Source organism: Paenibacillus sp. Soil522 (assembly GCF_001428245.1).
Lineage (GTDB): Bacteria > Bacillota > Bacilli > Paenibacillales > Paenibacillaceae > Pristimantibacillus.
Window position 1 is genome coordinate 1 of sequence record NZ_LMRV01000013.1, and the last position, 57,671, is coordinate 57,671.

The window sequence follows — 57,671 nt, forward strand, 5'->3', positions numbered from 1 at the left end:
TGCAGACATTTTCACTCGTCATGATCGGCTGTCTCTAACTTGAATGCTTCCGTATATTGCTGAAACACTTGTCTTTGTTTTGCCATAAAAAATATCCCCTCCAAGTTCACTCTTTCCTTCATGATAACATGAGGTTTTTTTAGAGTGTCTACTTAAAGGGGATAATACCACCCTTTCCTAGCTTCGCGGTTTTTTGTTAATCATATCAACAAATAACTTGCCTTTATGGTCAATCGTGCAAAAAAATACGTCCTTGAAATCGGTGACGCCTTTTTCCTGCAGCACATTTTTGAGCCAAAACCTCGTTTTATCTAGCTTTTCCAAGTTTGCATCCTGCACCTTGCCATCCATAATAAGCGGGATAGGCAAAATTTCGAACCGGTACTTTTGAGGAATAATTTTGGACGTGTGGTATTGATTAAGATTTTTTTCAGCTGCCGGGCTTTTTGTCGCTTGATCTTTTTTATTGTTGTCATCGTCTGAAGCGTAATTCTCCTTCGGTATGACTGAGAGCTTGCCGCTCGTTTCCAATATGGCAAATTCCACATCTGACACCGCGGTGATTTTGTTTTCCCGGAGCTGGAGCATTAAGTCATCCAGGTTGTAGCGCTGTTTACGCATAACATCGCTATTTAACTTGCCTTTATCAATAATCACGCTAGGCTTGCCATCAAACAGCAGCCTCAGCTTCCGGCTTTTCATCGTTATAAAAGCACTGCCTAATTGAATAAGCAGCAGGACGATCATCGGCAAAATACCGCTCCACATCGATCGATCCATGTCTTCGATTACGATGACGGCAATTTCCGCGATCATGACTGAAATCACGAGATCGAACACCGATAGCTTACCGATTTCACGCTTGCCCATAAAACGCATGATCAGAAATACGACGAAGTAAATTACTACCGTCCGGATTAACAGGCTCCAAAATTCCAACGGAAACCGCCTCCTCGACTTTGTCATACGAGCTGTTGTCAGCTGCATTTGTCCGTACAGCTATTCTGACCTGCGCGCAGATACATCATACCCCGGCACCTTACACGAATATATGGCAATGAATTGACCGCAGCCCGATAAAAATTTGCTTACTAAGCGTATAGTTGTACTATTCTGCCTGGCTTGGCCATATGGATAAGTAATACGTACCTATCGCTGGGGGGAAATTTGATGAGTTCGGTTAAACCATCTCCTAAACCGCCATTAATTGCTTCACCTTTGCTTGCCGGAGTGCTGTTTTCAATTATTTGGCTGGCAGTAGGCGCCTTGCTGCTCTCGCTGCTTTTGCATTTTACTGCTATGAAAGAAAGCAGCTTACCTACAAATGCATTATTGGTTCATGGCTTTGCGGCGCTTGCGGGCGGATTTACCTCCGGCCGGCGGTCTGAGAGCAAAGGGTGGTATCATGGCGCGCTGCTTGGATTGTTGTACGGCGCAATCGTCATTATAATCAGCTTCCTTGCTTCTAACGCTTCACTTTCGCTTCACAGTGCCATCCTGCTTGGAGCGGCTCTTCTTTCAGGCGCTTTCGGCGGCATGATTGGTGTCAATTTAAAAAAATGAAAGACGGTGCTTAAACAAAAAAAACGGCTGACATGTTTACATGCCAGCCGTTTTCTATTCCATTATACTTTATTCTGAAACTGCCGGTGCAGAGTTAATGATCGTATTAATCGCACTGCGCTCAAAAGTCATTTTTGTTGTATCGTTTACGCGAAGTACAACCGTATCATCAGTGAGCTCTAGAACCGTACCGTGCAAGCCACCAATTGTTGAAATTTTATCGCCTTTTTTCAATTGGTTAAGCATGGAAGTACGTTGCTTTTGTTTCTTCTGCTGCGGACGGATAAGTAAGAAATAAAACACCGCAAACATAAGCACAAATGGCCAAATCATACTAATAATATTACCTGAACCTGCTGCATCTGCTGCTAGCCACATCGAAATCCCCCCTTTCAAAACCCTTTCTCATTATCGAACAGGCCGTAGGTTGCGAAGAAGGAATCCCGGAAATCGAGCAGCCTGTCCTCCATAATCGCTTGCCGAACGTCCCGCATGAGTTGAAGCAAGAAATGCAAATTGTGATACGTGGTTAATCTCATACCAAAAGTCTCATCCGCTTTAATGAGATGTCGGATATATGCCCTCGAATAGTTCGTGCAAGTATAGCATGAACACTCCGGATCCAATGGACCAAAATCTTCGGCGTATTTCGCATTGCGAATGACGAGTCTGCCTTGGCTGGTCATCGTTGTCCCATTGCGGGCAATTCGAGTTGGCAAAACGCAATCGAACATATCGATGCCGCGGATCGAGCCTTCAATCAGCGCATCCGGCGAGCCGACTCCCATAAGATAACGAGGTTTATTCGCCGGCAAAATGGGAACCGTATAATCGAGCACATCATACATGAGATGCTTAGGCTCGCCTACACTCAGTCCACCAATAGCATACCCCGGGAAATCCATGGAAGTCAAATCATTTGCGCTCTGAATGCGCAAATCTTTATACATCCCCCCCTGAACGATCGCGAACAGCCCTTGATCATGAGGCCTTGCATGCGCTTTAAGGCAGCGTTCCGCCCATCGCGTCGTGCGCTCCAGCGATTTCTTCACATATTCGTGCTCAGCCGGAAACGGCGGGCATTCATCGAATGCCATCATAATATCCGAGCCAAGCGCGTTTTGAATTTCCATCGCAACCTCCGGAGAGAGAAACTTCTTGTCTCCGTTCAGATGCGAGCGAAAGTGAACGCCCTCCTCGGTAATTTTGCGCATTTCACTTAAGCTGAACACTTGAAAGCCCCCGCTGTCCGTAAGGATCGGCCTGTCCCAGTTCATAAACTTATGCAGTCCGCCGGCATTTTGTACAATCTCATGTCCCGGTCTTAGAAACAGATGATACGTATTGCTCAAAATAATATGGGCATCCATCGTCTTAAGCTCTTCAGGACTCATGGTTTTGACAGTAGCTTGCGTACCTACCGGCATAAAGGTTGGCGTCTCGATAACGCCATGCGGAGTGTGTACGCGTCCGAGCCGCGCTCCTGATTGCTTGCATTGTTTGATTAATTCATATTTTACAGCCACAATTCACGCTTCCTATTCCTAATTAGTAAATAAACATCGCGTCGCCGAAGCTGAAAAAACGATATTCATGAGCTATCGCTTCCTCGTAGGCTTGCATGACAGCGTCGCGTCCAGCCAGCGCGCTTACAAGCATAACGAGCGTTGACTTTGGCAAATGAAAATTGGTGAGAAGTGCGTCAACGAGCTTAAACTCGTAACCCGGAAAAATAAAAATCGATGTCCAGCCGCTGCAGGCTTCTATAAATTTCCCTTCAAAGCGCGCTGCCACAGTCTCAAGCGTTCTGGAAGAGGTTGTCCCGACAGCAATAATACGCGCCCCGCTCCGTTTGGCTTCATTTAATATTTCCGCATTGTGCTCATTCAGCTCATAATACTCGGCGTGCATTTCGTGATCTTCGACTAAATCAACGGACATTGGACGGAAAGTCCCCAATCCGACATGCAGCGTAACGCATGCAAGCTTAACGCCTTTAGCCTGCAGCTTAGCAAGAAACTCGTCGGTAAAATGAAGGCCGGCCGTTGGAGCAGCCGCAGACCCCGCATGCTTCGAATATACGGTCTGATACCTTTCTCTCTCCTCCAGCCTTTCCTTGATATAAGGCGGCAACGGCATTTCACCAAGACGGTCCAGCAGCTCTTGAAAAATACCATCGTAAACGAATCGAACCGTTCTTCCGCCCATCTCGCCTTCCTGCTCAATGACAGCGCGCAGCAAAGGATTACCTTCTCCATCGTCTCCGAAGGAAAGAGCCGTGCCGACCTTCAATCGTTTAGCCGGCTTGCCCAAAGCTTCCCAGCTGTCACCTTCGAGCTGCTTCAACAGCAGCAGCTCAATCTTTGCCCCGGTGTCGCTCTTTATTCCCGTTAAGCGAGCAGGAATAACTCTAGTATCATTTAGTACGAGGACATCCCCGGATTGAAGATACTGCTCCAAATCCGTAAATTGATTGTGCGTCACTTCGCCTGTTTGCTTGTTTAATGCGAGCAGTCTTGAAGCCGTTCTGTCAAGCAGCGGCGTCTGAGCAATTAAACGATCCGGCAATTCAAAATCAAACCATTCTACGTTCATATCGATTCAATCATTCCTTAGCGATGGTTACATCTTTGTAATAGTATTTCAAAATATATTGATAGTCATACCCTTGCTGAGCAAGGCTTAAAGCCCCATACTGCGACAAACCTGCTCCATGGCCGTTTCCTGATCCTATAATGCGGAAGGCAGGCTCCTTCGTTGCAGCACGCAAATGATTGCTTCCATCGAGAATAAACAAATTAGCATTAGCAGCTTCAGCAACTCCGCCTCCCGCGCTAATTGCAAAAACAGGAGCTGTGTCCGATGGCTTTGTCCGCGTCGCCGAGCCTGCACCGAGCAAAGCGACCTTTGCTGTCTCCTCAATCTGGAACAACGTACTCGGCAACGAGCCTTGTACGCCTAATGCAGCGCGCAAATCAATTGGATAGGTAACAACCAGTTTCTGTTCATTTGCTAAAATTTCTGTTGCGCGTCCTGATGCGCCGCGCTGGCTGACTTCTAAAGAGCGAATTGGCCCCGATACCGGTGTCTTCACTTTAGCATTAATGGCCGTTAGTATTTCCTGTGGCGTATAAGGCCCCCGCACCCAAGACATCGAATTGGATTCAACGGTTTTCTCAAGTACAACAACCTGTGTTCCGCTGTCCGCCTGCGCAATGACAGGAATCGTATCTTGGATTACCGGATGCTTGCGCACCTTCGTGCCATTCGTATTGACTTGCATGATGCGGCTTCCAGCTGCTGTCGTTTGTCCCGTTTCATCGAGCAAATCTTCGCGAATGTATCCGATGGAGCCGCTAGGAAGCACAACGCGATACCAGCTGTGTAATCCAGCCTCAGATGAAGCATCCGGGCTCTTCACCGCTTGCAAATAAGGAATCGAATTGTTCCATATTTCTTTGGCATCAGCCGTTACTCCTCCGCCATTCGCAGAAAATAACGCTTCTATTACTTTCCCGTTGTACAAAACGACTTCGCCTGCTGTCTCTTCTACGGCGGCTATCGTTGATGGACGCTCCGAGCCGATGCCGTAGTAAGCCTGGCTTAATGTAGTATCCACGACATGAGCGATTTGGAAACCAAAGCCCTTATTCAAGGCAAACGTGCGCGCGGCTACAGCCTGCGCCTTCAAGGCCGCTTCTGGCCATGAAGGATACATTTCCACGCCGACAACCGAGTACAGGTATTGCTCAAACGGCAGCTCGTTTATGACCGCCATTCGTCCATTAAGCACGCTTAGCTCGAATAGTCCCCGATAGCTGCGATTGCTCCGTTCCGTTAGCTTGATCGGATCCGTGCCTGCGGGAGATACCGCTATTTTCGTATCGCTGCCCGCAAACATAAATAGTTCTACGCTGCTCTCCGCTTTGGCGCTGATGGAGTGATCATTCCTGACTAATAAATAAGCGTCCCCAGAATCGGCTTCCTTAAGCGCGCCGCCGCCTGATACTTTAGCAGCCGCTGCTTTAACAATTTGGAGCTCCGCCTCCGTTACAGCAGCTCCGACCATAACCGAGTAGCTGGCTGAACCATTTTGCGCTCTGCGAACGGCTACAAAGGCATCTAAGCCAGCTGCGCCAAAGCCGCTTGCAGCCTCGATAGCAGCCGCTTTGCTCGTTAACGGGCCGCTTTCCAGATAAAGCGGACCTTGGAGCACCGATTTAAAGCCGCCGGCTAGCTTAGACAGCTCGCTGTCGCCATTCCATTTCGTTTGTGCGGAGGTTGCCTCTGCTTCTGTGTTATATGTACCTTCTATAACCTGATAGACGATAGCTCCGTTTTTGGAAAGCGATGTCAGGAATGCTGATCCTTTCAAAGCTTGCAGCCTTTTGTAAACAGCTAGCGCAGAATTAAAAGTAGACGATTCAAATACTTTCACCTTAAAGCTATCCACCGCAAAACGAACCGTGGCCGCCCCTTCAACTTTAAACCAATGATTGACACCATCAGGTTGTCTTGCGCCGATGGACATGCCGCCTGCTGACGAGAACGTCGCCGCAGCTGTCGTATCGGTATAATATTTCCCAGGCAATTGCAAATGCATAAATAAAGCAACGCGGATCGTTTCCAGCTTCGGAACCGCCGCCTGTGACGGAGAGCCTGTCCAAGCTGAAGCGAGCAGTAAAATCGTTACTGCCAAAATGATGTATCGCTTAATTGACCGTTTAATTGCCATGCTTGTTATTCTCCCCTTTGCCCTGCGGCCGCTCGCACTCATGAATGGAACAGCTTTGCTCGGTAGAACCAAACCATTCATATCTTCTACCCGCTACAAATCGATAAATGTGATCAGCCGTGCGCTTCATCCCTGGTATGCGGTAAAAAACGGATAGCCAGCGCAGGCCCTTAACCGTTCTTAATATGCGAATAACCCCGTCTGCCCCGGCAAACAGCTGCCCCTTATCGTCGACAACATGCATTTTCTCATACAACTCTGTGTAGTTCAGCTGACGAATACGAGGAATGAGCTGCTCCGCTTCAACAGAAGCTTCCAATTGCTGAATCTGTACAAAATGCAAATCCGCATTAGACTTTAGACCCTTTAGCTTTGCTACTGAAGCCAGGCAAAGATTGCAATGGCCGTCATAGATGATATAGAGCTTCTCGGAAGAAACGTCAGCTGCCCGGCTCATAGACTATTGTCTCCCCGGTATCGGAAGGCCTAAATGCCGATAGGCGTTATCGGTAGCTATCCGTCCGCGCGGCGTTCGCTGCAAGAAACCGATTTGCATTAAATAAGGCTCATATACATCCTCAATCGTTTGGCTTTCCTCGCCAATCGTCGCGGCAATCGTATCGAGTCCCACAGGTCTGCCTGTAAAAGTAGTCATCATCGCTTGCAGCATTTTGAAATCGATATGATCGAGGCCCATCGGATCGACCTGCAGCAGCTCAAGCGCAGAACGGGCAATGTCATGCGTAATGACTCCATCCCCGCGAACCTGTGCGAAATCGCGCACTCGCTTAAGCAGACGATTTGCGATACGCGGTGTTCCGCGCGACCGCATCGCAATCTCGGAGGCAGCCTCCCCTACGATGCCGACGTTCAATATCTCTGCTGTTCTAGACACGATAAAAGCAAGCTCATCAATCGTATAGAACTCCAGCCGGCTAACGACTCCGAAGCGGTCGCGAAGCGGCGCCGACAGCAAGCCTGCCCGTGTAGTTGCTCCGATTAGGGTGAAAGGCGGCAAATCCAATCGCACCGAACGGGCGCTTGGTCCTTTCCCGATCATAATGTCGAGCGCAAAGTCTTCCATAGCCGGATATAATACTTCCTCTACTGTCCGATGCAGCCGATGGATTTCGTCGATAAAGAGCACGTCACCCTCCTGCAAATTCGTAAGCAGCGCAGCAAGATCGCCAGGCCGCTCAATAGCCGGTCCGGAAGTCGTGCGAAGATGAACTCCCAGCTCGTTGGCGATAATGTTCGACAGCGTCGTCTTCCCAAGTCCTGGCGGACCATACAGCAGCACGTGATCAAGCGCTTCTTTGCGCAATTTTGCCGCTTCGATATAAATTTCCAAGTTTTCTTTAGCCTTCGTTTGCCCAATATACTCGGCCAAGTAGCGGGGACGCAAGCTGAGTTCAACCGCCTGGTCTTCCATCATCAGGTTGGCGGAAATGATTCTATCATCCATCTGCATTCATCTCCTTCCGTTAACCTTTAAACAGCTGCTGCAAAGCCCGCTTCATTAAAGAATCAACCGTTTCCTCCGCCGTTACGCTATGCTGCAGCCCATTCCAAGCTTTATCCAGCTCAGCAGCCGTGTAGCCTAGCGCGGCAAGACCTTCCCGTGCCTCCTGCCATGCCGTGCCCGCACCTTGTCCCGAATGTCTGCTCGATGCGAGATCAAGCGCTGCGCCTGCCGCTGTCAATAAGCCTCCGTCAAGCCCCGCACCGATCAGCTTATCCTTCAGGTCAAGAATCATCCGCTGTGCGGTTTTCTTTCCTATGCCGGGCAGCTTCATGAGAAATGCTATGTTTTCCTGTTGAATCGCCGCAATTACAGCATCCGGCCGACCGCCCGATAAAATGCCTAACGCGACGCGCGGCCCAATACCGGAAACCTCGAGCAGCTTGCGGAACAATGTCTGCTCCTCCCTCGTCTCGAATCCAAATAACAAAATAGCATCCTCTCGGACGTTATGATGAATATAGACGGTTACGGGCTCTTCTTTTTTGGCGAATGCATACGGATTAGGAGTAAATACGCGATATCCTGTATCTCTTACGTCCAGAACGATATATTCGGATTCTAAATGTACCACAACGCCTCTTAAAAAATCGATCACGAACGATTCACCTCATTAGTTTTCTGGGTCAATACGACGGAATGGGCATGACAAATGGCCACTGCAAGCGCATCGGCAACATCATCCGGCTTAGGCACCGCCGACAGCTTCAGAAACATTTTGACCATCTCCTGCACTTGCTTCTTCTCCGCTTTCCCGTAGCCGACAACAGCCTGCTTCACTTGCAGGGGCGTATATTCTCCGATGGGCAGGCCGCGCTGCGCTGCGGCCAAAATAATAGCGCCTCTAGCCTGCGCTACATCAAAAGCCGTCGTTACGTTCCGGTTAAAAAACAGCTTCTCCACGCCAACGGTATCCGGTTTATATTTATCCATCAAAGCGCCCGCAGACTCGTAAACTTGCAATAAACGCTGCTCGGGGGGCGTATGGGCTTCCGTCTGAATCGCTCCGTATTGCACGGGCGTAAGCTTGTGTCCGACCTTATCTATAAATCCAAATCCAACGATCGCATAACCGGGATCAATGCCAAGAACGCGCAAATTGCCATCTCCTCAAACGTTTTACAACGTAAAACTTGCTATGTAAGCCTATACTTGGTTGTACAGCGTAAAACCCGCTTGCTCAGCATACTCTCTGAAAGTTGCTTCACCCATTATAGCAAAAGATGGAGTGAATGAGAACGCGCGTTTGATATTTCGGTTAAAGAACAAACTATAAACGGCAATCGCCATTCTTTAGTTGCAAAAGCTCGCTATCGCGGATGAATTAAAGCAGCATATATGGTTCAAGTTTATAAACTCGTATATTTTAATTAAAAAAGACTGCACTGTAAAGTGCAGTCTCTTCTAGCCACCGGTTAATAGGCCGGCTTCATTACTTTTTGATTTTGCTCCACAGCATAATCACTAAAGGTCGACAAAACGCTGTTGTATTCTTCAATGTCGCTTATCCGAATCCCATTGGTAAGCTGATCCAGCTTGTCCTGCGGCAAGCTGCTCTCCATGTAGCGGACGTCCAGCTGAAAAAAGGTGCGAACGACCTTTTCCTTTTTCGGGACACCGTCATAAAGCGTAAGATTTCCGTTCTTGTCGACACCCATATAAGCATTTGCTTTACAATGCTCAGACAAGTCTTCGATGTGCTGTTCAAAATGCACCGTGCCTTGCTCTTGATCAAGTACTGCCTTCCATTCCGGATGAACGAGCAAAAGCTGCACAATTTGCTTGCTCATCATACGTCCAAGCGTCTTTTCTTCCTCGCCGCATACAAAAACGCGGTGCAGCTTAACGGATAGCGGTCCAGCCTGCTTCTCCATCGTTTTAATGAAGGTGCTTTGTTGCTCGGCTGGCTTCGCCGCAGCTATTTCAGCTTGAGCAGCGGCCAGCCAGCAAGCGAGCAAGCTAAACAGAATAGCGCCCAGCGTCCACATTGGGCGGCGCTTGCTGCGAAGACGCTTCTTTAAGTTTTTCCAAAGGGTGAATGGCATCATGGGGAAGACCCCTTCTTCATATTTTTTGATAGTATGCGCCAATATTACATAAATATTCAAGCAAGGCACTCCTTATCGTGTATGTAAAGCCATTTAGCGATCTCTAGCCTACTGCGGGACTGCGCAAGGATATAGAATACGAAAGGGATGCCCCGGGAGATTTTTTTATCTCCCGGGACATCCCTTGTTCCTACCTTAACGATTGATCCAAGGCAGATTGGAGCGTTTCGTTTTGTTTTGCCGAGATGTAACGGTTCTGATAACCGCTTTTTTACCGGTTTTCCGTGGCACTGCCGTCTTTACTGCTTTAGGTGTTTCAGCATCTGCCAGCTTCGCTGAGGCTTGATCGGACCGGTTTCCTTTACAGCCGCAATCTGCTTGGTTAAAATCGCCTGCACCTGCCGTTTGCGGCCAACCCGGGTATGACGGGTACGAAGGGAACCCTGCTGCAGGATACCCGTTGCCGTAACCCCCATCATAATGGACATTGGCTGGCGATACCATTCCTTTTCCGCTGTGACCATAGCCGTAATCAGGCTGCACATTCGACGGCGAGACCATGCCATGGCCGTAGCCATATCCATACTCTGGCTGCATGCTCATTGGGTAAACCATGCTCTGGTTTGGACTCATCGCCAGCGGCGATACCATTCCCGCATTTGGTTGGGATGCCAGCGGCGATACCATTCCCATATTCGGCTGGGATGCCAGCGGSGATACCATTCCCATATTCGGCTGGGATGCCAGCGGCGATACCATTCCCATATTCGGCTGGGATGCCAGCGGCGATACCATTCCCATATTCGGCTGAGCCAGCGGCGATACCATCCCCATATTCGGCTGGGATGCCAGCGGCGATACCATTCCCATATTCGGCTGGGCTGCCATCGGCGATACCATTCCCGGATTAGGAAATGCTGAAGTTCCTTCAAACATATTGTTATTTTCATACTGAAGAGGGCTCACCATTGGATGACCATAGCCCCATTCTGGGCCGGCACCGAGCGGCAAAGCCGAAGGCGATGGATAGCTGCCTACGAACACTGTCCCTGGAGGACATTCGAAATAAGCATCGTCACCTTCACTTAACGGACTTACCATGTTGCTGAATGGAACGGGCTGCTGCCAGCCGCCATAACCTGTTTGTGGAGGCATTGCCATTGGATAGCCATAACCGTCGTGTCCCATCTGTGCTGGCATTGCCATTGGATAGCCATAACCGTCGTGTCCCTTCTGTGCTGGCATTGCCATTGGATGGCCATAACCGTCGTGTCCCTTCTGTGCTGGCATTGTCATTGGATCGCCATAGCCGTACCCGCCGTACATAGGCTTCTGTGTGGCCGGTGATAACGCCTCAGGCGCTTTAGGCAAATCATACAAGGATAATGCTTCCGTTGCCGGAATGCCATATTGTTTGAACAAATCAACATTAGGCTTATATTCAGAATGGATCGGTTGAAGCTTCTTCTCTACCGGCTTCTCGATCGGCAGCGCTTTTTTCGCAGGCTGAACGGCCGCCGGCTTAGGAGCAGGAAGAGGAGCCGGTGCTACAGGCTGCACAATTGGAGCAGTAGGCTTTTTTTCCTGAACAGGAGCGACCGGTGCTGGCGCTACCGGAGCGACCGGCGCTGCAGGAACGGGTGCCACAGGCGCTGTCGGCGTTTTGCCCGGGATAGGACCTGTGGGCGTTTTCCCGATAATAGGAGCCGTAGAAAGCTTTCCGGCCAAGCCCTGTACGCCTTGCATGATGGAAGCAGGATTAAAGAAATTAGTACCGCCGGTACCTTGGCCTGTGCCGTTTCCGCCCGGCACCTCCTGCATCGACTCGTTAACCTTTGGTATGTTTACAATTTCACCGGTGAGCAGCACGTTCGGATTTTTGAGCTGAGGATTTGCTTTAATCATGTCCGCAAGCGGCACGCCCCAAGCCTTCGACAGCTTCCAAAGCGTATCACCCTGTTTCACGATATGCTGATGCATGATGTCCATTCCGCCTCCTGAGCCTCCCGTATGGCTCGATGGAATTTTTAGCTTCATTCCAACATCGATGACGTCCGGATTAGTGATGCCCGGATTCAGCTTCAAAATCTCTTCCAACGATACATTATACTTTTGGCCGATAAAATATAACGTGTCGCCTTTTTTTACAATATGGATTTTCACTCGCTGTTAACCTCCTGTCACGTTCTGAATAATCAGGCACTGCTAATGCCTATTATCAATCCTTACATCCTATGCAGAATATGGGCAGGTGTCTCCACTTTCACAAAAAAAATAGTAAAAAGCCGAGCTCACCCCTCAGGGTAAACCCGGCTTTCTTTTAAAGAATAAACTATTCAAACGCTTTTACACCATCTACCGAGACGATTTTTCTAAATTCCTGAAGCAGCTTTGTTGTAACCGGACCTGCCTGTCCGGAGCCGATCTTGCGTCCATCGACCTCACGTACCGCGATTACCTCAGCCGCCGTGCCTGTGAAAAATACTTCGTCAGCGACATATACGTCATGAAGTGTAAACGGCTCTTCCTTCAGCTTGTAGCCATGGACGGCACAAAGCTCCATAATGGCAGCCCGGGTGATCCCTTCAAGAGCGCCAATGTAGCATGGCGGTGTAAAGACGGTGCCGTTTTTGATGATGAAAATGTTATCGCTCGAGCCTTCGGCCACATAGCCGTTGGAATTCAGCATAATCGCTTCACCGACACCCGCTAAATTAGCTTGGATTTTCACCAAAATATTGTTTAAGTAGTTTAATGACTTAATCTTTGGATTCAGGGCATCCGGTATGTTGCGGCGCTGCGAGACAGACACCGATACGAGACCGTTCTGATAAGCTTCCTCAGGATAAATGGCAAGCTGCTCTACAATGATGATGACCCATGCAGCAGGACAGCGCTTTGGATCGAGACCTAAATTGCCGGGACCGCGGGAGACGATGAGGCGGATATAGCCGCCCTGCATCTCATTCCGGCGAATCGTCTCCACTAGTGCGGCCTGCATCTCCTCATGGGAGAGGGGAATGTCGAGCATAATTGATTTTGCCGAATCATACAGCCGGTCAAGATGCTCCTTGCATTTAAAAATATTGCCGTCATATATGCGGATGCCTTCAAAAATTCCGTCACCGTACAAGAATCCGTGATCGTAAACCGATATTTTAGCGTTCTCTTTTGATACATATTCCCCATTTAAGTAGATCCATTGCTGTGCCATGTCCTGTCTTACACCTCCAAAAAGTATGTCGCTTGCGTCTGATGGTTAAGCGTTGTTGCTTTCTGCAAAGCTTGGATAGCTTCCCAAAATGCGGACCTGGCAGCCAATAGCTTCGATTTCTTGAATAGCTGCAGGCAGCAGTACCGTATCGAGCGCCATGTCGATGTCGATAAAGAAATAATAATTGCCCAGCTTTTTCTTGGTTGGACGGGATTCAATGCGGGATAAGTTGATTTTGCGCCATGCAAAGGCAGAAAGCACCTGATGAAGCGCGCCTGGATAGTCCTCAGGCAGCGTTATTAATATGCTCGTTTTCATCATATCTGATTGACGAGTCGTATATGGCTCTGAACCGACCAATAAGAAACGGGTATAATTGTTATCATGATCCGTAATGCCTCTCGCCAGCACATCCAGCTTTTCATTTGCGGCTGCTGTCATCGTGCCAATGGCCGCCCATCCGGCATTTGGGTTATTTTGAACGATACGAACGCCTTCGGCTGTGCTGCTTACATGTTCTGTCGCGGCATGAGGCAGATGCGTACGTAAAAACTGCAAACACTGCGCAATGGCTACGGGGTGGCTGATTACTTTAGTAATGCGCGAATAATCCATTTCCCCATCATTGTTCAACAGCTCTGATTGTCGGCCGATTAGGTTCTGAATAGACGGGTACACCCACTCCGCTTGAATCGGAATATCAACCTCATGCACAAGCCAGTCCATATGCAGGCTTACGGAGCCCTCAATCGTATTCTCGATAGGAATGATGCTGTAGTCGCTAATCCCGTTTACCGTAGACAAGAACACATCGGAAATAAGACGATGATGCTTACAATCAATCTCTTCTCCGCGAAAAAAATGTCTAGCCGCCTCATCCGATACGGAACCGGCCGGTAATACCGCTATTGTCTTCATACCTTAACGTCTCCTTTAATTCTGTCCGGAAGAGGAGTGGTGAACTGCTTGGAAACATCCTCTACCGTAATTTGCGGGCCATGCACGCATGGAGACAGCCATAGCGTCTTCGCATTGATGCCCTCCTGCTTCAATGTATTCAGCAGAAATTGTTCCAGCGGAGTTTTGTCTGAGTTGTCATTAGTCGCAATGATCTCACTATCCGGCAACTCGAACGAGTTATTATCCTCGACAAATGCGATCAGTGTCGGTCCTGCTCCGCTAAGCGCAACGCCAAGCGCGCCATGTTCAACCGCGCGCTCCAGAATGGTCGTCATGCCGGGAATCAACGCGGCACGGTAAGGCTGATGCAGGCGATCCTTCATCGCATGACGGATGATGCCCAGCTCGCCGCTTGCTAGCGCCGCAACGAGCAAAGAGCTGCGTCCGACATTAAATATGGCGTCTGCCATACTGATTTGCTGCGGCAGCGCATGACGCGCTTTCTCCGTCGACAGCTGGAATGCCGGGATCGCGACGAGCGTCTTGAGACTGGGATGCGGCTCCAACCGTATGTAGTCGGCTCGCTCCCCATCCCAAGCGGAGACGACGATGCCCCCGAATAAAGACGCGCCCACATTATCAGGATGCCCCTCTAATGCCGTTGCCATTTGAAACAGCTTATCATCGGGCAACGGGCTGCCGATCAATGCATTCGCGGCAACGAGCGCTCCCACAATTGCCGATGCGCTGCTGCCAAGGCCGCGCGTAAGCGGAATATCGCTGTGCATCGAGATCGAGAGCTCCGGCACCGCAACGCCCGCCTCCTTGAAGACAAGCTGTGCAACCTTATAGATCAGATTCGTTTTGTCTTTCGGCAAGCCTTTCAATTGATCGCCGAAAAATTGGAATTCCGTCTGCTCAGCGACGCTCAGCTCAATCCATGCATATAAGGAGAGCGCCATTCCAAGCGTATCGAAGCCTGGGCCTAAATTGGCCGTGCTTGCCGGCACTTTTACAATAACTCTGCGATTATTCATAAGGCTTACCCTTCTACGCGGTAGACGCTCTTCACTTTGTGAACCACATCCAGCGATTCGAACGTTGCGAGTACCTTCTGGATGGCTGCTTTATTGGCATCATGAGTGATGATGATAATTTCAGCTTCCTGATTAGACGGAGTCGGCTGCTGCAGCACGGACTCCAAGCTGACTTCAAAGTCAGCGAATACTTGCGTAATGCGTGCAAGCACGCCGGCGCGGTCTGCTACTTTTAACAGCAAGAAATATTTAGACGAGATTTGCTCATCGGTTTTCAGCTTCTTCTCTTTGTAAGCAAGGCTTCCCTGCATTCCGTTGACGCCAAGCTTCAGGTTTTTCACTACCGCGACTAAATCGGAAACGATTGAGGTAGCCGTCGGAAGCTCACCTGCACCTGCGCCGTAAAACATCGTTTCGCCAACGGCTTCACCATACACATAAACGGCGTTAAACACGCCGTTAACCGATGCTATTGGATGCGATTGCTTTACCATCGTCGGCTGCACGCTAATGCTAATCAGATCATCCTGGCGCTCTGCGATGCCAAGCAGCTTCACTTCGTAGCCAAGACGCTTCGCATACAAAATATCCTCTTTGCTTACCGAAGAAATCCCTTTAACCGAAACATCCTCAAGCGCTACGTTCGCGCGGAAACCGATGGTTGCAAGAATCGTCATTTTGCGCGCTGCGTCAAGTCCTTCGACATCCGATGTTGGATCAGATTCCGCATAGCCCAGCTCCTGGGCCTCCTTAAGCACGTCCAAATAAGATGCGCCCTCTTGACTCATTTTTGTCAAAATAAAGTTTGTTGTCCCGTTCACGATACCCATAATTTTATTGATGCGATCGGAAGAGAAACCTTCAACGAGCGTACGAATAATCGGAATACCGCCAGCTACGCTTGCTTCATACAGAACATCGCAGCGATTCTCTTGCGCTTTCGCCAATATTTCGGGCCCATGCAGCGCCATCAAATCTTTATTCGCCGTTACGACATGCTTGCCGAGGGAGAGTGCTTCCAAAATATACTCCTTCGTAAGCCCAATTCCGCCCATCACCTCAACGATGACGTCGATGTCAGGGTGGCGGATAATATCCCAAGGATCCTCTGTGAGCTTATCTTTGTCAATCGCGATATTACGCGCTTTGTTCTTGTTCTGAACGAGTATCTTTTCAATAACGATCGGCGAACCGACCTGACTTGCCAAATCCTCCTGATGTCCTTCAACAATACGGACTACGCCTGTGCCAACCGTTCCTAGACCTAACAAACCTACTTTAACCGGCTTCATATACACCCTCCATTATCAATTTTCGTTATCCTTGTCCGATGACCGAAGCTTTTCGTACGCCTGCCTGGCTGCGAAGCATTTCGACCAGCGATGACAGTTCCCCGGAAAGCTGCGAAATATCGACTGAAATGACGACGTTAGCGAAGCCTTGTAGCGGAATGGTCTGGTTCATAGTCAGCACATTGCCTTCCAAGCTTGCTACCATGCTGAGCACGTTCGAGAGCACGCCCGAGCGATGCTCCAAATCCATGGAAATCGTCGCGATACGTTCACGTTCCAGCTCATTAAGCGCATAGACGCCATCTTTATACTTGTAAAAAGCGCTTCGGCTGAGACCTGCGCGTTCAACCGCTTCATGAACAGTTGCCGCTTCGCCCCGGCTAAGCATTTCCTTTACTTGTATCGTCTTCAAAATCGCTTCCGGTAAAATGTCCTCCCGAACGACATAATAGCGTTCAGTCACTATTCGTCCTCCTCAAAAAGACAATTGTTCACCTATAGTGGACATTATATCGGAATACATGGCTTGGAGCAATAGGCAAAATGCGAAAAGACGGCTTTCGCCGTCTTTATTCCTTAATATGTGCTCGTGTTCTATCCGTTTGGATTGTAGTCACTGCCCTCGAAGAATTCGAATGCGAAATCACCAATTTGCACCATGTCGCCATCTTTGGCACCCATCTTACGAAGCTCAGCATCGACACCCATTTTGCGCATCGTACGCGCAAAGCGCATAACCGCATCGTAGGAAGTCAAATTCATTCGCTTCATGTATTTATCAATACCTTCGCTGACGATGACGTACACTTCATCTTCCTTATGGATGGTGAATGTCGTTTCTTCACGCTTCTCGTAAGTGTAGACCTTGCGTTCAGCAACATCCTTAACGTCTTCGATCTCAACCTGCTCGGATACCGTATCGAGAACATCAGCCGCTTTGTAGAGAAGCTCCTGCACCCCTTGCTTCGTTAGCGAGGAGATCGGCAGAATCTCATATTTGCGGTCGCCGCTTGCTGCTGCAAGCTGCTCCTTAAACAGTTCAAGCTGCTCCTCGGAGTCCGGCATATCCATTTTGTTAGCTGCGATAATTTGCGGCCGGTCTGCCAGCTTCGCGTTATAGAGCACAAGCTCTTCGTTAATTTTCACCCAGTCTTCAAAAGGATCACGTCCTTCGGAAGCGGACATATCGATGACATGGACAATAACCCGTGTCCGTTCAACGTGGCGGAGAAACTCGTGTCCGAGTCCTACGCCCTCGTGTGCGCCTTCGATTAAGCCCGGCAAATCGGCCATAACGAAGCTTCGGCCATCACCTACGTCTACAACGCCGAGATTTGGCGTTATCGTCGTAAAGTGATAAGCGCCAATTTTTGGCTTGGCTCCAGAAACGACAGAAAGCAAGGTAGACTTGCCCACGCTAGGAAAGCCGACAAGACCTACATCCGCCATTACCTTAAGCTCAAGCACAACCCAGCGCTCTTGCCCTTCTTCACCGTTCTCTGAGATATACGGAGCAGGATTGTTCTGCGTAGCAAAGCGAATGTTGCCGCGTCCGCCGCGTCCGCCTTTTGCGATGACAATCTGCTGTCCGTGACGTGTCATATCTGCGATGACTTCCTGTGTGTCATCATCCACGATTACGGTTCCCGGAGGAATACGAACGATCGTGTCCTCTGCGCCCGCACCATGCATGCTTTTAACTTTGCCGCGCTCGCCGCGATTAGCCTTGAAATGCTTCTGATAGCGGAAGTCCATCAGCGTGCGAAGCCCTTCGTCAACTTGAAAAATCAAGTCGCCGCCGCGGCCTCCGTCACCGCCTGCAGGCCCGCCTTGCTCGACATACTTCTCACGGCGAAACGAAACGATACCATCGCCTCCGTCGCCGCCCTTTACAAATATTTTCGCTTTATCGACAAACATGTTGTGCCCCCGTTCATGCGCGCATTTCCGCCCTCAGCAGCATCTTTGCATACGGATGCTCGAAGTTGATCGGCTGCATTGGCGCGCCTTCCAACTGCTGTTGTATTTTTTGCTTCCATTGCTGTTCGTTCATGAGTTCGCCATCATAATAGAAGGCTGCATACAATGCTTCCTCATCCAGCGATAGCTCCAGCGTAAGAACAGCAGTATTACCGTAGCCAGGCTTCGCCCCAAACCGATATGCGTTAATCGTTTGAATGAGCGTGTCGGCTATTTGATCGGCATCTGCCGTTATTTCATTTAAATGAATATCACCTTTCACAACGATCTGCAGCTCCAGCGTATTCGTTATCGTGCGAAACGATTGAATGAAGCTAATGAGAGAGGGAACGCCAAGCTTTGAAATACTGCTCTCCATAGCCATCCGTTCACTTATTTTCTCCACATACTCGGCCGCTTTATCCAGCTTTTTGAGCTGAATATAACCGAATACGACTTGTAAGTCATTCATCCAGTCATGGCGATGATGGTTGAGAGTCCGTATAGCAGAACTTTGCAGGGATTGAATCGTCCGCGTAGTCCGCTCCGCATGCTCTTTCCGTTCTGTTCGTATCCAGTAAGTTGCTACAGCTATAAGCCAAACGAGAAAGACAGCAGTTAACCACACTTTAGTGGGCCAAATAAGTACTGCGGCACAAGGCAATAAAATCGTTGCCGCCGCGTAATATTTCGCCGTTGTTAAGCGTTCCATCGATTAAACCTACTTTCTTCGTATTTCTTAGCTTATCCAGTATATCATGCGGCCGATCTACGGTCATCAGCCTCGAAATAAAAAAAACCGGCCAAGCGATGCAGGCCGGGTCTTGGTGCGTATATAAGATTGAGATTGTATTAAGCTTCTACTGCTGCAGCTACCGGAGCTTGAACAGCTGGATATACGCTCACTTTTTTGCGATCGCGTCCCCAACGTTCGAACTTCACTACGCCTTCTACTTTTGCATAAAGCGTATCGTCTTTCCCGATGCCTACGTTAGTACCTGGGTGAATTTTTGTTCCGCGTTGACGAAACAAAATGCTTCCAGCGGATACGGTTTGACCGTCAGCACGTTTAGCGCCAAGGCGCTTCGACTGCGAGTCACGTCCGTTCTTCGTGGAACCAACACCTTTCTTCGAAGCGAAAAGCTGAAGATTCAGTTTCAACATAGTTATTCCCTCCTTCTAAAAGGTTTGTGAAGCAAACCTACTTCGGAAGCGTAAGCTATGAAGGCTTACGCATTAAGAAGTTCATGAATTACGACATGCTTGCCGTATGATTTTGCAATAGTGTCAAGCATAACCGCCATCGATTCCAGCAGCAGCTGCATCCGACTGTCTGAAGCTTCGTCTGCAAGCGTCGGGATGTCCGACGATAGCCAGCCGTTCTTCATCTCGTAGGGAAGCTCCTCTCCTGCTAAAGCTTCGATCGCGTTAACGGTTCCAACCGATATGGCCGATACGCCCGCACAAACGATATCCTTGCCGGGCTTCGCATACTTAGCATGTCCTTCGACTGCAAAAGATACGATCCGTCTGTCAGCGGCTCTCCGTACAAATGTAACAGTTATCATCGAAATTCCTCTTACGCTTGGATTTTCTCGATTGTTACTTTTGTGAACGGTTGACGATGACCTTGCTTACGACGATAGTTCTTTTTGGCTTTGTATTTGTAAACGATGATTTTTTTGCCTTTGCCTTGTTTCTCGACTTTACCTGTTACTGTAGCGCCGGAAACAACCGGAGTTCCAGTTACAAGACCGTCACCTTTAGAAACCGCCAAAACACGATCAAACGTTACGTTCTCGCCTGCTTCAGAATCCAGTTTTTCGATGTAAATAACATCGCCTTCCTGAACTTTGTATTGCTTACCGCCTGTTACGATGATTGCGAACATTGTTGGTGCACCTCCTTATTTTCGAAGACTCGCCTAATTAAGGTGGCTCACGGCTTGCACCGTAAACGCTTATTTACCCAATCGGAGCGGTACTTGTACATCTCATTCCTCACGAGGTACGAGACACACACCCAAACAGTTTATCATACTATGCAAGCTATATCAATTGCTGCTCGAAGAAAAATATAACTATTTAAGCGTCTCGTTACGTTTTCGATGCGCTCCACAGCTCTCGCAGCGCTCCGATAGCTGATGGACAGCGTTCTCACGAGCCTTCTTGCGGGTCAGCTCAATCAAACCGAGCTTAGTCCAGCCTAGAATCGTACATTTCGTTTGATCGTTGCGCGCCTTTTCAATGAGACTCTGCATCACCTGCTCGCGGTGAGTATCCTGCTCCATATCAATAAAATCAATAATGACAATACCGCCGACATCTCTTACTCTAAGCAATCTCGCTATCTCATCCGCCGCTTCCATATTCGTCCGAAAAACCGTATCCTCGAGGCCGGAGGTTCCAATAAATTTCCCTGTATTTACATCGATGACCGTCAGTGCTTCCGTCTCTTCCCAAATGAGATGGCCGCCGCTTACAAGCGGGATTTTGCGATTGAACGCCCTTGTCACCTGCTCTGTTACCCGGTACGCATCGAATAAGGACATTCCTTGCCTCTGCTCAAATCTCTTCAGCCTCCCGCGCAGCAGGGGAGTCATTTCCTCGAGCAGCGCTGACGCCTCCTTAAATCTCGTTACATCATCTATCCATATTTCATCCATGTCGGTCGTTAAGGTATCCCGAACGGCCCGCCGCATAAGCCCCGCCTCCCGGTGCAGCTCGGAAGGCGCGTGCGCATCAAGGCTCCGCTCAGCAATTCCATGCCAAATCTCTCGTAGCTGATGGACGTCGGTTTTCAAGGAGCGCTCGCTCTCGCCCCCAGCCGCCGTACGCAAAATAATGCCTTCCTCCCGCTCGCGCAGCTTCTCGCCGATCGAACGCAAGCGCGCCCGCTCGCCCTCGGTGCTGATTTTTTTAGAAACGCCGACATAATCGGCATTCGGCATATAGACGAGCCACCGTCCGGGCAGCGTAAAGTGAGTCGTTACGCGGGCTCCTTTACCGCCGAGCGGCTCCTTCATCACCTGGACGGTCAGCTCCTGGCCCGGTATAACAAGCTCCTGTATAAGCGGCTTTTGTTCAGGCTGTTTTTCCAAATGCGGGTGGAGCAGCTCATCAATATACAAAAAAGCATTTTTGGCTAGTCCGATATCAACGAATGCCGCCTGCATGCCAGGCAGAACGTTCACGACGCGGCCTTTATAGACATTGCCTACCAAGCTGCTTGCTTTTGATTTTTCCATATAAAATTCAACTAGTCGGCCATTGTCCAGCACAGCGGTTTGCAGCATTTCTCCATGTACGTGCATCAACATTTGCTTCATTCCCGCATATCACCCGCCAGTACGCTTTTCATCTATTTTAACTGAAAAGTTCAGATACTGCACGATTAGGATTGTTTTCTGACAAGCAGCCCTCAACAATTTTCTGCTCCGGCAGCACTTTAACTTCCTTACTATCCGCCTCCACCATATAGATTAAATGGTATTGCTCCCTTCGAAACAATCTGGCTACGGAGAGGATCGACTGCCTGCCGCTCACGATAATAGGACTAGCAATATGCCCCCTCGTCAGCGCTTGCAAGGTTACACGCTCGCGGTACATCAGAAAACGGAAAAATAAAAAGGGAACGTTCCGGTAGTAAGTCCAATTCGTCATGATCAGAAATAAGCCAACGATCAGCAGATTGAGCTGTACGCCATCCTTATAAACAAGCAGCGGCAGAAGCGAGCAAATAATCATAAGTATGCTGAACAATAAGCTTATGCGGGCTGACCATATAAGCATTTTATAGTAATTGACGGTATAGCTTAAGGCAGCCTGAAGCAGCTTTCCACCATCGAGCGGATGGATCGGGAGCAGGTTAAACAAGCCGATCATGAGGTTCGCCTTCCACACATACTCTGCCCATTCCAGATCCCACAGCCCAAGCTGTCCGCAGATCCAAGCAGCTAGTCCCATCCATACGTTTTGCAGCGGACCCGCGATGGCTACGATCGCTTCCTCCTTGGCAGGCACGCCGCCGGCCTCCTCTACCTCTACGACTCCTCCAAACGGCAGCAGCTTCACCTCCCGCACCGTCCAGCCGAATCCTATCGCTACGATAACATGGCCAAGCTCATGCACCAGCACGAGCAAAAATAATGTAAACAGCTCCGCAAAATAGCCCGTCATGACCGATCCCAGCATTATGATGACAAACAACGGATGGACCGACCATAAGATCCCTTTCCATTTAATCAATCGGTATCACGCCCACCGGATCGATATACAAGTCATTTTGCTTCACGGCAAAATAAAGCAAGCTTGGCTGCGTGCCCTCCGCCTTCCGCAGGCTCCCGATTGCATCACCCGCTTCAACCCAGTCATTCACCTGTACATCCGTCTTTCCGAGCATCCCGTATATCGTAACACGCTTATTCGCATGCTGAATGACGATCGTTGAGCCCTGTTCATTCTGATCCGTCAACAGCAGCACGCGCCCTGTCTCGGCAGCGACGACCTGCTCCTCTGATTTTCCGGCGAGCTCGATGCCGTTCAGCAGCTCCGCGAAGGTTCGCACAAGCGCCCCCCCTTGCAGCGGCGATACGATTGGCAGCTTCACCGTGCCGTCCGCGCCTACTGCGACCTCGCTGTTGTCTTCAAATATAGGAATGAAGGATGGAGCGCCTGCGAATGTTTGCTTGTACCATGTTGCAGCCGCGGCAAAATCGATCTCATCGGTGAGCGCCTGCTTAACAAGTGCTTGTCCTTTAAGCGTATATTCCGTATCGTACCGAAACATCGCCCATACCGCTCCAAACAACAATACCGCAATTGCAAGCTTCCACTTCAGCTCTTTGCGGAAAGAATGCTTGCTTCGATCGTATCGCGGATCTTTTTTATTCGTGAGATCAGGTCTTTTGACGAAGCTTTTATTTTCGCTAACGCCTTTGTCCTCGCTCCAGCTTACCCATGGATTCGGGTTTGTTTTCCATACGATCTCGGGATCAAGCTCTTCCCTCTCGTCAACGTAAAAATATTCATGCTTATTAGGCACAACAGGTTCTGGATAAATGTCCTCCGTTTGTTCTGCCGCCAGATTCCGATCCAGCAAGTTTTTAATTTTTTGCTGTCTGCGCTGCTTCACGCCATCCTTCTTTTGCATCACTCTTTCCTCCCCGCCTCCGTCGCCGCTGCGACAGCTTTTCCTTTATACATGGATATGTGGGGAGTGAGACAAGTATGCGGGTATGGGCTGCTGCAACAAAAAAGAAGCCATCCTATAATGGATGGCTTCCCTATTTTTAATCGGCCAGCTCATATTTTTCTTGATGCGCTTTTATGCTGAATACGAGTCCGATTGACAGCATATTGAGCAGGAGAGATGTTCCGCCGTAGCTTATAAAAGGCAGTGTAATCCCCGTTATCGGCATAATCCCGATCATCATCCCAATGTTCTGGAACACCTGAAACACGTACATGGACACGATCCCGATGACGATATATGATGCACGCAAATCATAGCATTTGAAAGCGATAATGATCATCCGGTAAATGAGCAAGAAGTACAGGAGCAGCAAAATAGCTGAGCCCTGGAAGCCGAATTCCTCGCCGATGACGACGAAAATCGAGTCCGAATACGGGTATGGTACAAAGCCGCCGTTTTTCATATCGCCTTTCAAATAGCCGTCGCCGTTTAGCCCTCCGGAGCCTATGGCGATTTGCGCATTTTCTGATTGGTGCCTATCATCCGAAGAGGCTTCATCAGGGTTAATGAACGTATTAATCCGTTGATGCCAGTGCTTCTTCTCATGCTTGTACAAATAATCATAGATTTCCTGGTTGAACATATTGAATAAGGTGACGAATATGACCATGCCTGCGATTACGGCAGCAAGCCCAATTAATACATGCGTATACTTCACATTACCGATCCACAACATGCCGAGCACAATAACTAAATAGATAATGGCATTGCCAAGATCAGGCTGAATCATTACAAGCATGAAAGGCAAAAAGGCAAATGCGCCGACCGGCAGCAAGTCCTGGGAGAACGTAAGCCGGTCACCCTGCCTGCGCCCCATAATATATGCGATCCCGATAATAAGTACAATTTTCACAATTTCCGCCGGCTGAAATGAGAAATAGCCGCCCGGCAGCTTAAACCAACCGCGGGCTCCATTAATTTCAGCTCCGAAGAAGTAGACGAGAATAAGCAAGGCAACCCCTATACCGTAAAGGACATACCAGCTCTTCAGCACGATGCGGTAGTCGAATAAGGTGGCCGCGATAGCTATAAAGAAGCCAATGAAATAGAAGAGAAGCTGCTTAACGTCAGAATTCGCGTAACCGGAATTATTTGCAGTGGCACTATGGACAACAACCGTACTGATAATCATGAGGAAGACTAAAATAATTAAAATTCCCCAGTCCAGCTTTTTTAGTTTGTTAAGCAAGTCGTTATCATCCTATTCCAAGGAACTTACGGAAACGTTTAAAAGCTCCCGCCTTCTCATCCAGCAGCATGAGCGGAACCATATCTCCAAGTATGCGGCGCGCGATGTTTCGATAGGCGATAGCGGCACGTGAAGCCGGATTCATAACCGTCGGCTCTCCGCTGTTTGCGGCAGAAATAACTTTCTCGTCGTCGGGTACGATCCCGACAAGATCAATTGCCAGTACCTGGCAAATTTCATCAATATCGAGCATCTCTCCGCTTTTCATCATATTTTGACGAATGCGATTGATGATAAGCTTGCTGGGTATCTTCTCCTGCTCCAGCAATCCGATTACACGGTCGGCATCGCGCACGGCCGCATTTTCCGGAGTCGTTATAACGATAGCCCGATCAGCACCCGCTATCGCATTGCGAAAGCCGTGCTCGATCCCTGCAGGACAATCGATAATAACGTAGTCATGCTCCTTCTTAAGCTCTACTATCATATTTCGAACCTGCTCAGGCGTCACGGAATCCTTATCCTTCGTCTGTGCAGCGGGAAGCATATAAAGCTCATCGAAGCGCTTGTCCTTCACAAGCGCCTGATTTAAGCGGCAGCGGCCTTCGGCTACGTCCACCAAATCATATATGATCCGGTTTTCCAATCCCATGACTACGTCCAGATTGCGAAGTCCGATATCTGTATCCACCATACATACCTTCTTGCCAAGCAAAGCTAGCGCGGTACCCAGGTTTGCAGATGTGGTCGTCTTGCCAACGCCGCCTTTACCTGATGTTACAACAATCGCTTCCCCCATGCTCTACACTCCTTTAAACATTATAGGATTATGCCGTACGCGGAATAATTGCGCTAGCTTATCGATTTGCATTCGTCCTTCGCTTAAGAAGGCGAATTCCATTGCTGCATCGCCGGTCATCCATTCCTCTGGCGGTCTGCTGATCACATCTGCAATGCGAAGCTGAGTTGGCCGCATGAACGAAGTCGCAATGATAACGTCGGTCCGCCCGCCAACTCCCGCATGCGCTGTGCCTCGCAAAGCTCCCAGCACGTAAATATCGCCTGTGCATAATAAAGTGCCGCCTGGATTCAAATCGCCGATTAAAAGTAAATCCCCGTCATGCTCATAGGTTTGACCAGAGCGTACAATAGACGTGAGCACTTGCAAATTAGACTGCTTCTCTTGCTGGGAATCGACCTTAGGCGCATCAGACTCAACAGATTGGATCATTAAGTTTCCTTGCGACCGTATCACATTTTTGATCCGATCCTTGTCATCCTCCGTCACTTGTCTTGCTCCAAGCTTCACTTGGATGTGAACGAGCGGGCCAGTGAGCAGCTGTTGATGCGTTTTTTCCAGCTTGTACTGCAGTTCATCTAAAAGCGTCGAGAATTCACATTTATCGTCGAGAAGGAACACGAGACCTTCTTTTACACCCTTTATTATAATATGCTGCCTCTCGGTCACGTTCGTCCCTCCCCAACCTAATGGATTCTTGCTCCGCCTAACAAATTCCTGCATGCACCGTTATTTTATTCCTCAGACTTATCCGATTTCATTATCGTCTGCCCTTCAAACCATTTTCTGGCGGGCACATAGCACGCAAGGGCAAACGCCAGCTGCAGAAATAAACTAGGAAGTATGTGATCAATTAGTGCAAAGGCGTAGCTTTCATTCGTAATCCGAAATACTCTGTAGATGAAAAAAATGACGCTGTCATACAATAGGCAGGCAAAACCGATGATTGAAATCGCCATCATGATCGTAGAACGGCGGTGCTCAAGCAGGACACCGGTAAAATAACCCATAAGCCCCATTATGAAAGCATTAATGCCAAGCAAATGGCCAAAATAAACAACATCCTGCAGCATCCCAAAGCTAACTCCGAGCAATAGGGCCAGATGTCGTCTGCTGTAGAGTCCTGAGAAAATGACTACGACAAAAACAAAGTGAGGAATGATCCGATGACCGAACCCTGCAGGAATGATCCATGGCATCACGGCTCCCTCCGCAACAAATAGGAGAAACATGAGCAGGAGGATTCGATTCATGCTCATTGCCCGGCATCCTCCAGTTCAGGAACCTGAACGACAAACACCTCAGTCAGATGATCAAAGCTGGCCGAAAGCTTGACCGAAGCCGTATACGTGAGACCAAAATCGCCAAGCTGCTTCGATTCTACCGTTCCGACAACGAGCCCTCTTGGATAAACGTTGCCAAGACCCGAAGTGATGACGGTATCCTGTATGTCCATTTTATCGTTCTCGGCGATTTTCGTCATAACGAGTCTGGACGTTTCTTTGTTGTAGCTGCTTAAAATACCGAATGAATCATTCTCGCGTCCCATGATCGTTACCGCTATGGAATTGAACGTTGGCGATGCTTCGTCCAGCTCTGTAATCGGTGTTACAGCAGCTGTAAAAGGCGTTACCGAGCTTACGAGTCCGATCAAGCCATCAATGGTCGTTACGGCCATATTCGGTTTAATGCCATTTTTTGAACCCAAATTAATCATCATCGTCCGATTGTTCGCATCATTGCTGACGGATATGACCTGCGCGATCAAATAATTATAATTATACATTTCCTTCTGCCGCTCCGTGAACGAAAGCTCCGCCTTATAACGCTCATTCTCTTTCTCAATGAAGTTATATTTGATCTTATCGCGAGAGTAAGCTGCCGCTGTAATGCGCAGCTGTTCGTTTTCTTCATAGATCGTACGCAGATTTCCGATATCCTCAAAGAAGCCCGCTATATAACCAGCGGGCTTGTAAAACCATTGCTGCACGTATGCTGCCGAATCCTTCACGAATTTTTCCGGCCAAGTCAATTCCTTGCGATCGCTTAGCGAGAAGCCGATGACCGCTATGCACAAAATAAACCCGATCATAAGCGTAAACATACGCTTATTTCGCATTAGCCTAAACAGCTCGATCACCTGCCCATTTCATATCCGTTTCCCCAGTGGCCGCTTTTTTTAGCGTCGCGAGCGAGAAGTGCTTCTTGCTTTGAATAAATGAATGTTGTCGAGTGAACGGCCCGTGCCGATCGCTACGCAATCAAGCGGATTATCTGCAACGATAACCGGCATGCCCGTCTCGCGCTGCAGCAGCTTGTCCAAATTGCGAAGCAATGCGCCGCCTCCCGTGAGCACAATTCCCCGGTCCATAATATCGGCGGAAAGTTCCGGCGGACATTTCTCCAGCGTCACTTTAACCGCATCAACAATCGCATTAACCGTGTCTGCCAATGCTTCCGTAATCTCGTCGGATGAGATCGCAAGCGTCTTAGGCAGGCCCGATACAAGATCACGTCCGCGGATTTCAATTTTTTCCGGACGATCGAAAGGAAGCGCTGAACCGATTTCCATCTTCAGCTGCTCGGCTGTTCTCTCCCCGATCATGAGGTTATATTGCCGTTTAATATACGAAATAACAGCTTCATCCATCTCATCGCCGGCCACCCGAATAGACCTTGCCGTAACGATGCCGCCTAATGAAATAACGGCAACTTCCGTCGTTCCGCCGCCAATGTCGACAACCATGCTGCCTGTCGGCTCCCAAACGGGCAAATCAGCCCCGATGGCTGCTGCGAACGGTTCTTCAATCGTATAAGCCTCGCGTGCTCCCGCTTGCTTGGTAGCATCTTCAACCGCGCGTTTTTCGACCGCTGTAATGCCTGACGGTACGCAAACCATTACGTTTGGATGGCGAGGGAATAAAGAGCGTTGTTTTTGCGCTTGGCGAATAAAATATTTGATCATCGTTGCCGTCGTTTCGAAATCAGCGATAACGCCATCCTTCATTGGACGGACAGCACGAATGTTGCCCGGCGTTCTGCCAATCATTTTTTTGGCTTGCTCGCCGACTGCTTCGATCGTTTTTGTATCAGTACGAAGGGCCACCACCGAAGGCTCCCTTACTACAATTCCTTTTCCTTTGACGAATACGAGCGTATTCGCTGTGCCTAAGTCAATACCCAAATCTTTCGAAAAACCACCAAACATGTTGTTGCTCCCTTCTAATTGCCACATCACTTTATTATATTACATATAGCCTTGTTCCTTCAAACTAACAAATCTTCCGTCTCCGATAACCAAATGGTCAAGCACTTCTATTCCGACTAGCTTCCCGGCTTCCGCCAGACGCCCCGTTAACGCGATATCCTCCGGGCTAGGCGCGGGATCTCCGCTCGGGTGATTGTGAACACAGATGATGGATGCGCTGTTTCGCTGTATGGCTGCACGAAATACTTCGCGAGGGTGGACAAGCGACGCGTTTAGCGTGCCGACAGATAGAGTTTCGCGGGCAATAATATGATTCTTTGTGTTCAGAAATAAACAAACGAAATGCTCCTTCTTTAAATAACGGAGCTCCTCCATCACATAGTCCGCGGCATCCTGCGGCTTGCGAACGGTAACCGCATCGCTTATCCGGCTCCGCGTAATCCTTCTCCCCAGCTCAATACCCGCGCGAAGCTGAATAGCTTTGGCGGGGCCTATACCTCGAATGGCTGTCATTTCTTCCATGCTCATATCCATCAAATTACGCAAGCTGCCGCATTGCTTTAATATTGTTCCTGCAAGATGTACGGCGGATTGCCGCTGCGTGCCTGTTCGCAGCAATATAGCAAGCAACTCGGCATGACTAAGTGCTTCGGCCCCATATTTCATCATGCGCTCTCTTGGACGTTCTTCATGGGGGACATCACGCAAAACCATAGATTGCGGCTCCATGTCCCAATCCCGCCTTTTTTAGAAAAATAGATTTCCGTCATATCCTGGCTAAGTCTTGAAAAATAAATCCGATCGCATTCATTCAAGCTCAGCTTTAAAAAACTGCAATGCCATAAGAGGCCAGCATGCTTGACAGCAGTGACAGCGGCAATCCCACGACATTAAAGTAACAGCCGTCGATTTGCTCCACAATCGTCGAGCCTAGGCCTTGAATTCCGTAAGAGCCTGCTTTGTCGCGCGGCTCGCCGGTAGCAACATACCTTGCGATTTGATCCTCGCTTAGTGACTTCATCATTACCTTAGTCATGCGATGGGCAGTCTTTGCTTCCCCATTTGACGTAAGCACGCATGCTATGCCTGTATACACCTCATGAGCACGCCCTTGAAGCCGCCCTAGCATAGCTTTAGCCTCATTATCGTCAGCCGGTTTACCGAGCACGTCGCCGTCCAGCACAACAATAGTGTCCGCACCGATGATTAAAGACGATGCAGACTCCTGCTTTTGCTGCAGCAGCTTTAATGCCGCATTAGCTTTGCGCAGGCTGAGCTGCTCCACGATTTGCACCGGTGACCAGCCTGCTTCAATCGTTTCATCCGTATCTGTAGACAAAATATAAACCGGCAAAGAAAGGTCCAGCGATGCGACCAGTTCTTTCCGGCGCGGTGACGAAGAGGCCAGTACTAGCTGGCTTATCGCTTCGTTGCGTGATGTTTTATATTCCATAAAATTATGGCTTCGCTCCTTCTTGCTTGTTTCCGTTAGTCAATGACCGCCGCTCTACATTTTACGGTAAAGCCATATCGCGATTATAGCTCCAATCAAGCTGAACAAGCTGAACTGAAGATGAAGCGATAAGTTGAAGCTGAGCACATATAGATCAACGGCAGGAGACCATGATGCTTCGATCGGTTTCGTTAAAAAAGAGATGCCTGGAACTGGAGCCAGCCATCGCGCTACTAGAGCGCCGGCTAATAAGCCAAGAATGATAAAAATGAGAAGAATCCAGCCGTTTTTCTTCATCTTTCAACGCCTCTCGCCATGAAATGACACCTAACACTATTATACGCATGATATGATTCGTTTACAATGCGCTTATGGTCTCAAACCATTCTTTTTGCGCAATGATAGCTTTCATCAGCTGCGTTTGCGTCGACCATAAATGGGCGCGAGACGGTTTTTTATCATACTCAACCATTGATTTTGCTGCCGAATTGATCGCATGAATGACTTTTTCGAGATAGGCTTTGCCTTCCGTATCCATTATACCTATTCGCATCGTTGCTGCGTTTTCGGTCCATTTTTGATGCTCTGCCTGCCATGAGGCAGCAGCTGCTTCGCTAGTTGAAGATAATGCCGGCTGCTCCAGCTGAGCAATTGCCAATTCATCCAACATTTGGACAAGATCCTCCGTCTGCTCGAAGAAGGTTTGCGCTGCAGCTTGGTCGCCTTCAAACGGCATTTGGGCTGGAGTCAGTATGCTCACTTCCTTGATATAGAGATCTAAATCCGGCATCAGTTCGCGAATCGTCTGCGCTTTGCTGCGGTCGCCCGCCATTCCTGCATACACGCGATAATCGGCTGCACTAGGCATTGCGGCGCCAGCAAGTCCCTTCTCCTCCAGCTGTACAAGTGCGGTATCCCTGCCTTCCGTATTGCTGAAAACGCCGAATTGCAGCAAATAGTAAGACCGGTCCAGCCCTTTGAGGCTCACCATCGCGGAATTGGAATCAGGTTTTTTATCCGAATGATTATCTGATTCCGGCAATGTCCCATCACCGTTTTTACTTCCACTCACATTAGCGCCCGAGCTTGTTTCGCCGGTATTTATATTACCTGCCACGGACTCTGAATCTGGTTTTTCGCCTGACCCTCCAGGCCAAATGCTTGCTCCTGTAAATAAAGACAACAGCAAATAACCGAACAACGCTCCCGTAGCGAGCGCAGCCGCGACCGACAAGAACACATTAAACCATGATGGCGCCCCTTCTCTGCGCTTTATTCGCGAGTAGTGAAGCTTATTCCTGCTAGGTTCGTCAAAAACACGCTCATCCTTATCCGTCTGCAAAGGGTCCTGCACATCCTCCGCCTTAAAATAGCTATGTTCGCCAGCAGCGCGATTATCCTCAAGCTCGCTCGGAACCTCCATTAGAGCTGTTTTTGAGCTTTTCGTCTTATCTATTTGCTTGGTCGGAGCAGCCGAAACCGGTATTGTATCGGTATTTCTTATTAGCTGCTCCAGTGCGCCGATATCCTCCTGGAATGGACTGTTCCAAGGGCTGATTTCGCTGATCGAATGCTGCTCCGTAGACGGGTATAGCGGTATTACGTTCATTTTGGCCGGTTTATTAGCAATATTATTATTAGGAGCAGCATGGGTGACATCGTTACCGGCAGGAGACTCCTGCTGCTTGTCAGTGCTGCGGTTTTCTTCGTACATAGATTTTCCGTTACGGTCAAAACGATAAGTAATACGGTTTTTGTTATTCATTTCATTCACTCCTTGTCCCGTTCTTCTATTTTAATCTATGAGACTTTTAAGAGAATTAGACCGGGACCGACCCAAGCCCTTATGAGGAATGTCTACCTGGCCTTCAAAGGTTTTTTGAAAAGTTCAGATCATAATTCAAACCTGAAGAACGTTTTAAAAGCTTTTCGAACCTCCCAAACCCTCCCTTTACAAGGAGTTTTAAAGCTTTTCGAACCCTCCCAAACCCTCCCTTCCAAGGGAGGGCCCCAAGGGTTGCACCCTCTGGACACCCGCAATTGGACTAACGGAGGAGGCGGACAGGCGCTCGCTAGCTGCATCTGTGAAGAAGCGCTTCGTCCCTGCGGGACACGCTGGAAGCTAAGGGAGACATCTTGGATGAAACCAATAAATAAAAAACCGCCCTCTCATTACGAAAGGTCGGTTTTCTAAGTCAATTTAATTAATTAGCTTGAGAGATTTCGTTAACGATTTGAGCCAGTGCCTCCCTGATTGGTGTAACTGGACGACCGAGCAGCTTTTCTAAATCGTTGCTTTCGATCTCCAGTGCGCCTTCCCGGATGCCTTGCTGGATACCTACTAGGATAGGGATGATGAAGTCAGGTATACCCGCGCCTTTCATGATTTCCGCATACTTGGCATCATCGACTTGCTGCACGGGTACTTCTTTGCCTAATACCGTTCCAATAACAGACACTAGTTCTTCTTGAGTCATCAGTTTTCCCGAAAGCTCGTAAATGGTATTATCGTGCCCATTTCCCGCCAATACCGCTGCAGCTGCCTCCGCGTAATCTTGTCGCGATGCCCAGCCTGCCTTGCCATCTCCAGCGGACGTCACCCACGGCGCTCCGGCCAACACACCTTGAATATTTCCAATCTCGTTCTCCAAGTACCAGTTGTTTCGCAAGAAAGAGTAGGGAATGCCCGTTTTGATGATGGCTTCCTCCGTGACACGGTGTACTAGAGCTAGGAACAACTTGCTTTCACTTGCATTTACTGCACTGGTATATGCAATAAATCCAACTTGCGCACGTTGTGCTGCTGCTACCGCATTTGTATGCTGCCGAATTCTTGTTTCGTTGTCCCCATCTGCAGATATGATTAGTAGCCGATCGGTACCTGCAAAGGCGTTATCCAATGTTTCCGGGCGGTCAAAATCTCCTTGCCGAACTTCTACTCCCCGATCCTGCAGTCCTTCCGCTTTTTCTGGATTGCGAACACTTACAGCCAGTTGACTCGCAGGTATAGATTTCAATAACGTTTCTACAACTTTTATTCCCAATTTACCTGTTGCGCCTGTGACTAATATTTTCATTTTTCTTTTCCCTCCAACAATTTTTTGTTGTAATTCTAATTGTTACAACTTATCCAGTTACAACTAATGTATAAAATAAAAGCTCTTAAAAGAGCTCTCATTTATTTGAATCTTGCCGTGAGTTGGCTCAAAGTCGTTTGTAACAACCTGTGTTCCATAGCGGATTGAGCCTCCTTCAATTCGGATTGGAGAACTGACTCAATGTTCCGCCCGACTAGGCATTTCACATTCGGATCTTCGTGAACACGGAATAATTGGTTTTCTTCGATCAAATTTACAGCGCGATAAATATCAAGAAGCGTAATTTCCTCAGGTGCTTTGAGCAGAGAAGCGCCTCCTACCCCAGGACGTACTTCCACTAACCCTGCCTTTTTCAACATCCCAATAATTCTTCGGATTACCACAGGATTTGTATTTACGCTACCCGCAATGAAGTCCCCAGTCAATTCGTTTGAACTAACAGCAATCAGGGAGAGGATATGAACAGCCATAGAAAAGCGCGTGCTTATTTGCTTCAAGTTCATCACCACCGTTGTAACCATTATAGTTACTACTTAGCATTATGTCAATATCCGTACCGTGTAATGAGTCTTATTTACTTAAACTTTGACTAGCACCAAGTCCGAGCCTTTTCAGAAGATCCGTTAGCTGTATTTTTTCCTCATTGCTTATATAAGACAAATTTTCGGAAATGACTTCAACGTGCTGAGGAAAGATTTCTTGAAAAAGACTCTGACCTTTATCAGTTAAAACGACATGTGAAGCTCGACGGTCTGTTGGACTTGGATTCCTCTTTACGAATTCATTTTTTTCAAGCTTATCCACAACGTAAGTGATGCTCCCGCTAGGAATAGACAATTTTTCACTTATTTTTTGGATGGTGTGGGGTCCCTTATTATAAAGAAGCTCCAGAATCATAAAATTCTCTGGACTAATTCCGTGTCTTTCTATATCTTTTACGACATGATCAAAAATCGTTTTACTAGCCTTTAGCCAGACTCGGAAAAGCCGTAAATCAATCTGACTCTGTTCATCCCCTTGATACATTCACCGAACCTCCTAAAAATTACAACAGTTATCTTCGTTTATTGTATAAAGGATAATCAACTTCGGCCGGAACTTCAATCAAAAAGATTCTAAGGTCTTTATCTAAAGCTTGAATGGCTGCTTCTCCACCTTGTCCTGATTCAACGATAACAAAATCTTTATGTGTAAAACGAGTTGGTTGATTCTTGTCTAATGTTAATGCCCCATCGCCTCTGATGGCTAAACCAGCTAATGTCCGCTTTTGCGAAAGACTATGGGTATAAACCGATCCATTTGGAATAGTGATATCCCACATCCCTGCATCTGTCACAATTTTCATTGGTGAATCGTTTCCTAGTATTGTCTTAATCGTCACACCTTGTTTATCAATTACGGAAAAATCCTCAGAATTGTATTGTGAATAAACTGGTGTACGTTTAACTGCCTGGCTTAAATGCGGTTCAAACCAGATTTGAAAAATTTCTGCTGGTTCTTTTAATGCTTCTGCATGATACACACCTGAGCCTGTTTGCATGAGCTGGGTGCCTCCAGCAACTACAACACTTTCCGTACCGAGCGTATCACGATGATAAGCGTTACCCTTGATTACATAAGTAATGATTTCAAAACCTTGATGTGGATGTAAGCCAATTTCCGCGGGTCCCTGAGAATGTCCCCAAGCCCAGTAAAATAATGGTCCTAACCGGTCTATTAATGAGCCTTCTCCAGAAAAACCAATCGGCTTTTGCTCTTGTATTTTACCGCCATCGAATTGCCCGACCGCTTGATCCTGCGGTTTAATAATTTTAACTTCCATATATATCTCTCCTTATATAGGTCAATTGGGTTTATCCATGCAAAGGTCCGAAGTTTATCAGTAACACTGCTAATCCTAAAATGAATAAAATGATCGGCATCATCATTTTTCCTACAGTATCTTTTATTTTAATATGGGTAAGAATCGCACCGATCATCGTTATAACCATTAATAAACTACCCCAAAATGCCAATGTCCCATTCCAAATACCTGCAATAACCAAAACCCCTGAAATGACTTCTACCATTCCTGTGAATAATCTAAACCATCCGGGATACCCATAATGCTTAAATCCTTCCACCATTTGTTTTGATCCGAACTTCATTAATCCAAACATTAAAAAACCTAAACCTAAAATAACTTGAAGAACGATTGATAAAATACTCATTAACTTTCTCTCCTTATATCTTAAAATTATTTATCCTACAACTAGATATCCTAATTATAGGGCATATGTTTATCCTAGCACTAGGATATATTTGTGTCAACAAAAAAATGCCCGGGCGATTCCAAATAGGAACCACCCGGGCATTTTGCGTTTAGTGTGCTGCTTTTAACGATTTGGCCAGTGAATCCGCTACCTTCCAGATATCGCCTGCTCCCATCGTTATGACAAGATCGCCTGGTGCGACCCGTTTAGTCAAGTGTACAAGTACTTCTTCTTTAGTCGGAATATACTCGGTGTTCGCGTTGCTGTTGCTCTTGATCAGCTCTACCAGCTTCCGCGAGGTAACACCCTCGATTTGAAGCTCGCCCGCCGGCGAGTAAATATCGGTAATGATTACTTCGTCAGCCTCAGGAAACGCGCGGCTAAATTGCTCAAACAAGAAGAAAGTCCGCGTGTAACGCTGCGGCTGGAATACCGCAATAATGCGTTTGCCTGTCGCTTTAGCCGCGCTGATCGTCGCTCTGATCTCCGTCGGATGATGAGCGTAATCATCGATGACCAAAATATCATTAACTTCTCCAAGCACCTGGAAGCGGCGTTTCGCGCCTCTGAACGATTGAATCGCCTCTGCGATTTTGTCGAAGGCCAAGCCCGCTTCAAGACAAGTAATCACTGTAGCCATCGCGTTATATACGTTATGAAGCCCTGGAACAGACAATTCCACGTCACCGAGCATCGCCCCGTTATGCGTCATCGTAAAGGACACCTTGCGGTCACCCAGCACAATGTTCTGTGCTTTATAGTCTGCGTCGCTGTCAATTCCGTACGTAACAAGCTCCGATGATTCAATATTGCCCTTGTACACCTGCGGTATCAGTTCTTTAACCGTCTCGTCATCCGCGCATATAATTGCCTTTCCGTCCGCTTTCACCTGCTGCAAAAATTGCACGTAGGCAGCCTTCAGCTTGGCGAAATCGCCGTCATAGTTTTCAAGATGATCCGGCTCGATATTCGTCACGATCGCCAGCGTTGGATGATAGTGCAGAAACGAACCATCGCTCTCATCCGCTTCAGCTACGACATATTCACCTTTACCTGCTTTTGCGTTTGTGCCTACATTAACGATCTCTCCGCCGATAATATAGGTGGGATCCGCATCGCAAGATTCCATTACAAGCGCAATCATCGAAGAAGTCGTCGTCTTGCCGTGTGCGCCTGCCACCGCGATTCCTTTGCCGGCGTTCATCAATCTGGCCAGCATTTGTGAACGGTGCAAAACAGGAATGTTAAGCTCCTCTGCAGCCTTCCTTTCCACGTTATCCTTCGAAAGCGCCGTGGAGTAAACGACCAGATCTGCTCCCTTCACATGCTCTGGCTGATGACCGATATAAATGCTGGCACCATTTGCTGCAAGCTTCTCTGTTAATTCTTGACGAGCGACATCGGACCCAGTCACTTTATAGCCCATTTCCAGCATAACGCGGGCAATGGCACTCATTCCGTAACCGCCGATTCCGATGAAATGAACGTGTTCTGCCGTATTCAAAGACGGTTCACCAACCTTTTTCAGAATCCGAGTTGTACAATATGCGGGAGCGAACGTCAGCTATTAAATAAAGCGTGCCTGTCACGACCCCAAGGTCTGTATCCCCGGTTAACTGTTGTAATTTTTGTAAAGCTGTTTGCCAATTCTGTTCTACGATCAGCTCGAAACGATACTTATCCGGCTGTTGCTGCTGCATTTCCAGTACCACATCAGCCATAGCGCGGGCTTCTTTTTTCATCCGGAAATCAGGCTCGGTCACAATAAGCGTATCCACTATTGGTAGTATATGCTTAAGAACATCTTGATGATTCTTATTCTCCAGCATACCCATCATAAGATGTAAACGATCATACTTGTAGGTGTTTACTAACGCGTCAGCGAGCGATTCTGCGCCTTCCGGATTATGGGCGCCATCGATCAAAATCCGAGGCTGCTTCGAAACCATCTCTAGACGTCCCGGCCAAGCAGCTGCACGAAGCCCTTCCGCCAATACATCATCCTCGACAACAAGCGCATTGTATTGGCGCAGCACCTCAAGGGTCATAACGGCTACTGCCGCATTAGTGCGTTGATGCGCGCCGTTAAGCGTGATCGTGAGCGGCTCGATGCTGCGGAACAAATTATCAAAGCGGAAGATTTGCTCATCCTCGCGAACCGACAGCACCGTTTCATGAAACTGCTCGCCAAGCAAGTAGAGCGTGCTTTGCTTCTCGGCTGCAACCCGTTTAATGACTTCAATCGCTTCGGGCTGGGATACCGCGCTGACGACCGGAATTCCTGCTTTAATAATGCCTGCCTTCTCGCTAGCAACGGCAGCGATCGTATCGCCAAGCCGGTCCATATGATCATGACCGATATTCGTAATAACCGAAACGACCGGATGTGCGATATTCGTCACGTCGAGACGGCCGCCTAGTCCTGTCTCCCATACGACATAATCGGGATATGTAACCTTGGCATAGAAAAGCACGGCAAGCGCTGTAGACACCTCGAACATCGTCGGTGAACCGAGCTCCGTCTCCGCAAGTGCTTCAACATGGGGCTTCACCTCGTTTGCCAGCTTTAGAAGCGTCTCTTCTTCGATATCGACTCCGTTATATTGGAACCGGTTCGTAAACTTCGTTATATACGGCGACGTAAACGTTCCTACATCATATCCGCTTCGAAGCAGCACGCTTGTTAAATAAGCGCAAGTTGAACCTTTGCCATTCGTTCCTGCAATATGAATAAACTTCAGTCTGCGATGCGGATTTTCCAGCAGCTCCATCAGCTTCTCGATCCGCTCAAGACCTGGACGAATGCCAAATGGAATGAGACCTGTAATCCATGCAACCGCTTCTTGGTAAGATTGCAGCGGCATTGCTTGCCGCTGCTCTTTTGTTTGATCCGTCATTCGATTCGATCCTTCTTCCGTTTTTGCAGCGTTATCCGCGCAATTCCGCAATTCTAGCCAGCACTTTATCGCGTTTGTCTGCATAATCATTCATTTTGGCGCGTTCCTCATCAATAACCTTAGCCGGCGCTTTCGCTACGAATCCCTCGTTGCCAAGCTTCTTCTCAACCCGCTCTACCTCAGCGTTCAAATGCTGATGTTCCTTCTCCAGACGGGCGATTTCCTGCGCGATATCGATCAAGCCGGCAAGCGGCAAGTAAAGCTCGGCTCCTGTTAGAATAGCTGTCATCGCTTTGTCAGGCGCGCTAATATGCAAGCCCGTTTCCAGCTTAGACGTACCGCAGAAACGTTTGATAAATTCTTCGTTGCGGGACAAAATCGCTGCTTCCGCTTCACCTGAAGGCTTAATCAGCATTTCGATCTTCTTGCTCATCGGTACGTTTACTTCCGCACGGATATTGCGCACCGCACGGATCATCTCCATTAATAGCTCCATTTCTTTCACTGCATCCGGTGCCTCAAGCGCTTTATCATACACCGGCCATTCTGCCATTGTAATCGTATCGCCAATATGCGGCAAATGCTGCCAAATCTCTTCGCTGATATAAGGCATAAACGGGTGAATGAGACGCTGAGTCCGATCTAGCACGTAAGCAAGTACCGATTGTGTTGCTTTTTTCGCTGCTTCATCCGTATTGTATAGGCTAAGCTTAGCGAATTCGATATACCAGTCGCACAGGTCATCCCAGATGAAGTTGTACAATAAGCGTCCAGTTTCACCGAACTCGTAGCTGTCAATTAAACGGGTGACATCGCGAACCGTTTCATTCAAGCGATGCAGTATCCAGCGATCCGCCGTTCCCAAGCTAACGGTAATATCGATGTCCTTCGCTTCAACGCCTTCCAGATTCATCAGCGCGAATCGCGATGCGTTCCAGATTTTGTTCGCGAAGTTGCGCGCCTGCTCAACCTTCTCCCAGCGGAAGCGCAAATCCTGTCCCGGCGTGCTGCTTGTCGAGATCATATAACGCATGGCATCTGCGCCGTATTTCTCGATAACCTCAAGCGGATCGACGCCATTACCCTTCGACTTGGACATTTTCTGGCCTTCGGAGTCACGTACGAGGCCGTGGATCAACACGTCCTTGAACGGAGATTGCTCAGTAAACTCAAGTGCCGTAAAAATCATCCGCGCAACCCAGAAATAAATGATATCATAGCCCGTAACGAGCACATCCGTCGGATAAAAGCGCTTCAGGTCTTCCGTATGATCCGGCCAGCCGAGCGTTGAGAACGGCCATAGCGCAGAGCTGAACCACGTATCGAGCACGTCGTTATCTTGGGTGAGGTGGTCTCCTTCCATATCCTCGAGGGATACATGCATCTCACCAGTCGTTTCGTCATACCAAGCCGGAATTCGATGACCCCACCATAGCTGCCTGGAAATACACCAGTCGCGTACGTTTTCGATCCAGTGCAAATAAATTTTTTCGAACCTCTCCGGTACGAAGTTAACACCCTTGCCTGACTTTTGAGCTGCAATCGCCGCTTCAGCCAGCGGCTTCATCGCAACGAACCATTGTGTGGACAGGTACGGCTCTACAACGGCGCCGCTGCGCTCGCTGTGTCCAACCTGATGCACATGATCCTCTATTTGAATACATACGCCCTGTTCCTGCAAATCTTTAACTAGCTGTTTGCGGCAATCAGCGCGGTCCATGCCTTGGTACGGACCTGCTTCAGCGTTCATCGTTCCTGTCTCATCCATTACGGTAATTTGAGGCAGGCTGTGACGCTCGCCAACCTCGAAGTCATTCGGGTCATGCGCCGGCGTTATTTTCACAGCACCCGAGCCAAATTCCTTATCTACGTATTCATCCGCGATAATCGGAATTTCACGCCCGACAACCGGAAGCACGATCATTTGGCCAATCAGATGCTTATAGCGTTCGTCCTCAGGATGAACGGCTACAGCCGTATCGCCCAGCATTGTCTCTGGACGGGTCGTCGCTACCGTAATGAAGCCGGAGCCGTCCTTCAAAGGATATTGCAAGTGATACAGATGCCCGTTTATCTCCCTGTGCTCTACCTCAATATCGGAAAGAGCCGTGCGTGCGGCTGGATCCCAGTTAATGATTTTTTTGCCGCGGTAGATAAGCCCCTTCTCGTAGAGACGTACGAAAACCTCGCGTACTGCCTTGGAGAGGCCTTCGTCCAACGTGAAGCGCTCTCTCGAATAATCAAGAGAAAGCCCCATTTTAGCCCATTGCTCGCGAATCGTATTTGCGTACTCTTCCTTCCATTCCCATACCTTTTCGAGAAAAGCATCCCGTCCAAGGTCGTAACGAGAGATCCCTTGCTCCCGCAGCTTCTGCTCCACTCTTGTCTGAGTCGCTATGCCCGCATGGTCTGTGCCTGGCAGCCAAAGCGCATCATAGCCCTGCATCCGCTTCGTTCTGATCAATATATCCTGCAACGTAAAATCTAACGCATGCCCAATATGCAGCATTCCGGTAACGTTTGGAGGCGGGATTACAATCGTATACGTTTGCGCGTCCGGGCGTTTGCCTGCCTCGAAATATTGGCCCTGCATCCAATAATCGTACCATTTCTGCTCTGCTGCCTTAGGATCATAAGTTGTTGGCATTGCAGTAGTCGTTTGATTTTCTGACATTCGTTCCATCCTCCATAAATCGATCTACAAAAACAAAAAAAACCTACCGCCCTTATCATAAAGGACGAAAGGTTTAGCTTCCGTGGTACCACCTTTGTTCCATGCGAACGATATTCGCACAGCACTCAAACAGATAACGGCTGCGGCCGGCCTGACTTCGGTAGAGCACAGTCTGCTCCTACTTGATCCAGGCAACTCCGGGGCGACTCGTAGCAGTCACTTCCTGCAGAACCTCTCAGCGTAACGGTTCCACTCTCTGAAGGCTTTGCTGCGTACTATTCCCCTTCAACGTCGTTATAACGCATATATTCAATCATACCTTTGTTAACCGTCTGAGTCAACCAAACTCACATAACAAATGCCCTTATTACTCCTGTTTATGAGTAATAAGGGCATTTTCATCATTCTTGAGCGCTATGGAATGTATAACAGCTGTCCTTCCGACACGCCGGAGTCGTCCAAACGGTTGTAATTGAGTATTTCTCTCGGATGCAAGCTGTAACGTGAGGCGATAACATCAAGCGTCTCATCCCGCTGTACGATACACATCCGAATTTTGCGGAATTCCGTATCCTCCGAACGCTTGCCTAAAAATAAATTTTTCCACTCGATCTCATCACCCGATGCTTGCGCAATCGCTTCCTCAACCGCCCGCTGCTGAGCGACGACCTTCTCTGCGGCCTGACGAGCCGCTTGCTCCCGCCTGCTAGTCTGAAGCAGCGTGTGAAAACCGACATCAGCCGCCAATCCGCTGCTCTCTTGAGACTGCTTGCCTGCTAGCGCGATGCGAAGCTCCTGCTTTTCCTGTCCGGGAACCGGCTCCTGAGGCGCAAAAGCTTCTGCAATCGGAGCGTTCTTCATCGGCTCCTTCGCTTCAAGCTCCGCTCGTTCCTGCTCATGAGCTTGCTGCGAGTCCGGGAATGATGCTTCATCTTGTGAAAAATCAGAAGAAAAAGGCGAGAACGCTTGGGATGTCGCCAGCCAGCCCTCATCACTCGGTTGCTGTGAGGCTAACGGAATTTCTTGCTCAACATCCCGACCCTCTTCCTCTTCTGCTGCTTCTCCTTCAGACTGCTGTGCCTTTGCAGCGAACAACTGGGAGGATGACCATCCTGTGTCAAACGCTGCAGCTGATATCTTTACTGTAGCATCTGTTTCATCCGACATCTCCGGCTTCTGCTGGAAAGAGTAATCCTCTTGCGCAGCAAAATAGTTCTGCTCCGGTATGTACGGCTGTTCATGATCGGCGTTCTGACTGTTATAAAATTGTGAAGCTTGTTCATCATAGGTTTCCCGTTGATGCACGACAGTGAACGGTTCTTCCCGCCATAATTCCTCCTGCTCCTGAACAGGCTGAGCGGTGATGCCTCGCAAGGAAAGGACACCTGTAATGTTTAAAGTGCGGGCAGACAATAAATCGACGTCGAAATTATCAATTTCGATCGAAATATCGTCCAGTCGTGATATACGGTTCATCGGCAGCGTTATCTCGACGGGTATCCAGTGCTCAAGCGTCTGTGAATTTTCGGAATCATTTTGACTCCTGTAAACCCCGCTCAAGAGCAGTTGTCCTCTAAGCACGGCATGATCCCCCTGATCGATTACTTGAATACGGGGAACAAGCTCAATTTCCTCCAGCTCGTCAATTGCCGCAACATCATCGGGCAAATGGACGCGCTCGTACACATCAAAGCGTAATCCGTTAGTTTGATCCGACACGCCTTAGTCCTCCCCTCTCGTACTGAATGCTTGGGCTAACGTTACATTCACTACTTATCTATATGGCAGGTAGGGCAGGAGCATGACTATCATTTTGAACGGGTAGGTATGTTTTCTGAAAGCCGCATCAGCCATTGCGGCCAAGGCGAGGTTGCTTCGATAAGGGAATTCGTCCATGGATGCGGAAAAATCAGTTTTTCCCCGTGCAGCGCCTGATGCCTAAGTAAACGCGAATCCCCTCCATACAAAGCGTCTCCGGCTAGCGGATGGCCGATATGGCTCATATGAACTCTTATTTGATGGGTTCGTCCAGTTTCCAGCCTCACTCTAATTAATGATAGCTGGGAGCTGGCCTTAATAACCTCGTAGTGCGTAATAGCCTGCTCTCCGTTTTCCGAGACGCGGCGTCTTGCACGGTGATGCCGGTCCTTCCCGATCGGCAGGTTTATCGTGCCGGATGACCTTGACATTCGTCCGTGTACCGCTGCGATATAGTGCCTGTCAATGACCTTCGCCCGCATCGCCTCATCGAGCTTCCACTGCGCCAAATCATTTTTGGCGTATAAAACAGGACCGGACGTATCATCATCAAGTCTATGAATATGCCTCACGTTAAGCGGATCGCCCTTGCTTAACAGATGTCTGGCGGCCGCCTCATCTAAGGTCCCGGTTTGCCCGGGAGCGCCTTCGTGCACGGCCATCCCTGCAGGCTTGTCGAACACGATGCAAAAATCATCCTCATAAATGACAGCAGGCGCCTCCCTGTCAGCGGGCGCTGACGCTCTGCGATACAAACCGTCACTTTGCGGGTCTACGGGCGGAAAGGCTAACAGCTCCAGCATATTGCCGTTCCACTGAATGCCTCCAATAGAAAACAACCGGTTGATCCACTTTGGCGGAAACAAGGAACGGGCCAGCAGCCACTGCCGCACAGCATGCGGATGACTGCCAGCCCGCGGCTGTGCAAGCTCCGGCGAATCTGCCGGCTCCTTTTCCGTTTCGGGATCAATGGCTGCAGAAGCGGGCTCAGAATCGAGAGCTGACCAATCCAGCTCAAGCCACTGCCCCTTCCGCTTTGCTTGCCCATTGATCATTTCGCTTTCCTCCTACAGTCGACTAAACGCGATATCATGGGCTTCGACCGTTGCATCGATATCCTCATTCGTATGAACCGCAGAGACGAACATGCCTTCGAACTGAGAAGGAGCAATGCTAACTCCCAAATCGAGCATCGATGCAAAATACGTCTTAAACCGTTCAAGATCGGATGTTTTTGCCGTATCGTAGTTAATGACAAACGTATCGGTGAAGAACGGGCATACCATCGAGCCTACACGATTGATCGTACTCGCAACACCATGCTTGCGGGCATTCGCTTCAAACCCTAGCTGAAGTCTAACCGCTTGACGCTCAAGCTGCTCGTAAACCTCCGGCGTAAGCAGCTTCAGCGTCGTGTAGCCTGCAGTCATCGCCAGCGGGTTACCTGACAGCGTTCCCGCTTGATAAATCGGTCCGCTTGGGGCGATCAGTTCCATTAGCTCGCGTTTTCCGCCGTAAGCGCCCACCGGCAAGCCGCCGCCAATAACCTTGCCGAAGCAGGTTAAATCCGGCTTGATATCATAAAGACCTTGCGCACAGCTGTAGCCGACGCGGAAACCCGTCATAACCTCGTCAAAAATAAGAACGGCGCCGTATTGAACCGTTACATCCCGCAGTCCTTGCAAAAATCCGGGTAATGGCGGCACAACGCCCATATTGCCTGCAACCGGCTCAACGATGACGCAAGCGATTTCCTCGCCGAACTTCTCGAATGCGAGCTTCACCGATTCAATATCGTTGTAAGGCACTGTAATTGTATGTATAGCCACATGCTCTGGAACGCCGGGGCTATCAGGCAAGCCTAGCGTCGCAACGCCCGAGCCTGCTTTGATCAGCAAGCTGTCCGCATGACCGTGATACGAGCCTTCGAATTTCAAAATTTTGCTGCGCTTCGTGTAGCCTCTCGCAAGCCTTAATGCACTCATCGTCGCTTCCGTGCCGGAGTTAACCATACGAACGATGTCAACCGAAGGAACACGCTCGCAAACGAGCTCAGCCATTAACGTTTCAAGCTCGGTCGGAGCGCCAAAGCTCGTTCCTTTCTCAGCCGTTTTTTTAATCGCCTCAATTACTTCCGGATGGGCATGTCCCATAATTAAAGGACCCCATGAAGCAACGTAATCGATGTAGCTGTTACCGTCGATATCATATATGCGGCTGCCTTGGCCCCGCTCCATATATACAGGGTTCAAGCCAACTGATTTAAACGCTCTAACGGGACTGTTCACTCCGCCTGGTATGACTTGCTTCGCTCTTGCGAATGCAGCCACCGAGCGTGCGTCATTTCTAAGACCCGACCGGTCACTCATCTGCTTACCCCTCTCCTCTCAACCAACGAGCCGCATCCTTAGCATGGTACGTAATGATCAGATCTGCGCCAGCACGCTTCATGCCCGTTAAGGTTTCAAGAACGATCGCACGTTCATCAACCCATCCATTGGCAGCAGCGGCTTTCACCATCGAGTATTCTGCGCTTACGTTATATGCGGCAACAGGCAAATTAAATTTATCCTTAAGCAGTCTTACTATATCCAAGTAGGCTAGAGCAGGCTTTACCATAAGCATGTCTGCTCCCTCGGCAATATCTGTCTCCGCTTCGCGCAGCGCTTCGCGCACGTTGGCAGGGTCCATCTGGTACGTCTTGCGATCGCCGAACTGCGGCGCCGAATGAGCGGCATCACGGAATGGGCCGTAATAAGCCGAAGCAAATTTTACAGAGTACGAAAGAATTGGAATATCGCTAAAGCCTGCTTCATCCAGCCCTTCGCGAATGGCGAGCACAAAGCCGTCCATCATGTTCGAAGGCGCGATCATGTCAGCTCCGGCCTCCGCTTGCGACACGGCAGTCTGTACAAGCAGATCCAAGGAAGAGTCGTTATCGACTTCAGCTATTCCGGATTCCTCGTGGATATGAACGATTCCGCAATGACCGTGATCGGTGAATTGGCATAGGCAGGTATCCGCAATGACGACGAGCTCCGGCGCCCACTCTTTGACAGCTCTAATCGCTTGCTGAACAATACCGTTCGCTTCATACGCGGAAGTGCCTATTGCGTCCTTATGCTCTGGAATGCCGAATAATAGAACGGATTGAATGCCGACAGCTACGACATCGCGAATTTCTTCCTCCAAGCGATCCATGGAGAAATGATACACACCCGGCATCGAAGGAATTTCATCTTTAATGTTTTGACCATAAGTAACGAAGATCGGATATATAAAATCATTTGCGCTCAGCACCGTTTCCCTAACCAGGCTCCGGAGAGCGGACGATTTGCGCAATCTGCGATTTCTGACTGTCGGAAAACTCATAGCTCATTATTCCTCCCTTACTGTAATGGCTTGCTGCTCAGCTGATAATCGACGATTGCCTGGAGCAGCCCGTCCAGCGTTGAATCTTCCGGCTCAATCGCAACCTTCAAGCCTGCTTCAACAGCCGTCTGCGTTGTAATGGGACCAATGCTCGCAACCGGAATGTCCGCAAGCAATTCAACGGGATTCGATATCCCCTTGCGTCTCAATACCTCCAGCAGGTTTGTCACCGTGGACGAGCTCGTGAATGTGATCATGTGAATCTCTTTCTCGCGTATCCAATCGAGTGCCAGCTCATCCTGTTGATCTGCCAGCACCGTTTCATACACGTCTATTTCCGTAGGAATAAGCCCCTTAGCCTTCAGCTCGCGCGGTAATACTTCACGTGCCAGATCGCCTCGCGGCAGCAGCACTCTTTCACCGGCCTTCAGCTGCGGACCAAGCTGCTCAAGCAGCCCTTCCGCGTGGAATTTCACAGGCAGCTCTTCGGCCATTAAGCCGCGCTGCGCAAGTGCTTCTGCCGTCTTCGGACCAACCGCTGCAATTTTGGCTCCAATAAACCTTCTGATGTCGATTTGAAATTTACGAAGCCATCCGAAAAAAAACTCTACGCCGTTCACACTTGTAAACATGAGCCATTGATATTGCTCCGCCTGCTCCAGCTGCTCACGCAGTAATTCAATGACAGCCGGATCAGAAGGCTCGATCGTCTCAATAACGGGAAACTCGCAGGGCTCTCCGCCTAGCGTTTCAATCTGATCCGCAAGCTCACTCGCCTGCGCTCTGGCGCGCGTAACAAGCACGCGCAAGCCGAAGAGCGGCTTTTTCTCATACCATTGCAGCTTCTCGCGCTGCAAAACAACCTCGCCAACGACGATAACGGCAGGCGGCTGGAAGTTAGCCTCTCTGACGATCGCCTCAATCGTTTCAAGGGTGCCGACAATGGTACGCTGCTCGACTCTAGTTCCCCAGCGGATGAGCGCAACCGGCGTTTGAGGCGGTTTGCCATGCTTGATAAGCTGCTCGGCTATGTATCCTATCTTAGAGACACCCATCAGGAAAATAAGGGTTCCCGTTGCATTCGTTACTTTATCCCAATGAATGGAGCGGTCCAGCTTATCCGGGCTCTCATGTCCTGTTATGATGGATAAGGATGAAGCGAGGTCACGGTGCGTGACCGGAATGCCCGCGTAAGCGGGGACGGCGATTGCCGAAGTGATGCCGGGTATGATTTCGAATTCAATCCCGTTATCATACAGCAGCTCCGCCTCTTCGCCGACTCGTCCAAAAATCGTAGGATCGCCGCCTTTCAGACGGGTAACCGTCTTGCCTTGCAGCGCCAGGTCCACAAGGAGCTGGTTAATCTCCTCCTGCTTCATCGTATGTCGGTCTGGCAGCTTGCCGACGTAAATCTGCTCCGTACCCGGCTTTACATGCCGAAGCAGCCTAGGGCTTGCTAAACGATCGTATACGACAACGTCGCAATCCTCTAAGCATTGAAGTCCGCGCACAGTAATCAGCTTCGGATCTCCTGGTCCGGCGCCAACCAAATAAACCTTCCCCTTATCCAAGCTTGTCATCCCCCAATTTCAGCTAAAATGCGGTCTGCACCGCGTGCTATGAGCGCAGCTGCAACATCCCGTCCAAGCTGCTCAGGGTCCGTACCCTGCTTTATTTCCTTCAGAATCGTTGAGCCGTCTGGCGAGCCGACCATCCCTGTCATTACGAGCTGGCGCTTCCCGTTAGGGCCTTCATCTTCTTCGCCGAGCACGCAATATGCGCCAATCGGTACTTGGCAGCCACCGTTCAGAGTGCCCAGAAAGCTGCGCTCAGCGCGTACAGTCAGCTCGGTCTCGTTATCGTTGATTAGTGCCAGCAATTCCCGAATCTGCTCGTCGTTCTCGCGGCATTCAATGCCTAGTGCGCCTTGACCTACAGCAGGCAGGCATACATCTACAGGTATATTCGAGGAAATGCGGTCCTGCCAGCCCATGCGCGTAAGCCCTGCAGCGGCGAGCACAACCGCATCCAAGCCTTCGGTTTCCATTTTACGAATACGGGAATCGATGTTTCCTCGAATGGATTCCAGTTGAAGATCCGGCCTCGCGTTTTTGAGCTGGCTCGAACGACGCAGGCTGCTCGTTCCCACACGCGCGCCAAGGGGCAAATCATCCATGCTGCTTCCCTGGCGCATGACCAGGCAATCTCTTGGATCGACACGCCTCGGAATCGCGCCATTCATTAACCCTTCCGGCAGCTCGTAAGGCATGTCCTTCATGCTGTGAACGGCCAAATCAATTACCCCGTCAACGAGCGCTTGTTCGATCTCCTTCACGAATAAACCTTTGCCGCCAACCTTGGACAGTGTGACATCGAGTATGCGGTCACCCTTTGTCACTATTTTTTTCACCTCGAAGGTATAATCGAAGCCATGCTTTTCGCTGATTCGTTTCAGTTCATCGATGACTTGTCCCGTTTGTGTCAATGCGAGTGCGCTTTGCCTTGTTCCTACAACGATCACTCGCTGCCTCTGATTTGTTGTTGCCACTATGTAAGCCCCCTGTCTATCCGATGAAGCAGGCTTTGCAGCCACTCATCTATGTCAATGTTGTTCCGCTTCTGCTGCAAGACCTCTTCGGCCGCAAGCTTCAGCACGTTCTGCCTGTCCTGTTCATCAAGTATCCTGCTTCGTGCTCGTTCACGCAAGCGGCGAAGCCGCGCAGTTATTTCTTCATATTCCGGTCCATATTGCTCTGCCAGCTCCTGCTTAACTCGCTTCGACAAAGCGGGACTTGCGCCCGAAGCGGTAACAGCAAGCAATAAATCTCCCCGCCTGACGATGGAGGGAGAAATAAATGAGCCGCTGCTCGATTCATCCGCCGCATTTACCAAAATGCCAAGCCGTTCCCCTTCAGCCGCTATCGCCGCATTAACCCGGTTATCATTTGTTGCTGCAAAAACCAGCCATGCTCCTAACAGGTCAGCTTCCCTGTACTCGCGCTGCAAGCTGCGGATCTTCCCCTCAGAGGCAAAGTTCTCAATTGCCATTGTGAACGAAGGGCTGATTACCCATACATCATCGGCTCCTGCTTCCAAAAGCCCCATCAGCTTTCGCTGAGCGATGCCGCCGCCGCCAATGACAACGCACCGTTTGCCTTTCAGCTGTAAAACGACCGGATAAAATCCATTCATTGAGGCAGTACCTCCCAGCTAACTCGTTCGACTCATTAATGAAATGAGGAAAAATAATTGGAAAATAAATTTAAGAGAAGCAAGCTGAATGAGAAAATATACAACCTTGCCAATTGAAAGCCGGGCCGTTTCAGCCTTGCTCTCTGATAGACGTAAATAATATACATGATCAAGGTTCCAAATGAAGACAGCACCTTCCAATCAAGCAGCAGCGCAGCCCGCCCTTCGACGAGCAATGAGGTCACCGCTATTGCGAGCGACATCGCCAGCAGCGGGACGCCGATAATGACCGCCCGATCCCCATAGCGCTCAATGATGTCTAAGCTCGGCAGCCGACGCACGAAGTTGGTCCATCGCTTTCGTTTTAACTGATTATGCAAAAACATATACATTCCAGCGAATAAGGCTCCAAGCGTCAGTGCCGCGTATGCGCAGAGTACGAGGCTGATATGAATGTATAACAGATCTCTTGTCGTTTCCCAAACCGCAAGCGATTCGCCTTCACCAGGGTTGCTGTAGAGGTTGAGCGCTAACACCGCAAAGCTGATTACATTTACAAAGAACACGACAAAATCAATTTTTATAAACCGGTTAATAACTAACGATATCGTGACTAAAAGCCAGGAAAAGCCTAACCAGTACTCAAACGCCGTTACAGCGGTCATTTGCAGATGGGATACGATGCGGGAAACAAGATAACCAGTCTGTAAAACCCAAACAAAAATAAGCAGCCCTGTACCTATCCGTTTTGCTCTCCGACTTGCATTCATAAAGTCGGAGAAATAAAACAGCAGGCTCAGGGCGTAAATATAAAGTATCGCATCATATAAAAAGTTTTGCGTCACCATAGCTCCTCCACATTGCGGCCCTCTATCTTGTAATAGGTGCTAATACCGCCGCGGCTGCATGGGGTTGAACGTTTTTCTTTTTTGCTGCAGCGACAGTATCTGTTGCCGTTTCAAGCTCCGCTTGACGCGTCTTAACAAGCTCATTCTCCAGCGCAAACAGCTTGACGAACATATCCATCGCATCGTCTGATCGTTTCTCGCCGGCCATTTCTTTGATGCGAATAATCGGATCCTGCATCATTTGATTAACAATGCTCTTCGTTAGCTTGCGGATGACCTTGAGCTCATGCTCGTCAAGGTCAGGCAGCTTATTGGTCAAGCTATTCATCGTTTCCTCATGAATGCTTGCCGCTTTCGTTTGCAGTGCTCTAATAAGAGGTACGACGCCAAGCGTTTTATACCATTGCTCAAACAGATCAATTTCCTCGCTGATCATGGCTTCGATTTTGGCAGCCTCCTGACGGCGATGCTCCAGGTTACTCTCCACAATGCCTTCCAGATCATCAATATCGTACAAGAATACGTTCTCGACTGCGGCAATCGAAGGATCCAAATCACGCGGAACCGCAATATCGATCATGAAAAGCGGCTTCGCTTTTCGCCGCTGCATCGCAGCAGCAACCTGCTGGCGTGTCAGCACGAATCCATCCGAGCCTGTAGAGCTAATAATAATGTCCGCTTCGTGCAGCTTCTCGGCCGCTTCCTCCATGGACCACGCATAGCCGTTAAACTTGTCCGCCAGCTTAGCCGCCCGCTCGTAAGTCCGATTTACGACAACAACGCGGTCAGCACCGTTCGCGTACAAGTGCTTAGCCGTAAGCTCGCTCGTCTCGCCCGCACCGATGACCATCACCGTTTTTTTGCTGAATTGGCCAAAAATCCGTTTTCCAAGCTCAACCGCAGCGTAGCTGACAGAAACCGCCGATTCACCGATCGTCGTCTCCGAATGAGCACGCTTGGCCATTGTGACGGCTTGCTTAAACAGCATGTTAAAAACGGTACCCGTAGTCTTCTGCTGCTGAGCGAGCAGAAAGGCATTTTTCACTTGGCCTAATATTTGCGTTTCACCAATGACCATCGAATCAAGCCCGCTCGTGACCCGAAATAAATGATCGATTGCCTTCTCATCCTCGTACATATATAAATGGTTCGTAAATTGCTCTCTAGGCAACTTAAACCACTTCTCCATAAAGCTCCGAATGTAATGCCCGCATAGATGGTGCCTGTCTACAACTGCATATAGCTCCGTACGATTACAGGTCGCTACTATGACACATTCCATTATGCTTTGTGTCTGAATGAGCTGCAGTACTGCCTCCGGTAAATCCCGTTCCGCGAACGCAAACTGTTCTCTTACTTCTACGGGAGCTGTTCGATAATTCAGTCCTACTGCGATAATGTGCATGCGCGGTCACCTGCCTCCTTCTCTAGTGCGTATCTGCCATTGATGTTACCGATTATTATAGCATATTTAGACTTTCAGATAATGTTCATTTATGAATAATATTTGAAATGTACAGATTCATTATTCCCTTTTCATACAAAGAAATAACCATGGATGCAATCCATGGTTATTTCGCTATGACCGATAAATATTAAAGCTCTTAAACGAGCTCTGTTTTCTTCATTTTTGGCTCTTCCACTTGCAGTTCGCCCATACCGCGTACAAGCTTCTTCGCATATGTCGCTTTTGGCTTCAGTACAGCGAGCATATAGTCGATCGCAAGCTGAGGATCTACAGTTTCACCGCAGGTGTAACAGTCCAGTGCGGCAAATCCTCTCTCAGGATACGTATGAATCGAGAGGTGACTCTCCGACAGCAGCACGAGCACAGTTGCGCCTTGAGGATCGAATTGTTTCGCTTGAACCGACAATACAGTAGCACCACATGCTTCAGCAGCCTCTACCATGTGTGATTGCAAAAATTCAGCGCTGTTCAGTAGATCAAAGTCTACACCCCAAGTATCAACAGCAACGTGTCTTCCGAAAGTTGAGTATTCCATCTTCCGGTTCCCCCTTCCTAGGAATAAAATGTTTGAAAAATTTCATCCGCTAGGACCTACGTCATTCACTTCCCGAGGGATTAATCTCTCGCAACATAACTATGTCCTGAGTGAATCCTGGTTCCTATTATTATCATCAACAATCTTTTCAACGAGAATAAAAATAACATCTATCCGTGATAATTGCAACAGTTTTTTTTCAAAGGATGAAAATGGCATTTCGTCGCCGGCTCCGTTTTCATTGTATGACGTGACAGCTTATCGCGCAATGGGCTGACGGTCATCCCGCCATATTATTTTTAAATCGATTTACTATCAGAAATAAAAAAAGAAGCCGCAGCAGCGACTCCTCTATGCTCTTTACACTTACTCTACGGCATTAAGCTTCTAGAACGAAGAGCTTATGCGTCAAATCTGATAAGCGCTCATCGATTTTGGCAATCTCCTCCGCGACCTTCGTTTGGTTGCGAAGGTCAAGCAGCTCATTGACTGCACTTGCCACCAAGCCGATCTCATGCTCGATCAGTCGACTGTGGAATACACGTTCCAATTGACCTAGCGTATCCTTAAACTCGAACACGACACGCTCGCCTGTATTGGAGCTTTCGACAATTTGGTGAACGGAACCATTCTTATAATGATAGATCATCGTATAATGACTATAGATTCGGTTGACGATCGCGTTGCCGCGGAAAGCAGATAATGCTTTTCGCATGGCATTGGTCAGCCTTGGTTGTACAAGACGGCAAGATAGTACGCATACATAATAGTCTTGTTGACGCTCAAAGGTCAGTCGGACTTCTTCCCTCCCTGCCACATCTTCGAGAACGAGCTCCTGATTTCCATTATCGAGCACTAGTACCTGAAGGCGGATTTGTTGCTCTTCGAATAAACGGATAAACTCAGCCATCTCTTCATTCGTCAATTGCAGTTTGGCATTTACATACTCTGTGGCTAGCCGCTTAGCCATAAAAATCTCCTCAATTCTTTGAACTTGCACGCTTTGGTCTTGTTGCTTACATATATTATACGTGATCCGAGCATTTTATTCCTGCCGCCCATCCCCGATATTTACGCATATTCCACAGAATAACGGTAGAATTCACGAGGAATGCCGACTTTTTCACTGAATACTCTGCTTTATATAAGAACTTGCTGCACTTGCTACCTCATGTAGCAATCGCTTCCGTTATGACCTCCCAAAGCTGCTCCCGTCCCAGTCCGGATTCCGAGGAAAATAATACGACGGAATCGCGCGGGTCAGCTTCAATCGTTTTTTTAATCATCTTGATATGCTTGTCCCACTTCGATCTCGGAATTTTATCCGCCTTCGTTACAACGATGCAGGTCGGAATTTCGTAATGCTTCAGCCATTTATACATTTGTTGATCCTGCTGAGACGGCTCATGACGAATATCGATGACAAGCAGTTGAAGCTTGAGCGGTTCCCGGTCGCGAATGTAACGTTCAATCATTTCACCAAATTGCTCGCGCTGCGTTTTTGATACCTTTGCATAGCCATAGCCCGGAAAATCAACCAAATAAATCAGGTCGTTAACCCGGTAATAGTTGAGCTGCTGCGTCTTGCCTGGCTGCGAGCTCGTTCTAGCTAAGTTTTTACGTAAAATCAGTTTATTAATCAATGAAGATTTTCCGACATTCGAACGCCCTGCCAGAGCTATCTCTGGCAAGGCGTCCTCTGGGTATTGATGTGGTTTTACTGCGCTGATGACGAACTGAGCTTGTGTAATTTTCATAAAATCGGTGTACCTGCCTTCTCCCCCGTTTGAACCGGAAGCAACGCGTGCTGCAGCACTTCATCCATATGACTGACAGGAAAAAATTGCATATCATCGCGTACGCTATCGGGAATATCCCTTAGATCCCGTTCATTTTCTTTCGGCAACAGCACCTTGCGGATGCCTGCGCGATGCGCGGCGAGCGACTTTTCCTTCAAGCCGCCAATCGGAAGTACGCGGCCTCTAAGTGTTATTTCGCCTGTCATCGCTACTTCCTTATTTACATAGCGATTAGAAAGAGCCGAAATAAGTGCTGTTGCAATGGTAATGCCTGCCGATGGACCATCCTTTGGAATGGCTCCCTCCGGAATATGAATATGAATATCATTTTTCTCATGGAAGCTTGGATCTATGCCCAGCTCAATCGCTTTCGAGCGCGTATAGCTGAATGCCGCTTGAKCAGATTCCTTCATGACATCACCTAGTTTACCAGTTAACGTCAGCTTTCCGCTACCCGGCATTACCGATACCTCGATAACAAGCGTATCTCCGCCCACCTCTGTCCACGCAAGTCCGGTAACCGCACCTATCTGATTCTCGCTCTCCGCAAGGCCATAGCGGAACTTAGCAGGTCCCAGCCATTCCTTGAGAAGTTCACTCGTAACCTCAAGCGGCTCATTTGATTCCGTCTGTTCCTTAGATACAAAATGCTTCGCCGCCTTCCGGCAGACGGCTGCGATTTGCTGTTCCAAATTACGGACGCCGGACTCACGCGTATACTCCCTAACGAGCTGCAGCAGCACTTCTTCCGATACGATGAGCTGCTCCTCTGTTAATCCGTGCTCCTTCTTCTGCTTCGGCAGCAGGTAACGCATACCGATCTGCAGCTTCTCGAGCTCGGTATAGCCAGGAATATACAAGACCTCCATCCGATCCAGCAGCGGACGTGGAATATTGTGCATCGCATTAGCCGTCGTCACGAACATTACATTGGACAGATTAAACGGCACCTCGACAAAATGGTCGCTGAACGTATTGTTTTGTTCCGGATCAAGCACCTCTAGAAGCGCCGAAGCGGGGTCTCCACGGAAGTCCATGGCCATCTTATCGATTTCATCGAGCAGGAACACAGGATTTAACGAGCCGGCCGTCTTCATGCCTTGAATGATTCTTCCCGGCATAGCGCCTACATAAGTACGGCGGTGACCGCGAATCTCCGCTTCGTCACGCACGCCTCCGAGAGAGATGCGTACAAACTTACGGCCAAGCGATTTGGCGATAGAACGGGCAAGCGACGTTTTGCCGACGCCTGGAGGCCCTACCAAACAAAGAATCGGACCCTTCAGCTGTTTGACGAGCTGCTGCACCGCCAAATATTCAAGCACCCGCTCCTTCGGCTTCTCAAGGCCGTAGTGGTCATCATTAAGTATCGCTTCTGCCTTACTCAGGTTCAGATCATCATCCGTCGTCTTATTCCATGGCAAGGACAGCAGCCAATCGATATAATTGCGGATAACGCCGCCTTCCGCCGAGGTAGACGGCATTTTCTCAAGACGGTCGATTTCCTTCTCGATCTTCTCCTTCACCAGCTCCGGCACGCCCGATTCAGCCAGCTGTGACCGCAGTTCATCGACCTCGCCGGCACGTCCTTCCTTCTCGCCGAGCTCCTTCTGAATCGCCTTCATCTGCTCGCGCAAATAATATTCCTTCTGCGTCTTCTCCATTTGTTTCTTGACGCGCTGGTTTATTTTTCGCTCGAGCTCAAGCACCTCGCGCTCGTTGTTCAATATATCGAGCAGCTTCTCCAATCGCTCTCCGACATCGACGCTTTCAAGTATGTCCTGCTTATCCTTGATTTTGAGCGATAAATGGCTCGTAATAACATCCGCAAGCCGTCCCGGTTCATCGATATCAGATACAGCCGCATACGTTTCCGGCGTTACCTTCTTCGACAATGAAATATAATGCTCGAATTGATTTAAGACGGACCGCATAAGGGCATCCACTTCAGGATCATCCGTTTCCTGCTCCGGCAGCTCTTTAGCCATTACCTCGTAAAACTCGTCATTCGGCAAATAGTCCAAAATCTCCGCGCGCGAGACCCCCTCCACTAACACGCGAATCGTACCGTTAGGCAGCTTCAGCATTTGCCTTACCTTTGCGATAGTGCCGACTTTATATATATCTTCCTCCGTCGGCTCCTCAATGTTCACTTCAGACTGTGAACAAAGCAATATCATATGATCTTCGACCATCGAGCGCTCTAACGCTCGTACCGATTTGTCCCTACCCACATCAAGGTGAAGCACCATGCTGGGATATACGAGTAGCCCTCTGAGCGGAAGCAAGGGCAGCCGACGACCTTTCGATTTACTAGGTCCCACACCAGCACCTCCAAATATTAACGTCTACCCTAGTTTATCATTCTACGGAATCAGCCTGCAAATATGGAACGGCAGAAGCGATAAAAAGTTCTGTTCCAAGCGGGGCGTCCACCCGCACAGGAGATACTTCGGCAACCGGAAACACGTATTTAAACACTTCCTCCACTTTTTCAACCGGAATGACCTTAAGGCCTTCCAAATCCGCGAAAATCGCCTGCCAGTTCTCTCTCGGGATGATGACCGTCTTCGCGCCGGCTTGGAATGCTGCCTCAACCTTGGCTAATACGCCGCCAACGGGCTTAACGTTTCCATGAATGCCAACCTCGCCGGTCATCGCCAGCTTGTTATCGATCGGAATACCTTTAATCGCTGATGTAATAGCCGTAGCCATTGCGATTCCGGCAGACGGACCATCAATTGGCGTGCCCCCGGGAAAATTGATATGCAAATCGAAGTCCTGCGTTTTCAGCCCAATGCGCCTTAATACGGTCAGCACATTTTCAACCGAACCTTTTGCCATGCTTTTCCTTCTAAGCGTACGCGATCCGCCTCCCAGCTCTTCCTCGTCAACGACACCGGTAATGGTGAACTGCCCCTTTCCGGCAGTCGCCGGGATCGCGCTCACTTCAATCTCAAGCAGCGTCCCCATGTTCGGTCCGTACACGGCAAGTCCGTTCACGAAACCGATTTGCGGCGCTTCCGGCACCTTGCGATCGGGACGGGGCGGAATTTGGCTGCTATTCACGACCCACTCCATATCGCCCGCAGAAATGCTATCCCGCTTCTCCGATAAAGCGACGCCGGCTGCAAGCTGAATGACATTTACAGCTTCACGTCCGTTTGTCGCATAACGCTTGACGACTTCAATCGCTTCAGGACAAGGCGCAAAGCCGATTTTCTTGACTGCATTTTCCGCAACCAATCCAATTTCCTCAGCAAGCAGCGGACGGAAAAACACCTCCATGCAGCGTGAACGGATGGCTGGCGGAATCTCCTGCGGCGAACGGGTTGTCGCTCCGACAAGACGGAAATCAGCAGGCAGGCCGTTTTGGAAAATATCATGAATATACACCGGTATATTCGAATCCTCTGAATTGTAATAGGCGCTCTCCAGAAACACTTTACGGTCTTCTAGCACCTTTAATAATTTATTCATTTGTACCGGATGCAATTCACCTATTTCGTCAATAAACAAAATTCCGCCATGCGCCTTCGTAACAGCACCCGGCTTTGGCTGAGGAATACCTGCTACGCCCATTGCGCCAGCCCCCTGATAAATCGG

57 protein-coding genes and 2 other annotated features (1 of these 59 running past the window's edge) are annotated in these 57,671 nt (G+C 49.0%); of the genes, 1 reads left to right on the forward strand and 56 read right to left on the reverse strand.

Annotated elements, in window-relative coordinates:
• Window positions 1–177 precede the first annotated feature (177 nt).
• Window positions 178–939 (reverse strand): DUF421 domain-containing protein, encoded by a 762-nt coding sequence (locus ASG81_RS02885; RefSeq protein WP_081417091.1) that lies wholly within the window; start codon window positions 937–939, stop codon window positions 178–180.
• A gap of 231 nt (window positions 940–1,170) precedes the next feature.
• Here ASG81_RS02885 and ASG81_RS02890 point away from each other — a divergent pair, with 231 nt between their 5' ends.
• Window positions 1,171–1,563, forward strand: a complete 393-nt coding sequence (locus ASG81_RS02890; protein ID WP_056628955.1) for a TIGR04086 family membrane protein — start codon at window positions 1,171–1,173, stop codon at window positions 1,561–1,563.
• Between the two features lie 69 nt (window positions 1,564–1,632).
• Here the strand turns inward: ASG81_RS02890 and yajC are convergent, their stop codons facing one another.
• The 55 genes from yajC to lonB all read right to left on the reverse strand — a co-directional run.
• The gene (gene yajC / locus ASG81_RS02895) at window positions 1,633–1,941 is read right to left on the reverse strand and encodes a preprotein translocase subunit YajC (RefSeq protein ID WP_056628957.1); all 309 of its coding nucleotides are present in this window, start codon (window positions 1,939–1,941) and stop codon (window positions 1,633–1,635) included.
• A gap of 14 nt (window positions 1,942–1,955) precedes the next feature.
• A complete protein-coding gene (gene tgt / locus ASG81_RS02900; protein ID WP_200961412.1) occupies window positions 1,956–3,089 on the reverse strand; it encodes a tRNA guanosine(34) transglycosylase Tgt in 1,134 nt (377 codons plus the stop codon).
• Between the two features lie 22 nt (window positions 3,090–3,111).
• Complete coding sequence (queA, locus tag ASG81_RS02905; RefSeq protein ID WP_056628968.1) at window positions 3,112–4,158, reverse strand: tRNA preQ1(34) S-adenosylmethionine ribosyltransferase-isomerase QueA; 1,047 nt, start codon at window positions 4,156–4,158, stop codon at window positions 3,112–3,114.
• Between the two features lie 10 nt (window positions 4,159–4,168).
• Entirely contained in the window at window positions 4,169–6,298 is a 2,130-nt protein-coding gene (locus ASG81_RS02910; RefSeq protein ID WP_056628970.1) for a SpoIID/LytB domain-containing protein, read from the reverse strand.
• Entirely contained in the window at window positions 6,288–6,755 is a 468-nt protein-coding gene (locus ASG81_RS02915) for a thiol-disulfide oxidoreductase DCC family protein (RefSeq protein WP_056628972.1), read from the reverse strand. Before ASG81_RS02915 ends, ASG81_RS02910 begins: the two co-directional genes overlap by 11 nt.
• A 3-nt stretch (window positions 6,756–6,758) precedes the next feature.
• Window positions 6,759–7,763 (reverse strand): Holliday junction branch migration DNA helicase RuvB, encoded by a 1,005-nt coding sequence (gene ruvB / locus ASG81_RS02920; protein ID WP_056628975.1) that lies wholly within the window; start codon window positions 7,761–7,763, stop codon window positions 6,759–6,761.
• 19 nt (window positions 7,764–7,782) lie between these two features.
• Window positions 7,783–8,418, reverse strand: coding sequence for a Holliday junction branch migration protein RuvA (ruvA, locus tag ASG81_RS02925; protein WP_056628978.1), 636 nt, complete (start codon window positions 8,416–8,418; stop codon window positions 7,783–7,785).
• Window positions 8,415–8,918, reverse strand: coding sequence for a crossover junction endodeoxyribonuclease RuvC (ruvC, locus tag ASG81_RS02930; protein WP_056628986.1), 504 nt, complete (start codon window positions 8,916–8,918; stop codon window positions 8,415–8,417). Before ruvC ends, ruvA begins: the two co-directional genes overlap by 4 nt.
• Before the next feature lie 317 nt (window positions 8,919–9,235).
• Window positions 9,236–9,868 carry a BofC C-terminal domain-containing protein gene (locus ASG81_RS02935; RefSeq protein WP_155971156.1) on the reverse strand — a complete coding sequence of 211 codons (633 nt, stop codon included), beginning with the start codon at window positions 9,866–9,868 and terminating at the stop codon, window positions 9,236–9,238.
• A gap of 195 nt (window positions 9,869–10,063) precedes the next feature.
• A complete protein-coding gene (locus ASG81_RS33470; protein ID WP_056628995.1) occupies window positions 10,064–12,031 on the reverse strand; it encodes a LysM peptidoglycan-binding domain-containing protein in 1,968 nt (655 codons plus the stop codon).
• Window positions 12,032–12,200: 169 nt separating this feature from the next.
• Window positions 12,201–13,082 carry a branched-chain-amino-acid transaminase gene (ilvE, locus tag ASG81_RS02945; protein WP_056628998.1) on the reverse strand — a complete coding sequence of 294 codons (882 nt, stop codon included), beginning with the start codon at window positions 13,080–13,082 and terminating at the stop codon, window positions 12,201–12,203.
• 45 nt (window positions 13,083–13,127) lie between these two features.
• Window positions 13,128–14,000, reverse strand: a complete 873-nt coding sequence (gene pheA / locus ASG81_RS02950) for a prephenate dehydratase (protein WP_056629008.1) — start codon at window positions 13,998–14,000, stop codon at window positions 13,128–13,130.
• The gene (gene thrB / locus ASG81_RS02955; protein WP_056629013.1) at window positions 13,997–15,019 is read right to left on the reverse strand and encodes a homoserine kinase; all 1,023 of its coding nucleotides are present in this window, start codon (window positions 15,017–15,019) and stop codon (window positions 13,997–13,999) included. The genes pheA and thrB overlap by 4 nt, the downstream gene beginning before the upstream one ends.
• Window positions 15,020–15,024: 5 nt before the next feature.
• Window positions 15,025–16,311 (reverse strand): homoserine dehydrogenase, encoded by a 1,287-nt coding sequence (locus ASG81_RS02960; protein ID WP_056629015.1) that lies wholly within the window; start codon window positions 16,309–16,311, stop codon window positions 15,025–15,027.
• A 25-nt stretch (window positions 16,312–16,336) separates the two neighbouring features.
• A complete protein-coding gene (locus ASG81_RS02965) occupies window positions 16,337–16,774 on the reverse strand; it encodes an ACT domain-containing protein (RefSeq protein WP_056629020.1) in 438 nt (145 codons plus the stop codon).
• A gap of 131 nt (window positions 16,775–16,905) precedes the next feature.
• Window positions 16,906–18,231 (reverse strand): GTPase ObgE, encoded by a 1,326-nt coding sequence (gene obgE / locus ASG81_RS02970; RefSeq protein WP_056629023.1) that lies wholly within the window; start codon window positions 18,229–18,231, stop codon window positions 16,906–16,908.
• 13 nt (window positions 18,232–18,244) lie between these two features.
• Window positions 18,245–18,982 (reverse strand): Spo0B domain-containing protein, encoded by a 738-nt coding sequence (locus ASG81_RS02975; protein WP_056629026.1) that lies wholly within the window; start codon window positions 18,980–18,982, stop codon window positions 18,245–18,247.
• Window positions 18,983–19,122: 140 nt separating this feature from the next.
• Entirely contained in the window at window positions 19,123–19,434 is a 312-nt protein-coding gene (rpmA, locus tag ASG81_RS02980; RefSeq protein ID WP_056629028.1) for a 50S ribosomal protein L27, read from the reverse strand.
• 65 nt (window positions 19,435–19,499) lie between these two features.
• The gene (locus ASG81_RS02985; protein ID WP_056629031.1) at window positions 19,500–19,838 is read right to left on the reverse strand and encodes a ribosomal-processing cysteine protease Prp; all 339 of its coding nucleotides are present in this window, start codon (window positions 19,836–19,838) and stop codon (window positions 19,500–19,502) included.
• A gap of 11 nt (window positions 19,839–19,849) precedes the next feature.
• The gene (gene rplU / locus ASG81_RS02990) at window positions 19,850–20,161 is read right to left on the reverse strand and encodes a 50S ribosomal protein L21 (protein ID WP_056629034.1); all 312 of its coding nucleotides are present in this window, start codon (window positions 20,159–20,161) and stop codon (window positions 19,850–19,852) included.
• 15 nt (window positions 20,162–20,176) lie between these two features.
• Window positions 20,177–20,266 (reverse strand) — a sequence feature (ribosomal protein L21 leader region).
• An 84-nt stretch (window positions 20,267–20,350) separates the two neighbouring features.
• Window positions 20,351–21,598: an Rne/Rng family ribonuclease gene (locus tag ASG81_RS02995; RefSeq protein ID WP_056629038.1), complete on the reverse strand. Its 1,248-nt coding sequence runs from the start codon at window positions 21,596–21,598 to the stop codon at window positions 20,351–20,353.
• 37 nt (window positions 21,599–21,635) lie between these two features.
• A complete protein-coding gene (locus ASG81_RS03000; RefSeq protein ID WP_056629043.1) occupies window positions 21,636–22,517 on the reverse strand; it encodes a M50 family metallopeptidase in 882 nt (293 codons plus the stop codon).
• Window positions 22,510–23,421, reverse strand: a complete 912-nt coding sequence (locus tag ASG81_RS03005; RefSeq protein ID WP_056629046.1) for a M23 family metallopeptidase — start codon at window positions 23,419–23,421, stop codon at window positions 22,510–22,512. Before ASG81_RS03005 ends, ASG81_RS03000 begins: the two co-directional genes overlap by 8 nt.
• A gap of 139 nt (window positions 23,422–23,560) precedes the next feature.
• Window positions 23,561–24,712 carry an FtsW/RodA/SpoVE family cell cycle protein gene (locus ASG81_RS03010; RefSeq protein ID WP_056629048.1) on the reverse strand — a complete coding sequence of 384 codons (1,152 nt, stop codon included), beginning with the start codon at window positions 24,710–24,712 and terminating at the stop codon, window positions 23,561–23,563.
• Between the two features lie 7 nt (window positions 24,713–24,719).
• Complete coding sequence (gene minD / locus ASG81_RS03015) at window positions 24,720–25,511, reverse strand: septum site-determining protein MinD (RefSeq protein WP_056629051.1); 792 nt, start codon at window positions 25,509–25,511, stop codon at window positions 24,720–24,722.
• A 3-nt stretch (window positions 25,512–25,514) separates the two neighbouring features.
• Window positions 25,515–26,180 (reverse strand): septum site-determining protein MinC, encoded by a 666-nt coding sequence (locus ASG81_RS03020; protein WP_056629054.1) that lies wholly within the window; start codon window positions 26,178–26,180, stop codon window positions 25,515–25,517.
• A 65-nt stretch (window positions 26,181–26,245) separates the two neighbouring features.
• A complete protein-coding gene (mreD, locus tag ASG81_RS03025; protein WP_056629059.1) occupies window positions 26,246–26,770 on the reverse strand; it encodes a rod shape-determining protein MreD in 525 nt (174 codons plus the stop codon).
• Complete coding sequence (mreC, locus tag ASG81_RS03030; RefSeq protein WP_056629062.1) at window positions 26,767–27,630, reverse strand: rod shape-determining protein MreC; 864 nt, start codon at window positions 27,628–27,630, stop codon at window positions 26,767–26,769. The genes mreD and mreC overlap by 4 nt, the downstream gene beginning before the upstream one ends.
• A 60-nt stretch (window positions 27,631–27,690) precedes the next feature.
• Window positions 27,691–28,719 carry a rod shape-determining protein gene (locus ASG81_RS03035; protein WP_056629064.1) on the reverse strand — a complete coding sequence of 343 codons (1,029 nt, stop codon included), beginning with the start codon at window positions 28,717–28,719 and terminating at the stop codon, window positions 27,691–27,693.
• A 39-nt stretch (window positions 28,720–28,758) separates the two neighbouring features.
• Window positions 28,759–29,448, reverse strand: coding sequence for a RadC family protein (radC, locus tag ASG81_RS03040; RefSeq protein ID WP_056629067.1), 690 nt, complete (start codon window positions 29,446–29,448; stop codon window positions 28,759–28,761).
• Window positions 29,449–29,542: 94 nt separating this feature from the next.
• A complete protein-coding gene (locus ASG81_RS03045; protein ID WP_056629070.1) occupies window positions 29,543–30,172 on the reverse strand; it encodes a Maf family protein in 630 nt (209 codons plus the stop codon).
• Between the two features lie 54 nt (window positions 30,173–30,226).
• Window positions 30,227–30,469, reverse strand: coding sequence for a DUF4321 domain-containing protein (locus tag ASG81_RS03050; protein WP_056629074.1), 243 nt, complete (start codon window positions 30,467–30,469; stop codon window positions 30,227–30,229).
• 61 nt (window positions 30,470–30,530) lie between these two features.
• On the reverse strand, window positions 30,531–31,937 hold the full coding sequence (locus ASG81_RS03055) for a hypothetical protein (protein WP_056629075.1): 1,407 nt from the start codon (window positions 31,935–31,937) through the stop codon (window positions 30,531–30,533).
• 439 nt (window positions 31,938–32,376) lie between these two features.
• Window positions 32,377–33,249, reverse strand: coding sequence for an SDR family oxidoreductase (locus ASG81_RS03060; protein WP_056629078.1), 873 nt, complete (start codon window positions 33,247–33,249; stop codon window positions 32,377–32,379).
• Window positions 33,250–33,350: 101 nt separating this feature from the next.
• Complete coding sequence (locus ASG81_RS03065) at window positions 33,351–33,767, reverse strand: Rrf2 family transcriptional regulator (RefSeq protein WP_056629081.1); 417 nt, start codon at window positions 33,765–33,767, stop codon at window positions 33,351–33,353.
• 73 nt (window positions 33,768–33,840) lie between these two features.
• Complete coding sequence (locus ASG81_RS03070) at window positions 33,841–34,296, reverse strand: MarR family winged helix-turn-helix transcriptional regulator (RefSeq protein ID WP_056629084.1); 456 nt, start codon at window positions 34,294–34,296, stop codon at window positions 33,841–33,843.
• A gap of 28 nt (window positions 34,297–34,324) precedes the next feature.
• A complete protein-coding gene (locus ASG81_RS03075; protein ID WP_056629087.1) occupies window positions 34,325–35,092 on the reverse strand; it encodes a pirin family protein in 768 nt (255 codons plus the stop codon).
• A gap of 31 nt (window positions 35,093–35,123) precedes the next feature.
• Window positions 35,124–35,480, reverse strand: coding sequence for a DoxX family protein (locus tag ASG81_RS03080; protein ID WP_081417094.1), 357 nt, complete (start codon window positions 35,478–35,480; stop codon window positions 35,124–35,126).
• Window positions 35,481–35,631: 151 nt separating this feature from the next.
• Entirely contained in the window at window positions 35,632–37,026 is a 1,395-nt protein-coding gene (murC, locus tag ASG81_RS03085) for a UDP-N-acetylmuramate--L-alanine ligase (protein ID WP_056629089.1), read from the reverse strand.
• A gap of 7 nt (window positions 37,027–37,033) precedes the next feature.
• Entirely contained in the window at window positions 37,034–38,419 is a 1,386-nt protein-coding gene (locus ASG81_RS03090) for a bifunctional folylpolyglutamate synthase/dihydrofolate synthase (RefSeq protein ID WP_056629091.1), read from the reverse strand.
• Window positions 38,420–38,450: 31 nt separating this feature from the next.
• Window positions 38,451–41,093: a valine--tRNA ligase gene (locus ASG81_RS03095; protein WP_056629092.1), complete on the reverse strand. Its 2,643-nt coding sequence runs from the start codon at window positions 41,091–41,093 to the stop codon at window positions 38,451–38,453.
• 57 nt (window positions 41,094–41,150) lie between these two features.
• Window positions 41,151–41,391: a binding site (T-box leader), on the reverse strand.
• 116 nt (window positions 41,392–41,507) lie between these two features.
• Complete coding sequence (locus ASG81_RS03100) at window positions 41,508–42,812, reverse strand: LysM peptidoglycan-binding domain-containing protein (protein ID WP_056629095.1); 1,305 nt, start codon at window positions 42,810–42,812, stop codon at window positions 41,508–41,510.
• An 89-nt stretch (window positions 42,813–42,901) separates the two neighbouring features.
• Window positions 42,902–43,906, reverse strand: a complete 1,005-nt coding sequence (locus ASG81_RS03105) for an RluA family pseudouridine synthase (RefSeq protein ID WP_056629097.1) — start codon at window positions 43,904–43,906, stop codon at window positions 42,902–42,904.
• Window positions 43,907–43,918: 12 nt separating this feature from the next.
• Window positions 43,919–45,220: a glutamate-1-semialdehyde 2,1-aminomutase gene (gene hemL / locus ASG81_RS03110; RefSeq protein ID WP_056629098.1), complete on the reverse strand. Its 1,302-nt coding sequence runs from the start codon at window positions 45,218–45,220 to the stop codon at window positions 43,919–43,921.
• A 4-nt stretch (window positions 45,221–45,224) separates the two neighbouring features.
• On the reverse strand, window positions 45,225–46,223 hold the full coding sequence (gene hemB / locus ASG81_RS03115) for a porphobilinogen synthase (protein ID WP_056629100.1): 999 nt from the start codon (window positions 46,221–46,223) through the stop codon (window positions 45,225–45,227).
• Window positions 46,224–46,240: 17 nt separating this feature from the next.
• Entirely contained in the window at window positions 46,241–47,794 is a 1,554-nt protein-coding gene (gene cobA, locus ASG81_RS03120) for a uroporphyrinogen-III C-methyltransferase (protein WP_235548712.1), read from the reverse strand.
• A 5-nt stretch (window positions 47,795–47,799) separates the two neighbouring features.
• Complete coding sequence (gene hemC, locus ASG81_RS03125) at window positions 47,800–48,774, reverse strand: hydroxymethylbilane synthase (RefSeq protein WP_442952800.1); 975 nt, start codon at window positions 48,772–48,774, stop codon at window positions 47,800–47,802.
• A complete protein-coding gene (locus tag ASG81_RS03130; RefSeq protein WP_056629108.1) occupies window positions 48,771–49,415 on the reverse strand; it encodes a precorrin-2 dehydrogenase/sirohydrochlorin ferrochelatase family protein in 645 nt (214 codons plus the stop codon). The genes hemC and ASG81_RS03130 overlap by 4 nt, the downstream gene beginning before the upstream one ends.
• 35 nt (window positions 49,416–49,450) lie before the next feature.
• The gene (gene ccsA / locus ASG81_RS03135) at window positions 49,451–50,263 is read right to left on the reverse strand and encodes a cytochrome c biogenesis protein CcsA (protein WP_056629112.1); all 813 of its coding nucleotides are present in this window, start codon (window positions 50,261–50,263) and stop codon (window positions 49,451–49,453) included.
• Between the two features lie 22 nt (window positions 50,264–50,285).
• Window positions 50,286–51,668 (reverse strand): glutamyl-tRNA reductase, encoded by a 1,383-nt coding sequence (hemA, locus tag ASG81_RS03140; protein ID WP_056629116.1) that lies wholly within the window; start codon window positions 51,666–51,668, stop codon window positions 50,286–50,288.
• Window positions 51,669–51,867: 199 nt separating this feature from the next.
• A complete protein-coding gene (gene speD / locus ASG81_RS03145) occupies window positions 51,868–52,266 on the reverse strand; it encodes an adenosylmethionine decarboxylase (RefSeq protein ID WP_056629118.1) in 399 nt (132 codons plus the stop codon).
• A 379-nt stretch (window positions 52,267–52,645) separates the two neighbouring features.
• Window positions 52,646–53,236: a hypothetical protein gene (locus ASG81_RS03150; protein ID WP_056629125.1), complete on the reverse strand. Its 591-nt coding sequence runs from the start codon at window positions 53,234–53,236 to the stop codon at window positions 52,646–52,648.
• Between the two features lie 199 nt (window positions 53,237–53,435).
• The gene (yihA, locus tag ASG81_RS03155) at window positions 53,436–54,023 is read right to left on the reverse strand and encodes a ribosome biogenesis GTP-binding protein YihA/YsxC (RefSeq protein ID WP_056629128.1); all 588 of its coding nucleotides are present in this window, start codon (window positions 54,021–54,023) and stop codon (window positions 53,436–53,438) included.
• Window positions 54,020–56,389 carry an endopeptidase La gene (lon, locus tag ASG81_RS03160; protein ID WP_056629131.1) on the reverse strand — a complete coding sequence of 790 codons (2,370 nt, stop codon included), beginning with the start codon at window positions 56,387–56,389 and terminating at the stop codon, window positions 54,020–54,022. Before lon ends, yihA begins: the two co-directional genes overlap by 4 nt.
• Window positions 56,390–56,426: 37 nt before the next feature.
• Window positions 56,427–57,671, reverse strand: the 3' portion of a protein-coding gene (gene lonB, locus ASG81_RS03165) for an ATP-dependent protease LonB (protein ID WP_056629133.1). It continues 459 nt past the right edge of the window; the window shows 1,245 of its 1,704 coding nt (coding positions 460–1,704); the start codon falls outside the window, past its right edge; it ends in the stop codon at window positions 56,427–56,429.

Coding starts and splice junctions, on each gene's coding strand:
- ASG81_RS02890 (WP_056628955.1), top strand. CDS start 1,171: ATGAGTTCGGTTAAACCATCTCCTAAACCGCCATTAATTGCTTCACCT.
- yajC (WP_056628957.1), bottom strand. CDS start 1,941: ATGTGGCTAGCAGCAGATGCAGCAGGTTCAGGTAATATTATTAGTATG.
- queA (WP_056628968.1), bottom strand. CDS start 4,158: ATGAACGTAGAATGGTTTGATTTTGAATTGCCGGATCGTTTAATTGCT.
- ASG81_RS02910 (WP_056628970.1), bottom strand. CDS start 6,298: ATGGCAATTAAACGGTCAATTAAGCGATACATCATTTTGGCAGTAACG.
- ASG81_RS02915 (WP_056628972.1), bottom strand. CDS start 6,755: ATGAGCCGGGCAGCTGACGTTTCTTCCGAGAAGCTCTATATCATCTAT.
- ruvB (WP_056628975.1), bottom strand. CDS start 7,763: ATGGATGATAGAATCATTTCCGCCAACCTGATGATGGAAGACCAGGCG.
- ASG81_RS02935 (WP_155971156.1), bottom strand. CDS start 9,868: ATGATGCCATTCACCCTTTGGAAAAACTTAAAGAAGCGTCTTCGCAGC.
- ilvE (WP_056628998.1), bottom strand. CDS start 13,082: ATGGCACAGCAATGGATCTACTTAAATGGGGAATATGTATCAAAAGAG.
- pheA (WP_056629008.1), bottom strand. CDS start 14,000: ATGAAGACAATAGCGGTATTACCGGCCGGTTCCGTATCGGATGAGGCG.
- thrB (WP_056629013.1), bottom strand. CDS start 15,019: ATGAATAATCGCAGAGTTATTGTAAAAGTGCCGGCAAGCACGGCCAAT.
- ASG81_RS02960 (WP_056629015.1), bottom strand. CDS start 16,311: ATGAAGCCGGTTAAAGTAGGTTTGTTAGGTCTAGGAACGGTTGGCACA.
- obgE (WP_056629023.1), bottom strand. CDS start 18,231: ATGTTTGTCGATAAAGCGAAAATATTTGTAAAGGGCGGCGACGGAGGC.
- ASG81_RS02975 (WP_056629026.1), bottom strand. CDS start 18,982: ATGGAACGCTTAACAACGGCGAAATATTACGCGGCGGCAACGATTTTA.
- rpmA (WP_056629028.1), bottom strand. CDS start 19,434: ATGTTGAAACTGAATCTTCAGCTTTTCGCTTCGAAGAAAGGTGTTGGT.
- ASG81_RS02985 (WP_056629031.1), bottom strand. CDS start 19,838: ATGATAACTGTTACATTTGTACGGAGAGCCGCTGACAGACGGATCGTA.
- rplU (WP_056629034.1), bottom strand. CDS start 20,161: ATGTTCGCAATCATCGTAACAGGCGGTAAGCAATACAAAGTTCAGGAA.
- ASG81_RS02995 (WP_056629038.1), bottom strand. CDS start 21,598: ATGAAGCAAATGTTGATGCACGTACATGGAGAAATGCTGCAAACCGCT.
- ASG81_RS03005 (WP_056629046.1), bottom strand. CDS start 23,421: ATGCAAAAGAAGGATGGCGTGAAGCAGCGCAGACAGCAAAAAATTAAA.
- minD (WP_056629051.1), bottom strand. CDS start 25,511: ATGGGGGAAGCGATTGTTGTAACATCAGGTAAAGGCGGCGTTGGCAAG.
- mreD (WP_056629059.1), bottom strand. CDS start 26,770: ATGAGCATGAATCGAATCCTCCTGCTCATGTTTCTCCTATTTGTTGCG.
- mreC (WP_056629062.1), bottom strand. CDS start 27,630: ATGCGAAATAAGCGTATGTTTACGCTTATGATCGGGTTTATTTTGTGC.
- ASG81_RS03035 (WP_056629064.1), bottom strand. CDS start 28,719: ATGTTTGGTGGTTTTTCGAAAGATTTGGGTATTGACTTAGGCACAGCG.
- radC (WP_056629067.1), bottom strand. CDS start 29,448: ATGGAGCCGCAATCTATGGTTTTGCGTGATGTCCCCCATGAAGAACGT.
- ASG81_RS03045 (WP_056629070.1), bottom strand. CDS start 30,172: ATGGAATATAAAACATCACGCAACGAAGCGATAAGCCAGCTAGTACTG.
- ASG81_RS03050 (WP_056629074.1), bottom strand. CDS start 30,469: ATGAAGAAAAACGGCTGGATTCTTCTCATTTTTATCATTCTTGGCTTA.
- ASG81_RS03055 (WP_056629075.1), bottom strand. CDS start 31,937: ATGAATAACAAAAACCGTATTACTTATCGTTTTGACCGTAACGGAAAA.
- ASG81_RS03060 (WP_056629078.1), bottom strand. CDS start 33,249: ATGAAAATATTAGTCACAGGCGCAACAGGTAAATTGGGAATAAAAGTT.
- ASG81_RS03070 (WP_056629084.1), bottom strand. CDS start 34,296: ATGTATCAAGGGGATGAACAGAGTCAGATTGATTTACGGCTTTTCCGA.
- ASG81_RS03075 (WP_056629087.1), bottom strand. CDS start 35,092: ATGGAAGTTAAAATTATTAAACCGCAGGATCAAGCGGTCGGGCAATTC.
- ASG81_RS03080 (WP_081417094.1), bottom strand. CDS start 35,480: ATGAGTATTTTATCAATCGTTCTTCAAGTTATTTTAGGTTTAGGTTTT.
- ASG81_RS03090 (WP_056629091.1), bottom strand. CDS start 38,419: ATGACGGATCAAACAAAAGAGCAGCGGCAAGCAATGCCGCTGCAATCT.
- ASG81_RS03095 (WP_056629092.1), bottom strand. CDS start 41,093: ATGTCAGAAAATCAAACGACTACTGCAATGCCAACAACTTATGATCCT.
- ASG81_RS03105 (WP_056629097.1), bottom strand. CDS start 43,906: ATGATCAATGGGCAAGCAAAGCGGAAGGGGCAGTGGCTTGAGCTGGAT.
- hemL (WP_056629098.1), bottom strand. CDS start 45,220: ATGAGTGACCGGTCGGGTCTTAGAAATGACGCACGCTCGGTGGCTGCA.
- hemB (WP_056629100.1), bottom strand. CDS start 46,223: ATGAGTTTTCCGACAGTCAGAAATCGCAGATTGCGCAAATCGTCCGCT.
- ASG81_RS03130 (WP_056629108.1), bottom strand. CDS start 49,415: ATGAATGGATTTTATCCGGTCGTTTTACAGCTGAAAGGCAAACGGTGC.
- ccsA (WP_056629112.1), bottom strand. CDS start 50,263: ATGGTGACGCAAAACTTTTTATATGATGCGATACTTTATATTTACGCC.
- hemA (WP_056629116.1), bottom strand. CDS start 51,668: ATGCACATTATCGCAGTAGGACTGAATTATCGAACAGCTCCCGTAGAA.
- speD (WP_056629118.1), bottom strand. CDS start 52,266: ATGGAATACTCAACTTTCGGAAGACACGTTGCTGTTGATACTTGGGGT.
- ASG81_RS03150 (WP_056629125.1), bottom strand. CDS start 53,236: ATGGCTAAGCGGCTAGCCACAGAGTATGTAAATGCCAAACTGCAATTG.
- yihA (WP_056629128.1), bottom strand. CDS start 54,023: ATGAAAATTACACAAGCTCAGTTCGTCATCAGCGCAGTAAAACCACAT.